This is a genomic window from Cupriavidus sp. MPR-AND1C, assembly GCF_058809705.1.
The window spans coordinates 1-56,095 of sequence record NZ_JBXASU010000032.1 but is presented as its reverse complement, the minus strand read 5'-3'; the positions used below and the strand labels follow the sequence as shown (position 1 = coordinate 56,095).

Annotated in this window: 50 protein-coding genes and 3 tRNA genes (1 of these 53 cut by a window edge); 36 read left to right on the top strand and 17 right to left on the bottom strand. The window is 66.5% G+C overall.

Annotated features, from left to right (window positions below; translation table 11 throughout):
• A protein-coding gene (locus AC1RWI_RS18540) for a hypothetical protein (protein ID WP_043355621.1) crosses the window boundary here: on the top strand, positions 1-192 show its end. 678 nt of this gene lie to the left of the window's left edge; the window shows 192 of its 870 coding nt (coding positions 679-870); its start codon lies off the left edge, out of view; the stop codon is at positions 190-192.
• Positions 193-318: 126 nt separating this feature from the next.
• Here AC1RWI_RS18540 and AC1RWI_RS18535 read toward each other — a convergent pair whose 3' ends face one another.
• Both AC1RWI_RS18535 and AC1RWI_RS18530 read right to left on the bottom strand, forming a co-directional pair.
• A complete protein-coding gene (locus tag AC1RWI_RS18535; RefSeq protein ID WP_043355619.1) occupies positions 319-627 on the bottom strand; it encodes a hypothetical protein in 309 nt (102 codons plus the stop codon).
• A gap of 342 nt (positions 628-969) precedes the next feature.
• The gene (locus AC1RWI_RS18530; protein WP_043355618.1) at positions 970-1,908 is read right to left on the bottom strand and encodes an amino acid ABC transporter substrate-binding protein; all 939 of its coding nucleotides are present in this window, start codon (positions 1,906-1,908) and stop codon (positions 970-972) included.
• A gap of 272 nt (positions 1,909-2,180) precedes the next feature.
• On the opposite strand from AC1RWI_RS18530, the gene AC1RWI_RS18525 reads away from it, so the two are divergent.
• From AC1RWI_RS18525 to AC1RWI_RS18435, 19 genes are all read left to right on the top strand, one after another.
• Entirely contained in the window at positions 2,181-4,007 is a 1,827-nt protein-coding gene (locus tag AC1RWI_RS18525; protein ID WP_492867936.1) for a DUF2138 domain-containing protein, read from the top strand.
• A 26-nt stretch (positions 4,008-4,033) separates the two neighbouring features.
• Positions 4,034-4,702: a DUF1175 domain-containing protein gene (locus AC1RWI_RS18520; protein ID WP_492867962.1), complete on the top strand. Its 669-nt coding sequence runs from the start codon at positions 4,034-4,036 to the stop codon at positions 4,700-4,702.
• Between the two features lie 5 nt (positions 4,703-4,707).
• Complete coding sequence (locus tag AC1RWI_RS18515; protein WP_492867934.1) at positions 4,708-9,459, top strand: alpha-2-macroglobulin family protein; 4,752 nt, start codon at positions 4,708-4,710, stop codon at positions 9,457-9,459.
• Between the two features lie 25 nt (positions 9,460-9,484).
• Positions 9,485-11,218, top strand: a complete 1,734-nt coding sequence (locus tag AC1RWI_RS18510; protein ID WP_492867960.1) for a DUF2300 domain-containing protein — start codon at positions 9,485-9,487, stop codon at positions 11,216-11,218.
• Positions 11,215-12,039 carry a YfaP family protein gene (locus AC1RWI_RS18505; RefSeq protein ID WP_236702081.1) on the top strand — a complete coding sequence of 275 codons (825 nt, stop codon included), beginning with the start codon at positions 11,215-11,217 and terminating at the stop codon, positions 12,037-12,039. The genes AC1RWI_RS18510 and AC1RWI_RS18505 overlap by 4 nt, the downstream gene beginning before the upstream one ends.
• 86 nt (positions 12,040-12,125) lie before the next feature.
• Positions 12,126-12,971 carry a YfaP family protein gene (locus AC1RWI_RS18500; protein WP_043355611.1) on the top strand — a complete coding sequence of 282 codons (846 nt, stop codon included), beginning with the start codon at positions 12,126-12,128 and terminating at the stop codon, positions 12,969-12,971.
• A gap of 91 nt (positions 12,972-13,062) precedes the next feature.
• A complete protein-coding gene (locus AC1RWI_RS18495; RefSeq protein WP_492867932.1) occupies positions 13,063-14,244 on the top strand; it encodes an MGDG synthase family glycosyltransferase in 1,182 nt (393 codons plus the stop codon).
• A gap of 67 nt (positions 14,245-14,311) precedes the next feature.
• Positions 14,312-14,788 (top strand): hypothetical protein, encoded by a 477-nt coding sequence (locus AC1RWI_RS18490; protein ID WP_183037099.1) that lies wholly within the window; start codon positions 14,312-14,314, stop codon positions 14,786-14,788.
• A gap of 167 nt (positions 14,789-14,955) precedes the next feature.
• Positions 14,956-16,074, top strand: coding sequence for an acyltransferase family protein (locus AC1RWI_RS18485; protein WP_052495090.1), 1,119 nt, complete (start codon positions 14,956-14,958; stop codon positions 16,072-16,074).
• Between the two features lie 278 nt (positions 16,075-16,352).
• Positions 16,353-17,591, top strand: a complete 1,239-nt coding sequence (locus AC1RWI_RS18480) for a GTP cyclohydrolase II (protein WP_043355607.1) — start codon at positions 16,353-16,355, stop codon at positions 17,589-17,591.
• Entirely contained in the window at positions 17,588-18,910 is a 1,323-nt protein-coding gene (locus AC1RWI_RS18475; RefSeq protein WP_043355605.1) for a URC4/urg3 family protein, read from the top strand. The genes AC1RWI_RS18480 and AC1RWI_RS18475 overlap by 4 nt, the downstream gene beginning before the upstream one ends.
• Positions 18,911-18,998: 88 nt before the next feature.
• Positions 18,999-19,658: a uracil phosphoribosyltransferase gene (gene upp, locus AC1RWI_RS18470; protein ID WP_043358238.1), complete on the top strand. Its 660-nt coding sequence runs from the start codon at positions 18,999-19,001 to the stop codon at positions 19,656-19,658.
• Complete coding sequence (locus AC1RWI_RS18465) at positions 19,658-20,374, top strand: TetR/AcrR family transcriptional regulator (RefSeq protein WP_043355603.1); 717 nt, start codon at positions 19,658-19,660, stop codon at positions 20,372-20,374. The genes upp and AC1RWI_RS18465 overlap by 1 nt, the downstream gene beginning before the upstream one ends.
• A complete protein-coding gene (locus AC1RWI_RS18460; RefSeq protein ID WP_043355602.1) occupies positions 20,364-21,371 on the top strand; it encodes a BMP family protein in 1,008 nt (335 codons plus the stop codon). Before AC1RWI_RS18465 ends, AC1RWI_RS18460 begins: the two co-directional genes overlap by 11 nt.
• A gap of 106 nt (positions 21,372-21,477) precedes the next feature.
• Entirely contained in the window at positions 21,478-23,070 is a 1,593-nt protein-coding gene (locus tag AC1RWI_RS18455) for an ABC transporter ATP-binding protein (protein WP_492867929.1), read from the top strand.
• Positions 23,060-24,151 (top strand): ABC transporter permease, encoded by a 1,092-nt coding sequence (locus AC1RWI_RS18450; protein ID WP_492867927.1) that lies wholly within the window; start codon positions 23,060-23,062, stop codon positions 24,149-24,151. Before AC1RWI_RS18455 ends, AC1RWI_RS18450 begins: the two co-directional genes overlap by 11 nt.
• The gene (locus AC1RWI_RS18445) at positions 24,148-25,113 is read left to right on the top strand and encodes an ABC transporter permease (RefSeq protein WP_043355597.1); all 966 of its coding nucleotides are present in this window, start codon (positions 24,148-24,150) and stop codon (positions 25,111-25,113) included. The genes AC1RWI_RS18450 and AC1RWI_RS18445 overlap by 4 nt, the downstream gene beginning before the upstream one ends.
• 35 nt (positions 25,114-25,148) lie before the next feature.
• A complete protein-coding gene (locus AC1RWI_RS18440) occupies positions 25,149-26,420 on the top strand; it encodes an amidohydrolase family protein (RefSeq protein ID WP_492867925.1) in 1,272 nt (423 codons plus the stop codon).
• A gap of 100 nt (positions 26,421-26,520) precedes the next feature.
• Positions 26,521-26,607: transfer RNA gene (locus AC1RWI_RS18435), tRNA-Leu, on the top strand.
• A 250-nt stretch (positions 26,608-26,857) separates the two neighbouring features.
• Here the strand turns inward: AC1RWI_RS18435 and AC1RWI_RS18430 are convergent.
• Positions 26,858-28,057, bottom strand: a complete 1,200-nt coding sequence (locus tag AC1RWI_RS18430; protein WP_052495288.1) for a sterol desaturase family protein — start codon at positions 28,055-28,057, stop codon at positions 26,858-26,860.
• 461 nt (positions 28,058-28,518) lie between these two features.
• Here AC1RWI_RS18430 and AC1RWI_RS18425 point away from each other — a divergent pair, with 461 nt between their 5' ends.
• The 5 genes from AC1RWI_RS18425 to AC1RWI_RS18405 all read left to right on the top strand — a co-directional run bounded on the left by AC1RWI_RS18425 (position 28,519) and on the right by AC1RWI_RS18405 (position 31,134).
• Positions 28,519-29,298: a hypothetical protein gene (locus tag AC1RWI_RS18425; protein WP_043355595.1), complete on the top strand. Its 780-nt coding sequence runs from the start codon at positions 28,519-28,521 to the stop codon at positions 29,296-29,298.
• 69 nt (positions 29,299-29,367) lie between these two features.
• A tRNA-Arg gene (locus AC1RWI_RS18420) sits at positions 29,368-29,444 on the top strand.
• A gap of 355 nt (positions 29,445-29,799) precedes the next feature.
• Entirely contained in the window at positions 29,800-30,564 is a 765-nt protein-coding gene (locus AC1RWI_RS18415; RefSeq protein WP_492867922.1) for a DUF1266 domain-containing protein, read from the top strand.
• A gap of 108 nt (positions 30,565-30,672) precedes the next feature.
• On the top strand, positions 30,673-30,954 hold the full coding sequence (locus AC1RWI_RS18410; RefSeq protein ID WP_043351390.1) for a hypothetical protein: 282 nt from the start codon (positions 30,673-30,675) through the stop codon (positions 30,952-30,954).
• A 104-nt stretch (positions 30,955-31,058) separates the two neighbouring features.
• Positions 31,059-31,134, top strand: a tRNA-Met gene (locus tag AC1RWI_RS18405).
• A 129-nt stretch (positions 31,135-31,263) separates the two neighbouring features.
• On the opposite strand, the gene AC1RWI_RS18400 is transcribed toward AC1RWI_RS18405, so the two are convergent.
• The gene (locus AC1RWI_RS18400) at positions 31,264-31,692 is read right to left on the bottom strand and encodes a hypothetical protein (protein ID WP_492867920.1); all 429 of its coding nucleotides are present in this window, start codon (positions 31,690-31,692) and stop codon (positions 31,264-31,266) included.
• A gap of 123 nt (positions 31,693-31,815) precedes the next feature.
• A complete protein-coding gene (locus AC1RWI_RS18395) occupies positions 31,816-32,103 on the bottom strand; it encodes a hypothetical protein (RefSeq protein ID WP_043344609.1) in 288 nt (95 codons plus the stop codon).
• Positions 32,104-32,342: 239 nt separating this feature from the next.
• On the opposite strand from AC1RWI_RS18395, the gene AC1RWI_RS18390 reads away from it, so the two are divergent.
• The gene (locus AC1RWI_RS18390; protein ID WP_492867918.1) at positions 32,343-33,026 is read left to right on the top strand and encodes a Fe2+-dependent dioxygenase; all 684 of its coding nucleotides are present in this window, start codon (positions 32,343-32,345) and stop codon (positions 33,024-33,026) included.
• 143 nt (positions 33,027-33,169) lie between these two features.
• Here the strand turns inward: AC1RWI_RS18390 and AC1RWI_RS18385 are convergent, their stop codons facing one another.
• The gene (locus AC1RWI_RS18385; RefSeq protein WP_082054800.1) at positions 33,170-33,472 is read right to left on the bottom strand and encodes a hypothetical protein; all 303 of its coding nucleotides are present in this window, start codon (positions 33,470-33,472) and stop codon (positions 33,170-33,172) included.
• A gap of 259 nt (positions 33,473-33,731) precedes the next feature.
• Between AC1RWI_RS18385 and AC1RWI_RS18380 the strand changes: the two genes are divergently transcribed.
• Both AC1RWI_RS18380 and lpxO read left to right on the top strand, forming a co-directional pair.
• Positions 33,732-34,043 carry a hypothetical protein gene (locus AC1RWI_RS18380; RefSeq protein WP_043344611.1) on the top strand — a complete coding sequence of 104 codons (312 nt, stop codon included), beginning with the start codon at positions 33,732-33,734 and terminating at the stop codon, positions 34,041-34,043.
• A gap of 209 nt (positions 34,044-34,252) precedes the next feature.
• A complete protein-coding gene (lpxO, locus tag AC1RWI_RS18375) occupies positions 34,253-35,155 on the top strand; it encodes a lipid A hydroxylase LpxO (protein ID WP_043344612.1) in 903 nt (300 codons plus the stop codon).
• Positions 35,156-35,243: 88 nt separating this feature from the next.
• On the opposite strand, the gene AC1RWI_RS18370 is transcribed toward lpxO, so the two are convergent.
• The 3 genes from AC1RWI_RS18370 to AC1RWI_RS18360 form a co-directional block, all read right to left on the bottom strand.
• A complete protein-coding gene (locus AC1RWI_RS18370; RefSeq protein WP_492867915.1) occupies positions 35,244-36,719 on the bottom strand; it encodes a sensor domain-containing diguanylate cyclase in 1,476 nt (491 codons plus the stop codon).
• Between the two features lie 206 nt (positions 36,720-36,925).
• The gene (locus AC1RWI_RS18365) at positions 36,926-37,327 is read right to left on the bottom strand and encodes a hypothetical protein (protein ID WP_492867913.1); all 402 of its coding nucleotides are present in this window, start codon (positions 37,325-37,327) and stop codon (positions 36,926-36,928) included.
• Positions 37,328-37,513: 186 nt separating this feature from the next.
• Complete coding sequence (locus tag AC1RWI_RS18360; protein WP_492867911.1) at positions 37,514-38,956, bottom strand: aminotransferase-like domain-containing protein; 1,443 nt, start codon at positions 38,954-38,956, stop codon at positions 37,514-37,516.
• Between the two features lie 174 nt (positions 38,957-39,130).
• Here AC1RWI_RS18360 and AC1RWI_RS18355 point away from each other — a divergent pair, with 174 nt between their 5' ends.
• Positions 39,131-39,496, top strand: a complete 366-nt coding sequence (locus AC1RWI_RS18355) for a hypothetical protein (protein WP_492867909.1) — start codon at positions 39,131-39,133, stop codon at positions 39,494-39,496.
• Between the two features lie 31 nt (positions 39,497-39,527).
• Here AC1RWI_RS18355 and AC1RWI_RS18350 read toward each other — a convergent pair whose 3' ends face one another.
• On the bottom strand, positions 39,528-39,833 hold the full coding sequence (locus AC1RWI_RS18350) for a single-stranded DNA-binding protein (protein WP_043344617.1): 306 nt from the start codon (positions 39,831-39,833) through the stop codon (positions 39,528-39,530).
• Between the two features lie 187 nt (positions 39,834-40,020).
• Between AC1RWI_RS18350 and AC1RWI_RS18345 the strand changes: the two genes are divergently transcribed.
• Positions 40,021-41,643 (top strand): NAD(P)/FAD-dependent oxidoreductase, encoded by a 1,623-nt coding sequence (locus AC1RWI_RS18345; RefSeq protein ID WP_043344618.1) that lies wholly within the window; start codon positions 40,021-40,023, stop codon positions 41,641-41,643.
• A gap of 16 nt (positions 41,644-41,659) precedes the next feature.
• Here AC1RWI_RS18345 and AC1RWI_RS18340 read toward each other — a convergent pair whose 3' ends face one another.
• On the bottom strand, positions 41,660-42,928 hold the full coding sequence (locus tag AC1RWI_RS18340; RefSeq protein WP_492867906.1) for a TIGR03862 family flavoprotein: 1,269 nt from the start codon (positions 42,926-42,928) through the stop codon (positions 41,660-41,662).
• Between the two features lie 133 nt (positions 42,929-43,061).
• Between AC1RWI_RS18340 and AC1RWI_RS18335 the strand changes: the two genes are divergently transcribed.
• Both AC1RWI_RS18335 and AC1RWI_RS18330 read left to right on the top strand, forming a co-directional pair.
• On the top strand, positions 43,062-43,466 hold the full coding sequence (locus tag AC1RWI_RS18335; protein ID WP_492867904.1) for a hypothetical protein: 405 nt from the start codon (positions 43,062-43,064) through the stop codon (positions 43,464-43,466).
• Positions 43,467-43,536: 70 nt separating this feature from the next.
• Positions 43,537-44,103 carry a DUF1415 domain-containing protein gene (locus AC1RWI_RS18330; protein ID WP_492867902.1) on the top strand — a complete coding sequence of 189 codons (567 nt, stop codon included), beginning with the start codon at positions 43,537-43,539 and terminating at the stop codon, positions 44,101-44,103.
• Positions 44,104-44,175: 72 nt separating this feature from the next.
• Here the strand turns inward: AC1RWI_RS18330 and AC1RWI_RS18325 are convergent, their stop codons facing one another.
• Both AC1RWI_RS18325 and AC1RWI_RS18320 read right to left on the bottom strand, forming a co-directional pair.
• Complete coding sequence (locus AC1RWI_RS18325; RefSeq protein ID WP_052494454.1) at positions 44,176-45,063, bottom strand: class I SAM-dependent methyltransferase; 888 nt, start codon at positions 45,061-45,063, stop codon at positions 44,176-44,178.
• Between the two features lie 171 nt (positions 45,064-45,234).
• A complete protein-coding gene (locus AC1RWI_RS18320) occupies positions 45,235-46,188 on the bottom strand; it encodes a bestrophin family protein (RefSeq protein ID WP_043344621.1) in 954 nt (317 codons plus the stop codon).
• 298 nt (positions 46,189-46,486) lie between these two features.
• Here AC1RWI_RS18320 and AC1RWI_RS18315 point away from each other — a divergent pair, with 298 nt between their 5' ends.
• From AC1RWI_RS18315 to AC1RWI_RS18305, 3 genes are all read left to right on the top strand, one after another.
• Positions 46,487-48,178: a flagellar assembly protein A gene (locus AC1RWI_RS18315; protein WP_492867899.1), complete on the top strand. Its 1,692-nt coding sequence runs from the start codon at positions 46,487-46,489 to the stop codon at positions 48,176-48,178.
• A 289-nt stretch (positions 48,179-48,467) separates the two neighbouring features.
• Complete coding sequence (locus AC1RWI_RS18310; protein WP_236701981.1) at positions 48,468-48,977, top strand: response regulator; 510 nt, start codon at positions 48,468-48,470, stop codon at positions 48,975-48,977.
• A gap of 402 nt (positions 48,978-49,379) precedes the next feature.
• Complete coding sequence (locus tag AC1RWI_RS18305) at positions 49,380-51,404, top strand: gamma-glutamyltransferase family protein (protein WP_052494455.1); 2,025 nt, start codon at positions 49,380-49,382, stop codon at positions 51,402-51,404.
• Between the two features lie 248 nt (positions 51,405-51,652).
• Here AC1RWI_RS18305 and AC1RWI_RS18300 read toward each other — a convergent pair whose 3' ends face one another.
• Positions 51,653-52,216: a hypothetical protein gene (locus AC1RWI_RS18300; protein ID WP_043344623.1), complete on the bottom strand. Its 564-nt coding sequence runs from the start codon at positions 52,214-52,216 to the stop codon at positions 51,653-51,655.
• A gap of 124 nt (positions 52,217-52,340) precedes the next feature.
• Here AC1RWI_RS18300 and AC1RWI_RS18295 point away from each other — a divergent pair, with 124 nt between their 5' ends.
• Complete coding sequence (locus AC1RWI_RS18295) at positions 52,341-52,505, top strand: hypothetical protein (protein ID WP_492368633.1); 165 nt, start codon at positions 52,341-52,343, stop codon at positions 52,503-52,505.
• Between the two features lie 206 nt (positions 52,506-52,711).
• Here AC1RWI_RS18295 and AC1RWI_RS18290 read toward each other — a convergent pair whose 3' ends face one another.
• The 3 genes from AC1RWI_RS18290 to AC1RWI_RS18280 all read right to left on the bottom strand — a co-directional run bounded on the left by AC1RWI_RS18290 (position 52,712) and on the right by AC1RWI_RS18280 (position 56,079).
• On the bottom strand, positions 52,712-53,581 hold the full coding sequence (locus tag AC1RWI_RS18290; protein WP_492867897.1) for a transcriptional regulator: 870 nt from the start codon (positions 53,579-53,581) through the stop codon (positions 52,712-52,714).
• Positions 53,582-53,898: 317 nt separating this feature from the next.
• Positions 53,899-55,578 (bottom strand): ABC-F family ATP-binding cassette domain-containing protein, encoded by a 1,680-nt coding sequence (locus AC1RWI_RS18285; protein WP_492867896.1) that lies wholly within the window; start codon positions 55,576-55,578, stop codon positions 53,899-53,901.
• Between the two features lie 255 nt (positions 55,579-55,833).
• A complete protein-coding gene (locus AC1RWI_RS18280; protein WP_043344625.1) occupies positions 55,834-56,079 on the bottom strand; it encodes a hypothetical protein in 246 nt (81 codons plus the stop codon).
• Positions 56,080-56,095 lie beyond the last annotated feature (16 nt).

The window sequence follows — 56,095 nt, the reverse complement described above, 5'->3', positions numbered from 1 at the left end:
TACGAGAAGCGGACTTCGCTGGGGCCGCTGATGGTGGGAGAGGAGGTGGTGCAGGTGGAGCCCACGCTGATGCATGTTACCGACTGGTATTGCCCCGCCGAGGCATTCGTGCTGCGCACCGAGATTCGCCAGCAGGACAAGGTGCAACGGATCGACGTCACGGGGATGGATCTGGATACGACATCGCCCTGACGCTTTCCCCGCCTGCCAAAGCGGATTCTCCGGCAGCACACAGCACAAAGCACAAAGCCCGCCAGTTTGAATTGGCGGGCTTTGTGCTGTCAGGGCGCCGGATACCAGCGCGGCGCCCCTTGCCGATCAGTTCGCGGCTGCGGCCGATGCGGCGGGCTTCTTGCTCTTGCTCTTCTTGCTCTTCTTGGTCGACTTCTTGGCCGGCGGCGCGGAGGCGTCGGTCAGGTCCGTGCGGGTGCTCTTGTTCGCACCCTGGGAATACGGGTCGAACTTGTCACCGGACTTGGCGCCCTGGCTATACGGGTCGAACTTATCGCCCGACTTGGCGCCCTGGCTATACGGGTCGAATTGCTTCTTCCCGGTCGATTGCGCCTGGGCAGCCACGGAGACGGCGCCAATGCACAGCGCGATGGCTGTCGCGACGAACTTGTTCATGTTTTCTCCTGGTAAATGCCGCCTTCCGGCGGTTCGAATACACGGAAACTGACGGCTAAGGCCGCCACGCCGGTTGCGTGGGATACCGTTGCCGCGTTGTCCGCTGGTCCTCAGTGTCGCCAACATTTCGCCTGGCTGTCAACATGCGCTGTATTGTGAAATGCACGCTTTGTATCGTCCTATGGAAAGCCGCTATTGCCTTTATCGCCAAGACTTGCTCGACGCCTGATGTTTTGTGTGAATAATTGCGCACTTTTTGTTGGCGTCATGTGCAAAAAAAAGCCCCCGCAGGCCTGATGGCGTGCGGGGGCTTTGATTTTGGTCGCCGGGCTTCGAAGGTCGTTATTCGGTCGCGACATCCGAAGGATGCTTCCACGCATCCCGGACTTCCGCGCTCGGTGCCAGTGCAAGGTTGATGTTGCGGGCGCCGATGGGCTGCTGGAACCATTGTTTTTGCAGGGCGATCACCTGCGGGCCGGCGAATACCGATGCCAGCGTCTGGTCCACCAGTTGCTTCCACTCCGGATCGGCCTTGGACATCATCAGCGCATTCTGCTCGATCGACAGAGCGGGACCCACGATCACGAACTGCGAAGGGTCCTTGGCGCGTGCGCGCAGTCCCGACAGCAGTACATCGTCCATCACGAATGCCTGTGCACGGCCCGATTCGAGCAGCAGGAAGGATTCACCATGGTCCTTCGCGTAGATGTCATGGAAACCATACTGGCCCTTCAGGCGGCGCACATGGCGATCGCCCGTGGAGCCGGCGCTGGTCACCACGTTCTTGCCGCGCAGGTCTTCGAAGGACTTGATGCCCGAATCCGCGCGCACCAGCATGCGGACCGTGGAAATGTAATGCGAGACGCTGAAGGCGACCTGCTTCTGGCGTTCCAGCGAGTTCGTGTTGGGCGCGCAGTCGAGATCGACCAGGCCATTGACCACGGCGGGGATCCGGTTCTGCGGGGTGAGCGGCATCCAGCGCACCTTGATCGTCTTCAGTCCGAGCTTCACGCGCGCGGCCTCCGCGGCGCGCAGGCACAGGTCCACCGCGTAGCCTGCGGGCTCGCCCTTGTCGTTGGCGAAGGAAAAGGGCAGCGCCGATTCACGGTAGCCCAGCACGATGGTGCCGGTGCTGCGGATCTTGTCCAGCACCGGGCTTTGGGCCTGGGCGGCGTGTGGGGCGGAAATCGAGAGGGCAGCGGCAGCGACGAACGCTAGCTTTGCCAGCAGGCGGGAGGCACGGAACGTGCCGGCACTGGCGAATGTGGCAAACGAGAACATATGTCGAATATTTCAAAAGTGGCGAGGCTACGCCTGTGGCCCGCTTCGGCAAAGTACATCTTTGTCATAAGCAAATATCAACCCGGAGAGCCGCCTGGGCAAAGGCACCAGCTCGGAAAGCGCGCTACGCCCGCGGGTGGCGCCGAGCGCGCGGCTGCGCAGGCAGTCACAAAAATTCACGGTGGCTGGGTTGCGGTTTGATTGATGTGCGCGGTACGCTACCGGGTTCGCTGCATCTGTGACGTGCAGTGATCACGATCGTGAAGGGAATCATGAAGATTTCGCGCAAGAGAATCGCGCTTGGCACCGCTGCGCTGGCGATTGCCGCTGGTGTGGCCGTGCAAATGGTCTGGCACCCGTTCGGACGCGCCTGGAAGGGGCAGCCCCGCCAGCTTGAGCTCGATTTCAGCCGCCCCGATGCGCTGGTCGACAGCGAAAGCCTGTCCAGCCTGCCGCGCGATATGCTCCGCGTGCCGCTGTTGCGCGACGTGCTCACCGAAGATTTCGTCAATTATTACGAAGACAACGAAGGCCGCCTGTCTGCCTCGGGCGCATTGCGTCGTATCGCCTTCGAGCACGACCTGGACTGGGGCGATACGTTGCTCAAGCGCGTGTTCGACGAACCGGGCAGGCTCATGGCCTGGCGCGGCGCCGATGGCACCTTGCGCTACTGGGCGCTGTCGATGGAGCGCAACGGGCTGGCCAAGGTGCTGCAGACACTTGGCACGATCGCCCCGGCTGACACGCAGCTGAGCCGCGCTGGTGAAGTCGGCGGCACGCCGCTGTATGCGTTGCGGATCGGCCCGGCGCGCAGCCTGCTGCTGGCGGGCAAGGGCGATCGCCTGGTAGTCCTGTCGGAAGCCGGCATGCTGCTGGACGCCGAAGGCAAGCCCATCGGCGCCCGCGCCAAGGCGGTGGCCGCCTGGCTGTCAGACGATGCCGGCGCGCGCGAGACCCCGCTGCAATCGTTCGCGCTCGACGCCGCCAAGGGCCCGCCCAAGGGCCATCGCGTGCTGGTGGGCGCGAATTACCTATCGTTTGGCTACCAGGCATTCTTCCCGGGCATCGAAGCGCTGCGTTTCGATTTTGCCGGCGCCGATTCGAAGTCGGACACTAAGTCGGACTCTAAGTCCGATTCCAGGGCCGGCGCCGATGATGCCGCCTGGCACAGCGCTGTGCTGGTCGATGGCGCGCGCCTGCCGGGGGCGTGGAACACGGCCGAACTCTGGAAAGCCTTGCCGGCCGACCCCGCGGCCTGCGCCACGCTGCCGGTGGACTGGCAGGCCGCAGGCAAGATGCTGCAGAAGGTCAGCGGCGGCAAGGACGAACTGGCTACGCAGGTGGCCCAGGCCTTCGAAGGGCCGGCTGCCGTGTGCTGGTACAGCAAGTCGGCGCTGGTGGCGCCGTTGTTCATGGCCCGGGTCAAGTCGGCAGATGCCGCTACCGCGTTGCGTCCGGTGCTGGCGAGCCTGTTCGAGCAAGTGATTGGCGCCTATGAACCCAATGCCGGCACGGAAAAGGGCGCCTATGCACGCCTGCCGGTGCAGAACCGCCAGGGCGCGGGCGGCGCGGTGTTGTGGTCGCGCCCGGTCAGCTCGCCCTACGGCACGCGTGAGGGCAAGGGGGCGCCGTTCGCCGCCCAGCTTTCGGCGGGTGCTTATTTCCCCGTGACGCTGGCACTGGCTGGCAACACTGTGCTGTTCTCGCCTGACGGCGCGTTGGTGGACGACGCGCTGGCGGTGCAGGGCAAGCGTTTCCCCTCGGTGGCCGACACCATGCAGCGCGGCCAGCAGGCCCGTACCGTGCTCAGCTTCACCCCGTCGACGCTGGCGCCGCTGGTGCGCCGCGAAGCCACCAAGGCGTTGCCCGCAGACCAGGAAGCCCTGTTCCTGAATGCGGCGCGCGCCCACCTGTTCCCTAAGCTGAAGACCCTTGCGGCCTACCCGGCGGTCTCGCTGGTGCTGCCTGATAGCTTGCCTTCGGGGCGTGCATGGGTGCCGGTGACCTGGCAGCAGGCAGGCACGCCGCCGCGCGGCGTGCTGGCCGCGGCCCCGTCGGTGGCGCCGCTAGCACCGGTACCGCAAGAGGCCACGCAGTGATAGCTGTGAACCGAGGCCGCCGCTCGATGCTGGCGGCGCTGGCGCTTGCCTTGCCCCTGGCCGGCAGCGGTCGGGCCTGGGCATTATCCGGCCTGGCGTCGGACACGCCAGACGCGGATGCGCTCGATGCCTTGCAATCGGCGGCGTTTCGTGCCTGGTTCGTGCGCATCGTCGGCGAGCAGCTGCGCCAGGGCCCGACCCCACGCTGGTACCAGCGCGATTGTGCGGGCCTGGTGCGCTTTGCCGTGGGCGAGGCGCTCAAGGTGCATGACGCGCGCTGGCTGCGCGCCAACGGCATGCAAGGCGGCACCTCGGCCCGCCAGTTGCCGCCGGAGCTTAGCCTGAGCCCGACCCAGCGCACGCTTGGCCAGCGCTGGACCCGCGCCGACGGCAGCACCGGGGCCTATGCCTCCGCCCTGGCCCTGGTGCAGGGCAATAGCCGCTTTGTCGCAAGGAACGTCAACCTGGCGCAGCCCGGTGACCTGCTTTTCTACGACCAGGGCGATGAACAGCACCTGATGATCTGGATGGGCCAGTACCTGGCCTATCACACCGGCACCGTGACCCGTGCCGATAACGGCCTGCGTGCCGTCACCCTTTCCCGCTTGATGCAATGGAACGACTCGCGCTGGCAGCCGCAGGACGGCAATCCCAATTTCATCGGCGTATTCCGTTTCGCCTTTTTGTCGAGGTAAAGACGATGCTTGTCGTCATGACGCGCGCAAGCGCGCTTCTGCGTTCCTCCATCCCCCGCATGCTGCTGGCGCTTGCCTTGCTGGCAGGCACCCAGGCGGCAGGCGCCGCCGAGCGGCCGAGTGTCACGCTCGACACGGTGCCGTCAAGCGGCTATAGCGCCTTTCAAGGGCAGCCGTTCTTCCTGCTGTCGGACGCCAGCTACGGTAGCGACCAGACGGCGCAGGTGCGCCTGGAAGCCCCGGGCCGCGAGTACAAGAGCGAGCTGCAGCGCTACGGCGGCGCCGACATCCTCGTGTACCGGGTTGCCGATCCGATCGCCTTCCTGAAGGCACAAAAAAACCTGCACCGGATCGACGTCAAGGCGAACCACCGCGGCGAAGGGTTGGCCAATACCTTGTCCTACCTGTGGGATAGCTGGTACAAGCAGGCGCGCCGCGCATGGCAGCGCGTGCTGTCGTTCGCGACCCGCAGCAAGGCGGTGGAGGACGCGCCGCAGTTCAGCATGGGCGACCAGATTGCCCAGCCGACCCGCTTCGAGAACAACCCGCAGTACGAGCCGCTCAAGGGCTATGACGTGGTCGAGCGCTTCCGCTACCCGATCTGGGACGCAAAGGAAATCGCGCCGCCCAAGGACGTCAAGCTGGAAGGCAGCAGCAGTGAATTCCTGCCGCGAGATGCGGGCAACGTGATGGTGCCGCTGGGCAAGCTGAAGCCGGGCCTGTACATCGTCGAAGGCATCATTGGCACCTACCGTGCCCATACCTTGCTGTTTGTGTCCGATACCGTGGCCATTACCAAGAGCACCGGCAACGGCATGCTGGTCTGGGCCGCGCAGCGCAAGAGCGGCCGCCCGGTTGCCGGCGCCAGCCTTGCCTGGACCGACGGCCTCGGCGTGCTCCAAAGCGCCACTACGGGCACTGACGGTGCGGCAGATCTGGCCCACACCAGCCCGGAGCGCAGCTACCTGCTGGGCGTGGACCCGGCCGGCGGCGCGTTTATCTCGGAGAACTTCTACTACGACAGCGAGATCTACAACACCAAGCTGTACGCCTTCACCGACCGGCCGCTGTACCGCCCCGGCGATGAAGTCCGGGTCAAGTTCATCGGCCGTAGTTTCCGCAATGCCACCGAATCCGGCCCGGCGGCGCCCGGTGATATCAAGCTGGAGGTGCTGGACCCCAACGGTGCGCCGCTGGCCTCGGTCGCCGCCGCGCTGGCCGCGGACAACGGCGCCGACGCGCGCTTCACGCTGCCCGCCAATGCCCTGGCCGGCGGCTATACGCTGCGCTTCGACTACGGCGGCAACACCTACGGCGGTGCCTTCCGCGTGGCCGAGTACATCAAGCCGCATTTCGACGTGAATCTTGCGTTGGACAAGGCCGACTACGCCACCGGCGAGGCGGTCAAGGGCAAGATCCAGCTGCGCTATCCCGACGGCAAGCCGGTCAAGGACGCCAGGCTGTCCGTCAGCCTGCGGGCGCAGCAGGTGACGATGGTGGAGGGCGAACTGCAGTATGCCGGCCTGTTCCCGGTCAAGCTGGAGCAGCAGGAACTGACCACCGACGGTAGCGGCAATGCCGCGCTGGTGCTGCCTGCCGCCAAGGACCCGAGCCGCTATGTGGTGACGGTGTTCGCCAACGATGGCGCGGCCTATCGGGTCAAGATCACGCGGGAACTGCTGATCGCGCGTGGCGCCACGCCATACAAGCTGACGGCGCCGGCCAACTTCACTAACCCGGGCCAGGGCGTGACCTTCCAGTTGCAGGCCCTGGCCGCAGCCGGGCAGGCATCGGCGCAGGCGCCGGCGAAGTGGGAACTGGTGCGGCTGGAGTCGCGCACCCGCAGCGAAGGCACGCTGAGCCCCGCCGCCAATGGCACCGTGTCGTTCCCGGTCAGGTTCGACCAGCCGGGCTCGTACACGCTCTCCGTCAAGGACGGCGCGGGCAACCTGCTGGCCGCGGCCAGCCACTGGGTGGCGGGCGAGGGCCTGCAGACGGTGCCGGGCAATATCGAGATCGTGTTCGACCGGGACCGCTACCGCATCGGCGACACGGCCGAAGCGCTGGTGACGTTCCCACTCGCCGTCGAGGATGCCTTGCTGACGCTGGAGCGCGACCGGGTGGAGCGGCGCGGCCTGCTGTCCAAGGGCGGCGACTGGCTGTCGCTGGAGAAGGTCACCGACAAGCAATGGCGGGCGCGGATCAAGGTGGGCAACGATTTCAGTCCCAATATGACGTTCTCCGTGCTGTATGTTAAGGACGGCGACTACGTGTTCCAGAACGCCGGCATTGCCGTGGTGCAGCCCACGATCGAGCTGGCGGTCAAGAGCGACAAGCCTGTTTATGCCCCCGGCGAGACCGTCACGCTGGACCTCACCAGCGCCTTCAATGGCAAGCCCGTGCCCGCGAATCTCACCGTCAGCGTGGTGGATGAGATGGTCTACGTGCTGCAGCCTGAAATCGCCCCGAGCATCGTTGATTTCTTCTACCATCCGCGCCGCAACAGCGTGCGCACCACTTCCAGCCTGAATTTCATCGGCTACGACCTCGCAGTGTCGGGCCAGCCCGGCGCCGGTGGCCCTGAGCGCGGCCGCTATAACGAGCGTGGCGTGAAGGTGCTGGAGCGCCCACGCCGGGACGAGAAAGACACTGCCGCGTGGGAGGCCAACCTGCGTACCAGCGCAGACGGCCGCGCGCGCATGAGCTTCACCATGCCCGACTCCCTGACTCGCTGGCGCATCACGGTGCGAGCGATGTCAGGCGACGGCATGGTCGGGCAGCGCACCGCCAGCATCCGGTCCGACAAGGGTCTGTATCTCAAATGGATCGGGCCGCAACGCTATCGCGCCGAGGATGCGCCGCGCATCGACATGGTGGCCTTCAACCAGGGTGAGCAGGAGGTGGCCGCGGACCTCGTGGTGATCGGCGCCGGCCTGAACGTCAACCAGAGCGTGACGCTCAAGCGTGGCGCGAACTACGTGCGCCTGCCGGTTGCGCAGGGCGCTCTGCAGGGTGGCGTGGTCAATGCCGAGATCAAGCTGCAGGGCAAGGTGCTGGACCGCCTGCAGACCACGCTCACGGTCGAGCCCACCGGCTGGCTCTCGCAGCGCGAGCTGACGCTGCCGCTGGCAGGCGCCAATGCCGCGTTCAAGCTGCCCGCGGACGCACAGGACGTGCGCCTGCGCTTCGTCGACGGCGCCGCCAGCCAGTTCGCGCGCGTGGCGGACGACTTGCTGGCTTATCCCTACGGCTGCACCGAGCAGACCGCCAGCCGGCTGATTCCGCTGGCATTGGCCCAGCGCAGCCTGGCCGCCACCGGCGCGGACACGGGCGGTGGCACCCAGGGCATCGACGCGCTGCTGCGCACCCAGCGCCAGCGCCTGGCGCTGCTGGCTGGGGTCAATGGCCAGTTTGGATGGTGGGGCGATACGGTGGGCAATAGCGCGCTGCTGACGGCGTATGCCTATTACGCCGACTGGCTGGCAACGCGCGCCGTCGGCATCAGCCTGCCGCCCGATCACTGGAAGCGCACGCTGGAAGCTTACAAGCAGGCCATGAAGGAGCCGCTGCTGCACCGTGCGCTCGCGCTGTGGTTCATCAACGAGATGGGCCTGCCGGTGGCCACGCAGCTCGGTGGTGTGGCCGGTGAGCTCACTCGCCCCGGCGCCGAGGCGCCTGGCGCGGCCGTGGGAGAAAGCCTGGTATTTGCCGCGCCGGATTCGGCGCAAGGCCGCCGCGTGGCGACGGTGCTGGCCGCGCAGCTCTACAAGCAGATCGGCCAGCCGATGCCGGAAGACCTGGCCAGCGCCGCCGGGGCCGCGCGCCAGACGCTGGCGAGCGATCCTTCGCCGCTGGTGCAGAGCCTGCTGCTGATGGCGGGCAAGGGCGCGGCCGCCTCCGACGTGCAGGCGCTGCTGGCCCGCGCCGGCGCTGCCTCACCGACCATTGACCGGGCCGTGACGCTGGTGTGGCTCAACAAGTCCCTTGGCGGCGGGCTGGGCCGCGGGTTGGCCGGCGAGGGCGATCCCGCGCTGCGCGTGCCGCTGGGCAACTGGAAGGCTGCGCGCAGCCCGCTCGGCCTGCCGGAATGGCGCTGGAGCGGGGCGCAACTGCCCGAGACGCTCGCACTTACCGTGCCGCAGAACATGGATGCGGCCTCGCAGTCGTTCAACACCAATGCCGTGGTGTCCTACCGCAGCCGTGCCCAGGAAGCCTCGCGCCTGCCGATCGGCATCGAGCGCAAGCTCTATCGCCTGGTGCCCATGAGCGATGGCGCAGCGAAGGACGCTAAGCCGGCCGAAGCCGCCGCCGCGGGTACGGCCGGCCTGACCTTCTCGGCCAAGCCGGTCAAGCCAGGCGACAAGCTCGACAGCAACACGCTCTACGTCGATGAGATCGTGCTGAGCCCGCGCCAGGGCACGTACCGCTACGGGCTGGTCGAAGCACCGCTGCCGCCCGGCGGCGAGGTCGAGGGCACGACGTGGGGCCTGCGGATCGACGGTTTGCCCGATCCGGACAACAAGGTCACCGGCCTGCAGCCGTTCCAGCGCGCCGTGACGTACGAGATGGGCATGCTGTCGTATCACCAGCCGGTGGTATCGCTGGAGCGCCCGGTGGTGCTGCGCCAGCTGGTGCGCTTCTCGTTGCCAGGTAAGTTCAACCTGCCCCCGGTGCGCTACTTCCGCATGTACCAGCCGGATGCCAAGGCCCTGCAAGGCGACGGCAAGACGGCGGGTTTCCCCTTGACGGTGGAGTGAGGCGGGCATGAGCAGGGCAGCGTGCATGGCGGCCGGCCGTGCCTGGTGGCGACGGCTTGCGGTGGTGGCCGCCTTGGGCGCGGCGTGCGCCGGGTCCGTGCCGGCTGCCACGCTCGCCCCCGCCGAGCCCCTGCGCTTCGCGCGGCTCGCGGGAGCGGACGCGCAATTGTTTGGCCTCGATGGCAACGCCGCCGCGCCCGCTGCGGCGCCGTTGCCTGCCAGCTTGCAAACGCCGTTGGGCAGCGTGTGGAAGTTGTTCGTCTACAGCTACCTGGTCGGCCGCGACAAGCCATCCAATGACTACACCTGCCGTGGTGGCGACCCGGAGGAGGTTTACTGCTGCACGGCCGGCCAGAGCATCGACCGCGAGCGTGCGCTGATTCAATCCTGCGGACGCTATTTCGAGCCGCGGCGGCTGGGTTTGTCCGCTGCCGACTGGCGCCGTTTCTGGAAGGAGGCAGGCGCGCCCGCGTGGCTGCAGGACATGCAGGCGATGCAGCCGGCTCGCAACGTGGCCGTTGCCGATCTGCTTGCCGGGTTGCATGCCGTGCCCCCCGCCGCGCAACAGGCAGCCGCCGCGACACTGGTCTCGGTACTGACGGTGGGGCGCGGGGAAGGCACGCTGGCCAACTATGGCAGCCTGCTGCGCGCCAAGACATGGACCATGCCGGACCCGGCGCGGCCTGGCGCATCCATCGGCGGCGCGGCCGGCTGGCTTGCCGATGGCAGTCCGGTCTGGCTGGGCGGCCCCGGCGCCAGCGCCAATGTGCTGCGCCGTGCGGCGCCCCGCCTGCAGCCGTTGCTGGCCACCGTGCCGGTGCCCGATGATGGCGCCTGCGTGCTGGTCGACATGTTCGAGCGCTATCCGCTGCGCGATCTGCAAGCCGCCGGTACCGGCAATGGCACCGGCGCAAGTCGCCAGGCCGTGCCGGATGGCCCGCTCAACGGCACCTACCGCGCTGAGTTTGCCAATGGCAACACCCTGCGCGTGGAAAGCCGTGGCGAACTGACGCTGCTGCGCAAGCCCGGCGCCGCGCCGCGCGTGCTGGGCCGTTTGGGCCTCAATGACTACGTGGCGCGGGTTGTCGAGCGCGAGGGCGACACCACCGAGCCCGAGGCCGCCCGCGCCCTGGCGGTGGCTGCGCGCAGCTACCTGATCCAGCAAGCCACGCGCGAGCAAGGCTGTTTTCGTATTGCCGATAGCAGCCGCACCCAGCGTGTGCTGCCGCGTGCACCCACCGCCGCGGCGCGGCGCGCCGCCGATGTGACCGATGCGCTGGTGCTGTCCGGCGTGGCTGTGCGTTATCACCACGACGTGAGCGGCCAGGGGCGCATGGCCTGGCTGGAGGCCCGGCGCGCGGCCGGGCAGGGGCAGGCGTTCGATGCCATCCTGGCGCGCTGGTGGCCTCAGGCCACGCTCACCTCGTTCCAGAGCCCCGTGGCCGGCGATTGCCTGGCGGTGGCCAATGCGCGGCAGTGGCTGGCGCTGCGCGCGCCGCAATGGGAGCGCCGGCTGGCGGCGGAGCCGGGCTATGAAACGCCGCCGCTGCCGGCCGTGTGCGAAGTGCGCGAAGGCCGCCCTTATGCCGACGCGCGCCGCAACCGGCTCTATATCCACCGGCTGGCCAGCGAGGACGACCGCATTGCGCTGGCCCACGAATATCTCCATCTTGCATTTGCCCGCCACCCGCGCGGGCAGGACGAAGGCTTTGTCGAAGCCATGGCGCGCAAGCTGGTACGTACGCAAAACCCATCATGAATCTCACCCGCAATTTGTCCCGCAACTGGCGCCAAGGCGTGCTGGCCCTGGCCTGCGCCGCGGCGCCGCTGGTGACCACCGCCGAGCCGGTTGCCGATCTGGACGGCCCGGTGGGCGGCTGGCGTCACGGCGGCTTGTCCAACGAGCTCGAGCGCTATACCGCCGCTTATCCAAAGCCGCCGGTGGACCGGGGCACGCAGAAGTACCGCACGCTGATCGAGGGGCGCCTGCGCAAGGTCGGCAAGGAGGGCCGCAAGCCGCCGACGCTGGTGGTCAACGGCACGGCCATGCCGCTGTATGCCGACGAGCAGGGGCGCTTCGCGCGGCCGTGGGCGTTTGGCCGTGGCTCCAACAGTGTGGAGATCGTGTCCGCGGATGGCGCGTCGCGCCAGCGCTTGCAGTTCTACGAGGCCGACGGGGCCAAGATCCAGGCCAAGCTGCGCGCGGTGTTGACCTGGGACGATCCCAAGGCCGAGGTCGACCTGCATGTGATTTCACCTGACGGTGGCCATGCCTTCTTTGCCAGCCCCTTGCTGCCGGAAGGGGGCGGTCTGGACGTGGATAGCGTGGATGGTGCGGGGCCGGAGATTTTCTCGAGCGCGGCGCCGCGTCCCGGGGTGTGGTTGTTCTATGTGAACTACTGGGGCAATTTCAACGCCGACGGCTACAACTTCGAGAAAGGCAAGAACGATCGCGACCTGATTACCGCCAAGCTCACGCTGATCTACAACGAGAACACGCTCAATGAAAAGCGTGAGACGCTCGTGGTGCCGCTGCGCAAGCTGGGCGAACTGGCGCTCATGAAGTCGGTGCGTTTCTGATCCGACACGTCGATCAGTCACACTCATAGCCACACTGACGCCTGGCCAGAAAACAGTCGCAAAGAACGCAGGAAGGAACCGTGGATATGCAGCACTCGCCGAAACTAGCATTGATCAGCCTGACCCTGCCGGCACTGTTGCTGGCCGGCGCCGCGCGAGCCGACGATGCCATCGAGTTCACCACGCCGCGCAACGGCTGGCGCAACTCGGCCGGTGACGCTTCGGCCTATACGCAGGAAGTGCATTACCCGGCGGTGTCGGTCTCCACGCGAGCCGGGCAAGCCGCCAGCGCCATGATTGCCGGGCGCATCCGCGCGGCGCCCAAGTCCGAGGCGGATGCCGCGAGCGCCGTGTCGAGCCCCGCACCCGGCGGGCTCGGGCGGCGCGGTGGCGGCTCGGTTGCCACCCTGGTGGTCAATGGCGTGGCGCTGCCGCAGCGGGTCGAGGAGGATGGCCGCTTCTCGCGGCCCTACGCTTTCTCGGGCGGCAGCAACAGCGTGGAGATCCGCAGCGCGCAGGGCGCCAGCAAGCGCGTGCAGTTCTACGACGGCTACCAGGGCAAGACCCGCCCGCGTCTGCGCGTGGTGCTGTCCTGGGACAGCGATCAGACCGACCTGGACCTGCATGTGGTGGCGCCCGACGGCCAGCACACCTTCTATGCGAATCGCGTGGCCAGCAACGGCGGCGCGCTCGATGTCGACGTCACCACCGGCTATGGCCCGGAGATCTATTCGATTGCCGCGCCGCCACCCGGTACCTACCTGGTCTATGTGAACTACTACGGCAGCGGCGCCGGCCCCGAAGCCATTACCGTGGCGCAAGTGGCGCTGATCACCGATGAAAACACGCCCAACGAAAAGCAGCAGGTGTTCCGCGTGCCGATGCGCAAGCCCGGCGAACTGACGCTGATCAAGTCCTTCGTCATGAAGTGAGCACCGCCCCGAAACTCTCCAACGCCCCAGCACCCCAGCGTTCCGGAACCTCCGGGCTTCACCCCGGAAGCCCAATCTCCCCCGAATCCCCATGCAGCAGCAGAAGATCCTGTTCCTCAGTGTTTCCGCCGGCGCCGGCCACATGCGCGCCGCTGAAGCACTGCGCCTGACCGCCGAAGCCGAGTTCCCCGGCGTGCAGACGCTTCACCTGGACGTGATGGAATACGTCCCGGCCACGTTTCGCAAGCTCTACACCGACTTCTACATCAAGCTGGTGAACAGCTATCCGGCCCTCTGGGGCATGCTGTACCAGCACACTTCCGAGGCCGATCCGGCCGCACCGATGCAAAAGCTGCGGCGCGCCGCCGAGCGCCTGAGCACGCGCGCGCTGCGCCGGGCGATCGACGAGTTCGCCCCGGATGCCATCGTCTGCACGCACTTCCTGCCCGCCGAGATCCTGATGCATGAGGTGCGCCGGCAGCGGCTGGCGGTGCCCGTGTGGGTGCAGGTGACGGACTTTGATCTGCACGGCATGTGGGTGATTCCCCATATGACGGGTTACTTTGCCGCCAGCGAGGAAATCGCGTTTCGCATGCGGGCCAGCCGGATCGAGGCTGGCCGCATCCACACCACAGGGATTCCGGTGGTGCCTGCGTTTTCCCACCCGCAGGATCGCCAGGCCTGCGCACAGCATTTCGGGCTCGATCCGGCACGGCGCACCATCATGCTGATGGGCGGCGGGGCAGGGCTCGGCGGCCTTGACGAGGTGGCAGGCGCGCTGATGCGGCTGGACCACGATTTCCAGTTGGTCGTGCTTGCCGGGCGCAACGAGACTGCCCTGGTGCGGCTCAAGACGCTAGCCGCCGCACATCCCGGCCGCCTCTTTCCCTTCGGCTTTACCAACGAGGTGGAACGCTTGATGGCGTGCTCCGATCTTGTCATTACCAAGCCGGGGGGACTGACCACGTCCGAATGCCTGGCGATGGGCGTGCCGATGGTGGTCAATGCGCCGATTCCCGGGCAGGAAGAGCGCAATGCCGATTACCTGCTGGAGCAAGGCGCTGCGCTCAAGGCGGTCGACCTGGTATCGCTCGAATACCGGGTGCGCCTCTTGCTGGCGGAGCCGGCACGGCTCGACCAGATGCGTGCGCGGGCTAGCGCGCTGGGGCAACCGGCGGCGGCGCGCCGCGTGCTGGAAACCGTAATCGGGCAACTGGCGCGGTGCGGCCAGCTAGCCGGCCACGGCGGCACTGCTGCGACGGTGGCGCGTTGAGATGCGCGCGCTGAACCTGTCTTCTTCAACCCGGCGCGCGGGCCAGTCCTATCCGTCGCGCCATCCCATGGTGCTGGTGCTTACCGTGGCTTGGACCCTGCTGCTGGCCTATTTCTTCGCTAACGTGGAGATCCAGATCGAGGGCGCCGCCGGCTGGGCGGCCAACCTGCCCACTTGGCGCATCGAGCATCACTGGCTGCTGGATATTTTCTGGGGCGGACGCCCGATGACGGGGTATCACGCGTGGGTATTCCCCTGCGTGGCGCTGTTCTTCCATTTTTCGCTGGTGTTCGGCGGGCGCTGGAACTGGCGCGCCGAGGCGCGCGTGATCGCTTGCATCATGGTGTTCTGGATCAGCGAGGATTTTCTCTGGTTCGTGCTGAACCCGGCATTCGGGCTAGCGCGCTTTGCGCCGAGTTTCGTGCCCTGGCACATCCACTGGTGGGCCGGCGCGCCTACCGATTATTGGGTTTCGCTGGGCGTGGCGGCGGCGTTGCTCTGGCTGTCATGCAGGGGGCCGGTGGGAAATCGTTACAGTTTTTAGGTAGATGCCGTCAATATGCTGTTTGGTACATATATCGCGGTGCAATGTGTGACCAATACAACGCTTATCGCCATTTTGCGGCGGTGCATCGTGGCCGGTCTTGGCGCCATCCTGTCTCCTGGGAGTAGAATCCGGCCCTTGTGTACTTTGTAGCATTCTTATAACAAATGAGCCCCCGTCCTTCGCGCATGGCGTGCATTGACGCTCTCAAGGCGATCAGTTCACAACTGATCGTGCTGCACCATCTTGCCTTCTATGGCCCCATGTCCGATGCGGCCCATGTGCTGGCGCCCGGCCTGCTCGACTGGTTCTCACAGTACGCGCGCATCGCCGTGCAGGTGTTCCTCGTCATCAGCGGCTTCCTGGCGGCGCGCAGCCTGGCGCCCGGCGGGCATTTGATGGTGCCACGCCCCTTGCAGGCAATCTGGCACCGCTACCAGAAGCTGGTGGTGCCCTATACCGCGGCTATCTTGATTGCCATTGCCGGTGCCGCCATTGCGCGCACCTGGATGCACCACGACTCCATTCCCGGTGCCCCCGGCTTGCACCAGTTCCTGGCGCATGTGCTGCTGCTGCACAACGTGCTGGATTTCGATGCCTTGTCTGCAGGGGTCTGGTATGTGGCCATCGACCTGCAGTTGTTCGCCTTGCTGATGGTGGCGTTGTGGGCGGCCCGCCGCTGCGAGCAATGGTTCGACGTGGGCGGCAGCCCGATGGGCCCACTGGTGGTGGCCGGACTGGCGCTGGCTTCGCTGTTCTGGTTCAACCGCGATGCCACGTGGGATATCTGGGCGATTTACTTCTTCGGCGCTTACGGCTTGGGCACGCTGGCTTTCTGGGCATCCGAGCCTGAGCGTTCACCGGTGGCACTGCTGCTGTTGTGCGCCGTGGTGCTGGCGGCGCTGGCCGTGGATTTCCGGCTGCGCATCGCGGTGGCGCTGGCGATCGCGCTGCTGCTCGGCACGGCGCGCCGTGGCGGTTGGCTTGAGCACTGGCCGCAGGCCCAGTTCCTGGCATTTTTCGGGCGTATTTCCTACTCGGTGTTCCTGGTGCATTTCCCGATTTGCCTGGTGGTGAATGCCCTGGTCTTCCATCTGGCTCCGCAACGGCCCGTCCTCAATGCCCTCGGCATGGTGCTGGCCTGGCTGCTGAGCAACGCTGCGGGGGCCTTGTTCCATCGCTACGTGGAGAGCGGTGCGCCGTTGCGCGCATTGCGCCTGGCGCTGTGGCCTGCTGCCCACGAGCCGGTCCAGCGGCAGCAGGCGGGGCAGCAACGGTCAACCTGACCGACCGATAGCCCCGATAGCCCGATCGCGCTTCCGGTTTATCCGAAGGTACATCCAGCGGCACCCGGCCCTGCTAGTGGCCCGGTGCCGCTTTTACGTGGTGCCTATGCACCAGGACCAGCGCTGGCCACGGCGCTTGCGCACAGGCACGGTGCGCAAGTGGCATCGTGCGGCGTGCAACACAAGGTAGAAACGAGCATTGGGATATGGCACGAAGGTTGCCTACTATGGAATCGTAAACCTGACCGTTTGGTCAGGATTCTCGTCCCGAGGCTGCCATGTCCGATCATATTGTCCTGACCTCGCACGCGCGCCGCGACAAGCCGGCCGAGCCAATCCACTGGGGGGCCGCCACGGCAGCGGAGCGCGGCCCCGTGATCGCAAGCCTGACCAATCCGGCTCAGCGCAATGTGATCGGCACCCATTCCGGCGCATACGCGGTCTACCGCGCGCTGGCGGTGGCCTCCGGCAAGCTGCAGCGAGACCACCGCGCTGATCTCACCGATACCTCGCCGGCTGAGGTCATCGGGCCTCACCCGCAGTGGAGCGACCCGGACAAGATCGTCTCGATGGATCCCTGGGGCCACCTGGTGTCCAGCGCCTTCGGCGACCGGATCGCTGCAGGCATCGACATCCGTCCCTCGATCGCCATAACGCGCGCCCACATCAATATGCCGGAACTGATGGGCGCCATTGCGGCCGGCCGGCTCACACCCGACGGGCAGATCCTCCATGCCAATGGCGACGTGCGGGTCACCAAAGCCGCGATCGATCCGGTCTGGTACCTGCCGGGGCTGGCGCGCCGCTTCGAGATCAAGGAGAGCATGCTGCGCCGCAGCCTGTTCGAGCAGACCAGCGGCATGTTCCCGGAACTGGTCACGCGCCCCGACCTGAAAGTGTTCCTGCCGCCGATCGGTGGCATGACCCTGTACTTCTTCGGCGATGTCAGCCAGCTTGGCAAGCCCGAGACCAAGGTGGCCTGCCGCGTGCACGACGAGTGCAACGGCTCGGACGTGTTCGGCTCCGACATATGTACCTGCCGGCCGTACCTGGCCCACGGCATCGAGGTGTGCATCGAGATGGCGCAGCAGGGCGGCGTGGGGCTGGTGGTCTATAACCGGAAGGAAGGCCGGGCGCTGGGCGAGGTGACCAAGTTCCTGGTCTACAACGCCCGCAAGCGCCAGGTTGGCGGCGACCGGGCCGAGACTTACTTCGCACGCACGGAATGTATCGCCGGCGTGCAGGACATGCGCTTCCAGGAGCTCATGCCCGATGTGTTCCACTGGCTCGGCATCAAGCGTATCGACCGCTGGGCTTCGATGAGCAATATGAAGCACGGGGCGCTGACCGCTCAGGGTATCGAGGTGGTCGAGCAGGTCGCGATTCCCGACGCATTGATCCCGGCCGATGCCCGCGTGGAAATCGACGCCAAGGTGGCGGCTGGCTACTTCACGAGCTATACCCCGCCCGACGCGGAAGAACTCGCGCTGGCCAAGGGTAGAGGACTGCACGAATGAACGAGATACCCGAAGCGGGCGGCGTGCGCGGCGCCGCGAATCCTTTCATCAACGGCGAGGATGATGCCGGTGGCTGGGCCAGTCCCGTGCCGCCTGGCCATCCGGCCGCCGCGTTGCTCACCGGGCACGCGGTACGCACCCGCTGCGCTGCCGTGACGGATCATGTGGCAGCCGGCGCGTCCGAGCTGTTTACCTGGCATCCCGAGCGGATCCCGGCAGTGGCCGATTATGTGGCGGCCACCATCCGCCAGCGCTATCCCGACCTCAACGTGCCATACCACAGCCGCTGGCGTCATTTCGAGAGCGGCGGCCCTGGCGAGAAGCTGGACCGCTGGCAGATCCTGTGCGAACGCGGCGGGCTCTCCGGCGAGGCCGACCGCGAGGAACGCGCCCGCATCGGCATCGACCTGGTAATTCCCAGCGTCTTGCTGGATGCCGGCGCGGGCCCGGACTGGCGCTATCGCGATCCCGCCAGCGACCTGTCGCTGACGCGCTCCGAAGGGCTCGGCGTGGCCAGCTTCGACCTGTTCGCGCGCGGCGGCTTTTCCGCCCAGCCGGGCCAGCCGCTGCGCTCCGACGCCGAGCGCCTGATGCGTATCGATGCGTCTTCCATCGCAACCGCATTCCAGGTGGCCCAGCACAACCCGCTGGTGGGCCTGGATGGACGCGCCCGGCTGTTGCGCCGTCTTGGCGAGGTGGCGCAAGCCACGCCAGCGGTCTTTGGTTCGCCGGCGCGGCTGGGTAACCTGTTCGACTACCTCAAGGCGCATGCCAGCTCTGGGCAGATCGAGGCCGGCTTCGTGCTTACCACGCTGCTGGTGGCGCTGGGGCCGGTATGGCCCGGGCGCGTGAGCCTGGACGGCGTGTCGCTGGGCGACTGCTGGCACCACCCGGCCTGTACGGATGGCCTGGTGCCTTTTCACAAGCTGACCCAGTGGCTCACCTACTCGCTGCTGGAACCGCTGGAAGATGCCGGCCTGACCGTGACCGGGCTGGAGGTCCTGACGGGCTTGCCCGAATACCGCAACGGCGGGCTGCTGTTCGATTTCGAGCTGATGGTGCCGCGCGACCCTGGCTTTACTGCCGTGGCGCACACGGTGGATGAGCCGGTTATCGTGGAATGGCGCGCGCTCACGGTGACGGGACTCGACCTCGTGGCCGCGTCGGTGCGCGAGGCGCTCGGGTTGTCGGCCGAGTCGTTCCCGCTGGCCCGCGTGCTGGAGGGCGGCACCTGGGCCGCGGGGCGGCGCATTGCCGCCAAGCGCAGGCCAGGTGGCCCGCCGCCTTTCGCCATCAACAGCGACGGCACGGTGTTCTAGCGGATTTTCCAGACCCGCGCCGCAGCAAACAGCAATCAGCATGAGCAACCAGCAAGTGCTATCCGCTACCGCCCTCCAGGAGCGCATCATGACCGACCTCTCCGCCGTACCGCCCGCCACTGCGTCCGTGATGGTAGTGGATCACCCGCTCGTGCAGCACAAGGTCACGCTGGTCCGCAGCGAAGACACCACCACCGACAATTTCCGCCGGCTGGTGCGCGAGATCAGCCAGTTGCTGACCTACGAGGCAACCCGCGACCTGGCGATGGAGACCATCGCCATCAAGACGCCGATCGCGCCCATGCAGTCGCCGGTGCTCTCTGGCAAGAAGCTGTGCCTGGTGTCGATCCTGCGGGCCGGCAATGGTTTCCTGGATGGCATGCTGGACTTGCTGCCGGCCGCGCGGGTCGGGCATATCGGCCTGTACCGCGACCCGGAAACGCTGGAGCCGATCGAGTACTACTTCAAGATGCCGGAAGACATCCATGAGCGGCTGGTGATCGTGGTCGACCCGATGCTGGCTACCGGCAACTCCGCCATCGCCGCGCTCAACCGCTTGAAGGAGGCCGGCGTGAGCACGCTCAAGTACGTGTGCCTGATCGCTTCGCGGCAGGGTTTGATGGCCTTGCGAGCGGCGCACCCCGACGTAGCCATCGTCACCGCGGCCATTGACGAGGAACTCAACGAGCACGGCTACATCGTGCCTGGCCTGGGCGACGCCGGCGACCGCCTCTACGGCACCAAGTGATGGGAGCGCCGGCTACGGCGCCGCCGCCATGCTTTCCGCCGCCGCGGGAGGTGGCGGGGGGACGCATCCGCCAGGAGAACGAGGCGCTGATCCTGCGCGCGGCCGAGTACGTGTTCGCCCGGGCCGGGTTTGCCGGCGCGACCATGAACGAGATCGCCACGCGCGCCGGCGTGCCGAAGTCCAACCTGCACTATTACTTCCGCACCAAGCAGGCGCTATATCGGGCCGTGCTGGCGCATACGCTCGCGCTGTGGCTGTCCGAGACCGACATCATCGGCGCGGAGCAGCGGCCCCAGGTGGCACTGGAGCAGTACATCCGCGCCAAGATGCGGCTGTCTGCCAGCCATCCGGATGCCTCGCGCGTGTTTGCCAACGAGTTGCTGCATGGTGCGCCGGAGATCCGCGACGTGCTCAGCGGCGCGCTACGCGCGCTGGTGGCGCGCAAGGCCGGCGTGATCCGGGAATGGATCGCGCGCGGCGAGATGGCCAGCGTCGATCCGCAGCACCTGTTTTTCACGATCTGGGCGGCCACCCAGACCTATGCCGATTTTGAATCGCAAGTTTGCGCCGTGCTTGGGGTGAGCCACCTGGGCCAGCGCGATTATGAACAGGCCACCGACCACCTGGTGCGGCTTTTGCTGCGAGGTTGCGGGCTGGAACCGGCTGGCCTGGCCGTGGAGTTATCGTCAACAAGGGGAGAGAGCCATGAGTTTTGAGGGTAAGCGCAGGTCTTGGTTGAAATTCGCGGCGGCTGCCGCCAGCGTGGCCGCACTTGGTGGCATCGTGCCGGCGCAGGCGCAGGCCAAGCTGAAGGTGGCGGCGGTATACACCGTGCCCGTCGAGCAGCAATGGGTGTCGCGCATTCACAAGGCGCTCAATGAGGCCAAGGCGCGCGGCGAGATCGATTATGTGTTCTCGGAAAGCGTGTCCAATGCCGACTATGAGCGCGTGCTGCGCCAGTACGCGGAGCAGGGCTCGTCGCTGATCCTGGGCGAATCGTTCGCCGTCGAGGCGGCCGCGCGCAAGGTGGCCAAGGACTATCCCAAGACCGCGTTCCTGATGGGCTCTTCCGGCAAGCCGCAGGCGCCTAACTTCTCTGTGTTCGACAACTACATCCAGGAGCCGTCCTACCTCACTGGCATGATCGCCGGCGGCATGACCAAGACCAACCATATCGGCATGGTCGGTGGCTACGCCATCCCCGAGGTCAACCGGCTGATGCACGCCTTCATGGAAGGCGCGCGCGAGGTCAATCCCAAAGTGAAGTTCACGGTCAGCTTCATCGGCTCGTGGTTCGATCCGCCCAAGGCCAAGGAAGCGGCCTTCGCCATGATCGACAAGGGCGCCGACGTGCTCTACGCCGAACGCTTTGGCGTATCCGACGCCGCGAAGGAAAAGGGCAAGCTGGCGATCGGCAATGTCATCAACACGCAGCCGCAGTATCCCGCTACCGTGGTGACCTCGGCGCTGTGGAACATGGAGCCCACCGTGGGCGCCGCGCTCGGCAAGGTCAAGGCCGGCCAGTTCAAGAGCGAGGACTATGGCCCTTATTCGCTGATGAAGTTCAAAGGCGCGGAGCTCGCGCCGCTGGGCACGTTCGACGGTAAGGTGCCAGCCGACGTGATGACCAAGGTCAAGGCGAAAGAGAGGGCGATCCTCGATGGCAAGTTTGCGGTCAAGGTGGTGGAAACGGAGCCGAAGTCGTCGCAGTGAGGTGGCCAGAGCCACTTGAAGTGCCCGGCTGCGTTTGCTCCCCTCGCCCGCGTTCGGGCTGGGGGAGCAAGCCGTCGACGCCTTTAAACGCCATCATCAGCCATCCATGCCTACCCCTATCCTGCGCCTTGCCGGTATTACCAAGCGATTCGGCCCGCTTGTGGCCAACGACGATATCTCGCTGGAGTTGCAGCGCGGGGAGGTGCTGGCCTTGCTGGGCGAGAACGGCGCCGGCAAGAGCACGCTGGTCAGCATCCTGTTCGGACACTACGTGGCCGACGCTGGCACGGTGGAGGTGGACGGCCAGCCGTTGCCGCCCGGCCAGCCGCGCGCGGCGCTGACGGCCGGCATCGGCATGGTGCACCAGCATTTCACGCTAGCCGACAATCTTTCAGTGCTGGACAACATCATGCTCGGCACCCAGCCGCTGTGGCAATGGCGCCTGGACGGGCACGCCGCGCGCGGCAAGGTGCTGGCCCTGGCTGAGCGCTTCGGCCTGGCGGTGCGCCCACAGGCAAGGGTCGGCGAACTGTCGGTGGGAGAGCGCCAGCGCGTGGAGATCGTGAAGGCGTTGTATCGCGGCGCCCGCGTGCTGATTCTCGATGAGCCGACTGCCGTCCTGACGCCGCACGAGGCCGAGACGCTGTTCTCCACGCTGGCGCAACTGATCGCCGAAGGATTGTCAGTGATTTTTATCAGCCACAAGCTTGATGAGGTGCTGCGTGTGTCCGACCGCATCGCGGTACTGCGGGGCGGCAAGCTGGTGGCGCTGTGTGCCGCGGCGCAGATCACCAAGGCCGAACTGGCAGAGTTGATGGTCGGCCGCGTGGTCGCGATGCCGGAACGCGTGGCGCGGCCGAGTGCCGAGGATGGCGCAAATGGCAACGCGGCGCCACCCGTGCTTGCGCTGGAGCACGTAGGCGCGCGCGCCGCCAACGGGCGCGCGCTGCTGCGCGAGGTCAGCCTGCAGGTGCGTGCCGGCGAGATCGTCGGCATTGCCGGTGTCTCCGGCAACGGACAGTCCGCGTTGGCGGAGCTGGCCAGCGGCATGCTGGAGGCTAGTGAGGGGCGTGTCACCTTGGCAGGCAAGCCGATGTCCGCAAAGCCCCGCGCATGGATTGGGGCGGGCGTGGCACGCGTGCCGGAGGATCGCCATGCGATCGGCGTTGTGGGCGATCTTGCCGTGTGGGAGAACGCCGTTAGTGAACAACTCAGCGAACCGCGCTTTTCGCGCTGGGGTGTCATCCGGCGAGCCGCCGCGCAGCGGTTCGCGCGGGACCTGGTCGCGCGTTTCGATGTGCGCACCGCCGGCATCGATGTGCCGGCGCGAACCATGTCGGGCGGCAATATGCAAAAGCTGATCCTGGGCCGGGCGCTCTCGGTGCGCGGCGAAGGCAGCGCGCCAAGGCTGGTGGTGGCCAGCCAGCCAACCTGGGGACTCGATATCGGGGCGGTGGCTTATGTGCGCGCCCGCCTGCTCGACGCTGCGCGCGAAGGCGCTGCCGTACTGCTGATCTCCGAGGACCTGGATGAGCTGCACGCGCTGGCCGACCGCATCGCCGTGATGCATGCCGGACATCTGACCGAAGCCCGGCCTACGGCGGCGTGGACGCTGGGTGAACTCGGCCTGGCCATGGCCGGCTCGGGCGGTGGCCAGCACGCGCAAGCGGGCAAGGGGGAGGTGCTCCATGCGGCTTGAGGCCCGAACCAGCGTTTCGCGCATGGCCATGCTGGCCGCGCCCATCGTCGCCATCCTTGCCACGCTGCTGATCTGCGCCTTGCTGGTGCGCTGGGCCGGCGCACCGGTTGGACGTGCCTATGCGCTGCTGCTGGAAGGCGGCTTCGGCTCGCGCTTTGCGTGGTCGGAAACGCTCACGCGCGCCACGCCGCTGATCCTGACCGGTCTGTCGGTGGCGGTGGCCTTTCGCGCGCGGCTGTTCAATATCGGCGCGGAAGGGCAACTCTATCTCGGTGCGCTGGCCGCCGTGGCGGTTGGCGGTCAGGTCGATGGCGCGGTTGCGCCCTGGGCGCAGCAACTGCCCATGGGCTTGCTCTTTGTCCTGATGGTGGTGGCAGGCATGCTGGCCGGCGCCATGTTGCTGCTTGGGGCCGCGTGGCTCAAGAGCCGGCTCGGCGTGGATGAGGTAGTCACGACCCTGCTGGCCAATTTCATCGTGTTGCTGTTCGTCTCGATGATGCTCGATGGCCCGATGAAAGACGCCACCGCGATGGGCTGGCCGCAATCAGTGGCGCTAGTGCCGGAGCTGGAGCTGGCCAGGCTGGTGGAACGCTCGCGCGTGCACAGCGGCTTGTTGCTGGCTTGCGCGCTGGCCGTGATGCTGTGGGCGGTCAACCGCTTCACGGTGTTTGGCCTGCAGATGCGCGCGGTAGGCGCCAATGCACGGGCCGCGGCCTTCGCGGGCATGCCGGTGCGCAGTGTGACGATGTGGGCCGCGTTGTTGTCCGGCGGCCTTGCGGGGCTGGCGGGTGTGGTGGAGGTGGCGGGGCGCACCAGCTACCTCACGCTCGATATATCTCCCGGCTATGGCTATGCGGGCGTGGTCATCGCCATGCTGGCCGGGCTGCATCCGCTTGCCGTGGTGGCGGCGTCGGTGTTCGTGGCCGGGGTGTTGGTGGGGGCGGATGGCATGAGCCGCGCGGCGGGCGTGCCCAACAGCATCGCCGACGTGATCGTGGCGGTGGCGCTGCTTGCCATGCTGGTGGCGACCATGCTGACACGCTACCGCATCCGCCTCGATGCCCCGGGTAAGGTGGCCTGATGGAACTGCTCGATATCGTGGCCTCGGCGCCCTTCTGGATCGCCGTACTGCGCGTGGCTACGCCGCTGATCTTCGGCACGCTGGGCGTGCTGCTGTGCGAGCGTGCCGGCGTACTCAACCTTGGCATCGAGGGCATCATGGTGGCTGGCGCTTTCAGTGGCTGGCTGGCGGTCTATCACGGTGCGCCGCTATGGGGTGGGGTGGCGGTGGCAGCCGGTGTCGGGCTGGCCTTCGGGCTACTGCATGGCTGGCTGACCGTGAGCCTGGCGCTGTCCCAGCATGTGGCTGGGCTGGGCGTGACCATGCTAGCCACCAGCCTTTCCTACTATGCCTACCGGCTCGGCTTTGCCTCGGTGTCCACGCCGCCGACCATCACGCCCTTTGCCCCGATGCACTGGATCGGCGGCGTTCCGCTGATAGGCGGTATGTTCAGCCCGGTGTTCGGTGAGGAGACCGCATTGACGCTGCTGGCGCTGGGGCTGGTGCCCGTGGTGGCCTGGCTGCTCTACCGGACTCCGCTCGGCCTGGCCGTGCGCATGGTCGGCGAGAATCCCGCCGCAGCCGAGGGGCAGGGGATTCGCGTAGGCGCGACGCGTATCGGTGCCATCATGGCGGGGTCCGCCCTGATGGCGGTGGGCGGCGCGTTCCTCACGCTATCCGCGTTCAACGCATTTTTCTTTAATATGATCAACGGCCGCGGCTGGATCTGCGTGGCGCTGGTGGTGTTTGCTTCGTGGCGGCCGGGCCGCGCGCTGGCCGGCGCGTTGCTGTTCGCCGCCTTCGACGCGCTGCAGTTGCGCTTGCAGCAAAGCGGCGCGAGCCTTCCCGGCTTGCCGCCGCTGCCTTACCAGCTCTACCTGATGTTGCCGTATGTGCTGTCGATCCTCGCGCTGGTGCTGGTGGCGCGCCGCGCCGCCTACCCGCAAGCGCTGATGAAGCCCTATCGCAGGGGTGAGCGCTGATTCCAGGCAAGCAATCATAACGAAAAGGCCGCAACATGCTCGACCTGATCCTACGCAACTGCACGCTCCCCGATGGCCGCACCGGCATCGACATCGGCATCCTGGGCGATCGCATCAAGGCGGTGGAACCGGCGCTCAAGGCGCCTGCCGCTGCCGAGGTCGATGCCGCGGGACAACTGGTGACGCCGCCATTTGTCGATGCGCATTTCCACATGGACTCGACGCTGTCCTACGGCCTGCCGCGCATCAACCAGTCCGGCACCTTGCTCGAAGGCATCGCGCTATGGGGTGAACTCAAGCCGCTGCTGACGCAGGACACCATTGTCGAGCGCGCGCTGGCCTATTGCGACTGGGCGGTGGCCAAAGGCCTGCTGGCGATCCGTTCACACGTGGATGTGTGCGACCCGCGCCTGCTTGCCACCGAGGCGCTGCTGCACGTGCGCGAGAAGGTCCGGCCTTACCTCGACCTGCAACTGGTGGCCTTTCCACAGGATGGCGCGCTGCGCGCGCCGGGCGCGCTCGACAATCTCAAGCGGGCGCTCGGCATGGGCGTGGACGTGGTGGGCGGCATCCCGCATTTCGAGCGGACCATGGCCGATGGCGCGGAGTCCGTGCGTATCCTGTGCGAACTGGCCTGTGAGCGAGGCTTGCGGGTCGACATGCATTGCGACGAAAGCGACGACCCGATGTCGCGCCATATCGAGACGCTGGCCAGCCAGACCGTGCGCCTTGGCATGCAGGGCAGGGTGACGGGCTCGCACCTGACCTCGATGCATTCGATGGACAACTACTACGTCTCCAAGCTGATCCCGCTGATTCGGGAGTCTGGTGTGGCGGCCATCGCCAATCCGCTGATCAACATTACGCTGCAGGGCCGGCACGATAGCTACCCGAAACGGCGCGGCATGACCCGCGTGCCGGAGTTGCTGGCCGCGGGCGTGCCGGTGGCGTTCGGCCACGATTGCGTGATGGACCCGTGGTACAGCCTGGGCTCCGGCGACATGCTGGAGGTGGCGCATATGGGGCTGCACGTGGCGCAGATGACCGGGCAGGCCGCCATGCGCGCGTGCTTTGCTGCCGTCACCGAAACGCCGGCGCGCATTCTTGGGCTGGAAGGCTATGGCATTGCACCGGGCTGTCGGGCCGACCTGGTGCTGCTGCAGGCACGCGACGCGGTCGAGGCAATCCGGCTGCGCGCCACCCGTCTGCTGGTGTTGCGCGCGGGCAAGGTGGTGGCGAGCACGCGTCCCGCCACAGCCACCTTGCACCTGGACGACAGGCCTGGGCATGTCTGTTTTCAGCCTTGATCGCGGCCGCGAAAGAAATTTCAGGGCAGGAGTTGACAGCGAATTCCGTGTTCTGCATAATGTCGTTCTTCGCAGCGCTGCAACAAGGCAGCAAAACGAAGCCCAGATGGCGAAATTGGTAGACGCACTAGGTTCAGGTCCTAGCGGTGGCAACACTGTGGAGGTTCGAGTCCTCTTCTGGGCACCAAGACTCGATGAAAAAGGCCACTGCTTATGCAGTGGCCTTTTTTTTGCCGCGCTTTCGTGCGGTTGCTACCCGCGCGGCATCCGGCGCATTTCAGGGCGCCGCCGCCCAAGGCGGCCTATTTCTCGCGCTCCACGCATTCCATCTGGTTTCGCCCCGATCCGCGATGGGACGGCGGCCGGCATAAAATATCGCCGACCTGCAGGGCTTCGATCCCGGGCTGGCGCACGTCATGCCAGTATGCCGGGCCGTCTTATGCCTCGTCGTCCTTGCGCGCCGGCGGCATCGGCCGGAAGGGGAATAGCTGCTGGCGCACGAAGCCGTCCGGCATGTAGTCGCCGACCACGCCGTATTTTTCGGGGAAACGCTTGCCGGATTTCACCGCGGTGCCAAACAGGTAGTCGAGAAAGGCATAGTGCGCCGCGTAGTTCTTGTCGATCGCCTCGTCATCCGACGCATGGTGCCAGTGATGGAAATCCGGCGTGACCACCAGGTAGCGCAGCGGGCCCCACGGCAGGTGGACATTGGCGTGGTTGAACACCGCCTGGAAGCCGACGATGATGATGTACGCGTCGATGACGCTCTTGTTAAAGCCCAGCACGTAGAGCGGCGCCAACACCAGCACGCGCGTGAACACCAGTTCCAGCATGTGCTGGCGCGAGCCAGCGAGCCAGTCCATGGTCTTGGTGCTGTGGTGCACGGCGTGGAATTTCCACAGGAAGGGTACCTCGTGATACGCGCGGTGGGTCCAGTACTGCGCCAGGTCGGCCGCGAGAATGCACAGCAGCAGTTGCAGCACGAAGGGAATGCCCCCCACGAACGCGTGCACGCTGTCGCGCACCAGCCAGCCGAACAAGCGGAAAATGAGGAAGTTAACCGTCAGCAGGATCAGGCCAACGATGAAGTGGTTGACCGCAAAGTGCACCAGGTCGGTCTGCCATTCGCGCCGGAATACGGCCTGCCCGCGATAGAGCGGGAACATCTTTTCGATCACGACGAAGATCAGCGTTGAGCCGAGCAGGTCGAGGATGAACCAGTCCAGGCCGATGTACGGCGTGTGGTCCGGGAAGTCGCCCACGGCTACGCGTGAGCCGCCCAGCGCCACCGCCAGCGCTACCAGTGCGAATGCCGCGGCGTTCAGGCTGCGCTTGCGGCCCAGCACCAGGTTGCTCAGCGACATGCCGCCGGACACCAGCAGCGCGGCAAACAGCACGTGACGCAACACGTCGACCGAATACTTGTGGCGTAGCTCGGGCGTGGTCAGGTATTGCGGGAAATGGAAGGCAATCACGCCCAGCAGGCTCAGCCCGCCCAGGGCCAGCGCAAGGATGGCGGTAATCATGCCGCGCCCGGCTTCGAGCTCGCCGCTGCTGCCCAGCAGTTCGCGGGTGTCACGCAGGACGTTGTGTACCGGAGCGATCGGCAACTTGCCGACGGCGCCATTCTGTTTCATCTTTGAAGCATCGCGCTCGCCAGGATTGTCAGGCCTGTCAATGGGGTCGTTGGTCATCAGGATCTTCCGCTTTTCCGTTGATTCGCTTCTTCTTGCACCGCTAAGGCTGGCTCGCCGAGCTTTCGTCCTGCGTCCCGGCGGGCAGCCGCGATCCTAGCGGAGCGCCTCTGGTTTGCATAGCAATGTGGCAGCGGCCGGCACGATCCGGCCGCTCGCCAGGCGGCCCTGTGCGGCGCCCCACGCAAGGCGCGCCCGACCCCTAACGCTTGCGCTTTGTTTGACCTATGCTCAAACAGAGTCGACATGGTTCATTTCAGCCAGGGGTTGCAGTCATGGCCAGGGGTGTGTCATCTGCGAGCGTGACGCAGGGCGGTGCAGGCACGGCAGGGACCGGGTTTTGCGCATACGGCGCCCATCCCCACCCCCATCCTTACCGGCTTTGTTGCTGCTCGATCCTTGCGATGCTGGTGGCCTCCCTGGCGCAGGCCGAAGAGCGTCCCTCCGGCAGCAAGGCTGGTCTCGGCTGGGACCAGCTCGAACCCGATTCCTTTGCGCAGCTTGCGGGTGAATCCCCGTCGCCGGCGGCGCCAGCCAGTGGTGGCGATGTGCAGGCACCGCTGGTCGCGTCGATTGGCAAGTGGTCCTCCTGGGCCGGCAGTACTTCCGCTGCATCGGCTCTGCCCAGCGCGGATAATGATGCCCCCGGGCTCTCGGCGGCCTTGCGCGATCCGGGTTATGCCGAACCCGCCAGCCGGCCGCGACACGCCGAGTTCTTCCTGCGGCTGGACGATGCCACTTCGGCCACCGGCGTCGTTGGCGGCCGGATACAAAGCATGGCACTCGCGCTGGATACCGTATTGCCGCGCAGCGGAGGCCTGACGATACAGTCGCGCTTGCAACTCGCCTATCAGCCCGGCCTCGATAAGAATGCAACCGGTTTTCTCTCCGGGCAGCCTGCGGACGCAAGCGCCGCGGAGGTGGTGGTGCGAGTCTACCGGACGCAGCCGACCCGGCTAACCGGCGTCGGCGGGGTGTACCCCTTTGTCGAGGCGGATCTTTGGCAGGACCACAAGCAGGTGATCAACATCAATGGCACCCGCATCGATCCCGACATGCTGCGCGGGCTACTCTCCGTCAACCTTGGCGCGCACGGCAGCACGAACGGGGGCGTCAAGCTCTGGGTCAAGCTGAAAGCCGGGCGCAATCCTGGGGGCACGCTGGGCGCGCGCTATCGCTGGTAGCCATGACCGGCAGGCAAAAAAGGGGGGCTTGCATTTTTTTCTCACTGCGCTAGAATGCCGTCTTCGCGTGCGGCTGTAGCTCAGTTGGATAGAGTACTTGGCTACGAACCAAGGGGTCGTGGGTTCGAATCCTGCCAGCCGCACCACTCATTGCAAAAAGAGCTTCCAGAAATGGAAGCTCTTTTTTCATTTTGGCTTCTGCCGTCGCTCTCGGTCCCTGGTGTGGCCATTCTACGGCGTTCTGCCGTGCGTCGACGGTAATCGCCGCGATTGAGACTTGTCTCATCGTGCGCCGAGCTTCCTCTCGCTAATCTCTATTCCGGTGCGCATCCTCGCGCGTTCATAACCGGATCGCTCTCTTGCTGCTGCTTCCCGCTCTGCCGGGCCGAGCGATCACGCTTTCCTTTGGGGCGTCTTGTGATGCGATCGTTGCCGTGGTTTGTCTGTGCCGCCATACTCGCCGCTGTGGCCAGTGCCGCATGCCGCTGGCGCAAGCCGGGCATGTCGCCATCCGCGTTGTCATCAGCGGCGGAGCGCGGGCCGGGCCCGCAAGGCTGCGTTGCCAGCCAGGCGCCGGAGGACAAGGCTGCACCGGCTATCGGCGAGTACACGCGCAGTTTGCTGGTGGGCTTTTTGCACGATGCGCGGTCGACCCTTAACGTCAGCACCCTTGCCACCGGTGTGGATTCACGCACGCAGGCGGCCGTGCTGGCTACCGACTGGCATATCCATACGGCTGGCGAGGCACGCGGCACGCTGGCATGGCTGCTGGAGGAGGGGCATCGCGCGCTGTATCCGCAGGTCTGCCGGATCTTGTTCTCGGTGCCGCGCGCGGCACGCGAGCGTGAGATCGTGCTGCTCGATGATCGCTTCGATCCGGTGCGTCTTGCCCGCTGCATCGACAATCTCGAGCGCGCCATGCCGGACCTGCGGGCGAGCCGCCTGCTTGGCTCCCGGGTCGATCTTGCGCGTGGCGTCCTGGCCTGGGACATGAGCCGGGCGATTCATGTCGCGCGGGCCGCTTACGACTGTGGCATGCAAACCGAAGCGCAGGCATGGGCCGTGATCGAGCAGGCGGCGTCGCAGGTCTTCGCGCAGATGGCGTCCTGGCAGGAGGTTGCGGTGAGTCACCTGCTGGGCCGGGCAATGTGGGCCGGGCCTGGCGCCGGTCTGCAGCGGCAACTGGCGTTTGTCCGGCACTGCCTCGACGATTCGGATAGTCCCATGCGCGGGGTACGCTATCACGCCGCGCGCCGTGGTGTATAGGCGCACGCCGTCTTGCGGGGGCGCTGCTGGCGGCATAGGCTGGTTCAGGAGCGCGTTGGGGGCGAGCGGCTATGCTTCATGCTTGCGGCAAGAACCATGGAGGATCCAATGAGCAATGCGGACTGGCGGGTGGAGGCATATCGGGGCATGGACGTCTATGTCCTCGTATCGAAGCCGGATGACGGCGGTGTCCCGGCTTTGGGCAAGGTTGCCCAGTGGGGGTACGAGGTGCGTGTCTGCCAGGAGGGTGCGGATCCCTCCGATGCCGGCGACATCGAGCGCATGTCGGGCGACGGTGCGCAGTTTGCTACCCGGCACGCGGCCGAAGTCGCTGCGTTCGCTGCGGCCTACCAGCTTGTGGATAAGCTCGTGGGCCCGGTGACGGACTAGCGGATGCGCACACGGGATGGCGCGCCGGATGGCGGGATTTTCACGATGACGTCACAAAGCGATTGCAATGCGCGGTGGGATCCACCATAATCCGGCCTCTCGGACGCGGGGTGGAGCAGTTGGCAGCTCGTCGGGCTCATAACCCGAAGGTCGCAGGTTCAAGTCCTGCCCCCGCAACCAAAGACCTTTCCTGGTCTCCGAGGCTGATCCCCGGGCCGTCCTGGCCATGTTCTGCAAATTCCCGAAGATACGAAACCCAAGCGTTGCACGCGACCGGTTTGCATTGCGTGCACCATGGATTCGCACCGATCAGTGCCGCCCGCGGCCGCCTCCGCCGTGGCTGCCTCGCGTGCCTCCCGTACCTCCCGTACCTCCCCAGCCGCGGCCACGGTAGTAGCCGTGCGCCATGCCGGAGTGATAGCCGCCGTAGTATCGCGGCCCGCCCGCGTGGTAGCCGGGGCCGCGATAGTAGCCGTAGCCGCGATAGCCGCGATAGCCACCGTAACCGTAGTAGAAGGCCGGGCCGTAGAACCCGCCATAGTAGGGCGCACGGTCGTATCCATACGCGAACCCGTAAGTGCCAGGGGGATAGGCTACGCCGCCCTCGTCGAACCCGTAGGGATCATAGGGGTTGTAGGGGTTGTAGCTGTCGTAAGGGTCGTAGTAAGGGTAGCCGGCGCATGCGCCCACGCACAGCACTGTCACTGCTAACAACAAGCGGAGCAAGGCGCTGTGCATGGGGCTTCTGGTTCGCCAGTGGATCGCGCCCGGCGGGCGCCGGGCGATAACAATTAGAGACTGTGATCCGCTGAGAGGTTCAGTGTCGCGCTGGCTTGCGCCCGCACAGCGCCAGTCAGGGATTCAGGCGGGCGCCCGGGCCAGCTCGGCCGCGCGCGAAAACGTGTCTCGCACTTGCGGCTGGCCTTCGCGCGCCGCTGCTTCGGACCGGGCGGTCAAGCGCTCGATCAGCACGCTCAGGTTATTCCCCTGCGGCGCGGTCTTGCTTGCGCCGCACCGATCGACGGCCTCGCGCACCACCTGTCCGAGTTCCTCGTTCACATCCGCGCCATCGAAGGCACTGATCGACAGGGCGGAAATCTGCTCGAGGTAGAGGTTGACCAACGCTTCGTCGTGTACCGGTTCGGGCATTTCCGTCTCCTTGGCAATATGGACTGGGTGCAATCCATTGTAGTAGGCCGCATGCCCGACGCATGTCGGCACAAGGCCTACAGGGCAGCGCCTCTGCGCAGGACTTGCGTCAGGTCAAGGCTGGCAGATACTGATAATGATTCCCATTTGTATGATGGACGGCTTTCTCTTACAATCGGCGCTCGTCCCGGGTACGGCAAGGTGCCCGGGCCAACCGTCTTGCCGAGGTAATTGAAATCATGATGCTGCAGATCCCGGATGTGCTGACAAAGGCGCAGGTTGCCCAATGCCGCGCCTGGATGGATGCAGCCGAGTGGACCGACGGCAACGCCACTTCCGGGCATCAGTCGGCATTGGCCAAGCGCAACCTCCAACTGCCCGAAGGCTCGCCGGTAGCGCGCCAGGTGGGCGACCTGATCCAGGATGCGCTGGGCGCCAATCCGCTCTTCATCTCGGCCGCGCTGCCGCTCAAGGTCTATCCGCCCTTGTTCAACCGCTACGAGGGCGGGCACGCGTTCGACAACCATATCGACAACGCGATCCGCCACCTGCGCGGTACCAACTTCCGCGTGCGCAGCGACCTCTCGGCAACGCTGTTCCTGACGGAGCCGGAAGACTACGACGGTGGCGAACTGGTGGTGGAGGATACCTACGGGCAGCAACGCGTGAAGCTGCCAGCAGGGCATATGGTGCTGTACCCGGCCACCAGCCTGCACCACGTCAGCCCGATTACGCGCGGCGCGCGCGTGTCGTCATTTTTCTGGATTCAAAGCATGGTGCGCGACGAGGGCCAGCGCTCGGTACTGTTTGAGCTCGATACGCAGATCCAGCGGGTCGGCCAGGCTCTGGGGCACAAGGACGCGGCCGTGGTGGGACTTACCGGCGTGTATCACAACCTGCTGCGGCGCTGGGCCGACGCCTGAGCGGCGGCATGGGAAATGAGGGGAGCGGGGGAGGGGATGTCGAGGCAGGATGCTTTGGCTTGATGCTTTGGCTTGATGCATCGGTTTGATGCTCGCGAATCGCCGGCATCAGCCAGCCATTCGCGATGCATGGTGCAACGAGGCTAACGGCGATCCCGGTGCTGCGGCGGTAACGGGACCATGGCTACGCGTCGTCGCGCGGGCTTGAGCGCGCGCTGCATTGGCCAGAAAACGTATTGGGTATGCGGATCCATCGGCTTGCCGAAGTAGGACACCCACACCTGCACGCCCTGTTCGGTTTCTGCAACGATGGCAGCCACTGCGCGGGCTGCGACTGCGGGAGATTTGAGCAAGGTGGCCAGCGCTTCGACACCTTGGACTACGTGGTGCTTGACACCACTGAACCATGCGTATTGACGCATGGCTGACAACAAACGCTCGGTCATGAACTCTGGTGCTTGGTTGGTAGTAAAGATCAGACCGGAGCTTACACGCTTTGTTCAGTGCCGACTGATGGGACCTGTCTATCGCTTACCCTGAGTCATCGGATGTCCCTGTTACTGCCGCGGGTGCCGGACCCGGTGCCTGTTGCCATTGCGTCAATGCGCTAGCGCCGATCGGCCACCACATTGACAACGCAAGGGCCGAGGATTAGCGTCATCAACAGGACCATCCGACCCTTGAAGCCTTCCTGGGAGCTTGCCGATGACCGAAGACATGCTGCTGCAACTGATGGTGGAAGTCGAGAAGGAAGACCCCATCGACTATGCCGACCTGCCCTTCGACGACGCCACGCTGCGCGCGTTGGTGTGCCGTCTGGTGGCGCAGCGCTCCAGCGCCATGGAGACGGCCGGCATGCCGGTGGACGCGTTACTGGCGACCATGTGGGCTTCCACCGCCAAGCTGGTGCTGGAGAATATGGTGCTCAACGCGCGCTTGCTGACGCTGCGGGGGTTGCCCGACGACGCCAACGCGCTGATCGAGCGCATCGCCCGGCAATCCCGCGGCGCGCCCTGAGGCGAGGCTGCCCTCCGGCGGCTTAGGCCGCTTACGCCGCTTAGGCCGCTTACGCCGCCGATCCTGTGTGATGGATCGGCGTGTGGCGTATCGATATCATCCAGCAGGGCGCGTCCCATTTCGATACACTACGGGTTTTCGCCCCCGACACCGTCGCGTTGCTACGCGTATGCAACTGCGCGCGGTACTGCTGATATGGAGGATTTCGGGTGATCAAGTGGATAATCGTCGCGGCGTACCTGGGAGCGATCCTGTACGTGCATTTTCGCGGCAAGGTGAGGCTGCGCATCTGGCGCCAGTTGCTCGACCATTCGGCCCTGGTGGCCCCGGTCAACTGCTTCATGTACATATTTTCCGGCGTGCCGCGCACGCCCTACATCCCCGTCGAGCGTTTTCCCGAGCTGGAGAAGATCCGCGCTGCGTGGCCGGAGATTCGCGACGAAGGCCTTGCCCTGGCTGCCATGCGCAAGATCAAGGCCGCCGACAAGAACAACGATGCCGGTTTCAACTCGTTCTTCAAGTACGGCTGGAAGCGTTTCTACCTGAAATGGTACGAAGCCCGCCATCCGTCGGCCGAGGTCCTGTGCCCGCGCACGGTGGAACTGCTGCGCGGCCTGCCGAGCGTGAAGGCGGCGATGTTCGCCGAGCTGCCGCCCGGCGGCAAGCTGAACCCGCACCGCGATCCGTTCGCGGGTTCGCTGCGTTATCACCTGGGCCTGGCCACGCCCAACGACGACCGCTGCTTTATCGAGGTCGACGGCGAGCGCCATAGCTGGCGTGATGGCGAGGGCGTGGTATTCGACGAGACCTACCTGCACTGGGCCGAGAACAAGAGCGACAGCAACCGGCTGATCCTGTTTTGCGACATCGAGCGTCCGATGCGCTTCGGCTGGGCCGGCAAGATCAACCGCTGGCTGGGCCGCAAGGTCATGACCGCGGCGAGTTCGCCCAACGAAGAGTCCGACCAGACCGGCATGATCAACCGCCTGTTCCGTATTGTCTGGGTTTGCGGCCAGTATCGCCGGCGTTTCAAGGCGTGGAGCCGGCCGGCTTACTACGTGGTCAAGTTCGGCCTGATCGCCGCCGGCGTGGCGCTGATCGTGTACCTGTAACGCTGACAGGCTTTAGTACGCAAGAAGAAGGGGCCGGCTGATGCCGGCCCTTTCTTTTGCACATCGGCGATTGCACATCGGCGATTGCCTATCGGCGCCGCCGCTCGCGCTCGTCGTCGAGCGCCTCGTAGTGGGCGCGCTTGGCCTGGTACATGCGGGCGTCGGCCAGCTTGACGGCGTCGCTCAGGCGGTCCGTTGCGCCGCAGCTTGCGGTGCCGATCGACAGGCTGAGCGCGGTGCCCGGATAGAACTGGTTGTTGAGTTCCACCACCTGGTGGATCTGGTCGACCACTGTAGCCGCACCGCGCTCGTCGCGTGCCGGCAGCAGCACCATGAACTCGTCGCCCCCGACCCGCGCCACGCAGGCCTGGTCGCCCACGGCCTTTTTCAGCGCCTCGCCGGTGCGGCGCAGGAGCGCATCGCCGTCGCCGTGGCCGAGCTGGTCGTTGACCTGCTTCAGGCCGTTCAGGTCGACCGCGATCACGCTGACCGGCCACGGGCCCTTGCGGCCCAGCCGCGCGAGCTCGTCTTCGTAGTAGGCGCGGTTGTAGAGCTTGGTCAGCACGTCGTGCTTGCCGAGGAATTCGACATAGGCTTCGGCCTTCTTGCGCGCGGTGATGTCGGTCAGCGACACCAGCACCTGGTCCCACTCCGCCTCGCGGCCGGGAAACACCGACCACTGCATGAATACGTCCACGGCCCGGCCATCCAGCGCGTAGTTGATGACTTCGCGCTGCTGCCAGAGTTTCTCGTTCCAGAGGTCGATCAATTGCTCGGCGAACTGGATGCGCATATTGTCGCGGAACACGTCGCCCAGGCGCGAGAGCAGCTCCTCCTTGGTCGACGCGCTGAACATCAGCAGGGTTTGCTGGTTGACGTCGAGCACACGGATTTCCTGCATGCAGCGGGAAATGAAATCCGGATGCACGTTGAGGAAGGTGCGGAAGTCCGAGATGCCCGCGCCGCGGACTTCATCGAGCAGCACCTTGACCGCGCTGAAATCCTCGACCCACAGCGAGACCGGCGAATGCTCGAACAGGCCCAGCGCGTATTGCTCGCTGCGGCGCAGCTCGCGTTCGGTGGCCACGCGCGCGGTGATGTCCTCGATCGACAGCAGCACGCGTTCCCAGGTGGCCTCATGGCCGGGCATGACGGTGGCATCCAGGCGGATGTCCAGCCGCTTGCCTTCCAGCGTGTAGTTGACGGTCTGGCTTGAAAAGCGCAACCCGCCGTCCCACAGCTGGCCGAGTTCCTCGACATGCTGGTCGAACATATCGTCGCGAAAGACGGTGTCGAGGTTATTGACGAGGTCGGTGAGGTCGGCGGCGCGGAAGAGGTCCAGCGTGCGCTGGTTCACGTCCAGCACGCGGATCCGTGCCGAGCAGTGCGCGACTTCCTCCGGATTGGCGCGCAGGTGGCCGCGCAGGTCGGTCACGCCCTGCGCACGCAGGGCCTGGAAGTGCTCGCGCACGGCGCTGAAGTCTTCCAGCCACAGCGAGACCGGCGCCAACTGGAACAAGGCCTTGTACTCGTTGTCGATCCGCGACGTTTCGGTCGTTGCCATCAATGCGTCTTTTCCCAATCCCTATCCCCATCCCAATCCCGTTTGGCGCGGGCCAGAGCTGGCACGCGTGTGGCACGGCTGGCTTTGCGCCGCCTCGGATTTGCCGTGGCTGCCGCCATGCTCGCTACGAGCGATAGCATAGGGCAGCAGGTGAGGATATGGGTAGTGTGTGGCGTAAAAACCCACACATGGCGCACGCCGGCGCGTCAGGCCTGGCGGGACAGCTCGGCGATGCGCGCGGGGGCGTACCGGTGCTTCGCGTTCTCTTGCTCGGCGATCAATTGCAGCGTGGCCGCCTGCAGCAGCGAGCCGGTGGTCAGGTGCGAGGCCAGGGTGCGCAGTTCATCGAGCTTGCCGCTGGCCGCGGAGTTGGCATGAGTCATCTCGGTCAAGGTCTGGACAGGAACCCGGTCGATGGTAGCGGCAAGCCAGGGGTCGCTGCTTTGTCCCTGGTCATGCTCCGTGCGCGCGGCGTTGTCTTTTGTGTCCTGGCTGGCCCTGGCATCGGCGCGCGCAAGGCGATGCGCCGGGTCGGCGCGGCGGGCGGTGCAAAGGCGGGGGACGGAGCCCACGGTCCCGATGGCTAGCGCAAGGCGGGGGTGTGGCATCTGGTTCTCCTTGGTCGCGGTCTGCCGGTTTCGGCAATGTTCGCAAGGATGCCGGGCCGGTCCGCCGCCGCCTAGCGCGCTGCGATGAACGGCACGATGCCAGGAGCGAATGGTGGCGCGAGCTGACGGATGCGGCGCGCCATGCCCATCGCCTGCCATCCGCCATCCGCCATCCGTCATCGGCCGCTACGGCTTGTGCGCCAGGCGCGCCACCACCGCGGCGAGCGTGCGCAACGCGCGCTCGATCTCCAGCGTGAACGGCGTGCCGCAATTGAGCCGCAGGAAATGGTCGAAGCGGTTGGAGTTGGAGAACATCACCCCGGGCACGACCCGGATGCCGGCCGCCATGGCCTGGTCGAACACGGCCTCGGACGGGACCGAACCCGGCAGCTCGACCCACAGGTGCAGGCCGCCGTTCGGGTTGGAGGCACGCGTGCCGGCGGGAAACTCGGCGGCAATCGCCTGGGCCACCTGCGCGCGCTGGCTGCGCAATTGCTCGCGCAGGCGCCGCAGGTGCCGCTCGAACGCGCCGGAACCCATGAACTCGGCCGCCGCCATCTGCGCCAGCAACTCGTTGGGCCGCGACTGGCTGTACTTGAGCATTTCCACGCGCGCCTGCCACTTGCCCGCGGCGATCCATCCCAGCCGCATGCCGGGCGCCAGGATCTTGTGCAGTGAGGCGCAATGGATCACGCCGCCGCTGCGGTCCCAGGCCTTGAGGGCGGCCAGTGGCGCGTCCCCCTCCGCCAGGGCGGAGAAGCAGTCGTCCTCGATCAGCGCGATGGCGCGCGCATCGCACCAGGCCACCAGCTGCGCCTTGTTGGCGTCCGGCATGATGCTGCCCAGCGGATTCTGCAGGTTCGGCACCACCACCACGGCGCGGATGTTGTCGTAGGTCTGCGCTGCCAGTTCCAGCGCTTCGAGCGAGATGCCGGTCTGCGGGCTGCTGGGAATCTCCAGCGCGCGCATGCCCAGGCTCTCCAGGATCTGCAGCAGGCCGTAGTAGGTGGGCGACTCCACGGCAATCACGTCGCCGGGCTGTGCCACCGCGCGCAGGGCGAGGTTGAGCGCCTCGGTGCAGCCGTGGGTCACCAGGATATCTTCCGGCGCGACCGTGATGCGCGAGAGCAGCGCGTTGCGCGCCAGCACGGCGCGAAAGGCTGGATGGCCGCCGGAATCGGCCGCGCTGCCGAACAGCTGCGGGTGCAGGCGCAGCGCGCGCGCCGCCGCATTGCGCAGGCCTTGCGCGGGGTACAGCGCGGGCGCGCCGCAGGCGCCGGCAAAGTTCACCGCGACCGGTTGCTGGTGCCCGCGCGCGGTGATGGCGGAGATGCGCTCATGGATGCCCACATATTGCGCGGGGTCCGGCAGCGTGGCGATTGGCTCTTCGATTGGCGCCAGCGGCTTGTGCCGGCGGTGCCGCACGAAGTAGCCCGAGCGCGGCCTGGCTTCGAGCAGGCCATCGCTTTCCATCTGCCGGCAGGCCTGCAGCGCAGTCGACAGGCTCACGCCGTGCAGCTCCATCAGCGTGCGCACGGAGGGCACGCGGTCCCCCGGCTTCAAAACGCCCGTTTCAATGGCGTGCAGGTAGTGCTGGGCAAGCTGGCGGTAGAGGGGGGCGGATTCCATGCGGCATGTTGGCGCGGCGGCGGCCGGCGCAACAGATACAGATCGGGGTCTTCTGTATCGTAACAGACGGTCTGCTACGCTTCTGTTACGGTGCACAAGCCTTGCGCGTGTGCCTGTTCTGGTCCGGCCCGCGTCGGTAGTCTGGAACCCTGTCAAAGCCAGGGAGCCGGCATCATGCAAAGCTATCGTTCAGACCCGATCATCCCCACTGTGCAGCCCGTGCAGCCCACGCCCGCCATGCTGGCTGGCGCCGAGCCGCAAGCACAGGCAATCGACCTGGAAAGCAGCCGCGTGCTGCGCTTCCATGCCAAGGCCGGCACTACCCTGTGCGTGCTGGAGGGCGAAATCGAACTCACCGAGGCGCCGCGCTGGCTGGCCGGCACCGTGTGGCGGCAGCCGCGCCGCCTGCCCGCCGGCAGCGTGGCGGCGCTGTCGGCTGGCTGGGTGGAAGTGCTGGCCCGGCATGCGTCCACGCTGCGGCTGCAGGCACCCGCGGCCGGGCCGTGGTGGACCCGCTGGCTGCGGCCGGCGCAGGCCTGACGCGCAACTGGCCGCGGCTGCCCCGGGGCGGTCAGTCCTGCTGGCCGTGCGCGCTCAGCATGGCATGGGCCACCAGGTCCAGGGCGGGCCGCGTGTCGCCGTTCTTGTCGGTCCAGACCTTGGGCGTGAGGCTGCCTGACAGCGCGACCGATTCGCCGTCCTCCAGCGCCAGCAGCCCTGCGCGCACCTTGTCGGCAAACGCGATCACATTGACGATGACGGTGTCGCCATCGTTGACGGCAGCCTTGAGCTTGGCGGTCACGTACTGGCTGCCGCCCTGGCCGGAACGTTCGCTGGCGTGGCCGTGGAGCCGGCCGCTGACTAGTGCGTCGATCATCTTTCTTCCTTGCTGGTTATCTTGCCGGGGTGCGGAAGATCTCACAATTTCGCACGCTCGTGGCAGAGAATGCGGACCCTGGCCCTAAAAACGATAAAATTGCGGTCCGGCCAGCCCGACGCTCAACCAGAGTGCAGTCAGCGCCCCTTCCAGGGCCGACCCACCGGCCGCAGAATTCCAGGTTCCCATGCTACGTCTAAGTGAAGTCAAACTCCCGCTCGACCACGCCGAGAGCGATCTCAAGGCCGTGGTCCTCGCCCGCCTCGCCGAGCTCGGCGTCAAGGCCGATGGCCTGGCCGGGTTCACCGTGTACCGCCGCGCGCACGATGCCCGCAAGCGCTCCGATATCAAGCTCACCTACATCCTCGATATCGCGGTGAAGGACGAAGCCGCGGCGATCCAGCGCATGGCCGGCAAGCCGAACTGGAGCGTGACGCCGGACATGGCCTACCGTTTCGTCGCCCAGGCCCCCGCAGCGGGCACCACGCTGCGCCCGGTGGTGATCGGCATGGGCCCGTGCGGTTTGCTCGCCGGCCTGATCCTGGCGCAGATGGGCTTCAAGCCCATCATCCTGGAGCGCGGCAAGGAAGTGCGCGAGCGCACCAAGGACACCTTCGGCCTGTGGCGCAAGAGCGTGCTGAACCCCGAGTCGAACGTGCAGTTCGGCGAGGGCGGGGCGGGCACGTTCTCCGACGGCAAGCTCTACAGCCAGATCAAGGACCCGAAGCACTACGGCCGCAAGGTGCTCGACGAGTTCGTCAAGGCCGGGGCGCCGGAGGACATCCTCTACCTCGCGCGCCCGCACATCGGCACCTTCCGCCTGGTCAGCATGGTGGAGAAGATGCGCGCCGAGATTTTCGCGCTGGGCGGCGAGGTCCGCTTCGAGACCCGCGTCGAGGACTTGGACATCGAGGGCGGCAAGATGCGCGGCCTCAAGCTGTCCAACGGCGAGTACCTGCAGGCCGACCACGTTGTGCTGGCGGTGGGCCACAGCGCGCGCGATACCTTCGAGATGCTGCATGAGCGCGGCGTGTTCATGGAGGCCAAGCCGTTCTCGCTGGGTTTTCGCATCGAGCATCCGCAGGGCATGATCAACAGCAGCCGCTTTGGCAAGTTCGCCGGCAACAAGCTGCTGGGCGCCGCGGACTACAAGGTGGTGCACCACGCCAGCAACGGCCGCGCGGTCTACAGTTTCTGCATGTGCCCGGGCGGCACGGTGGTGGCCGCGGCCTCGGAGCCGGGCCGCGTGGTGACCAACGGCATGAGCCAGTACGTCCGCGCCGAGCGCAATGCCAATGCCGGCATCGTGGTGGGCATCACGCCGGAGGACTTCCCCGGCGGCCCGCTGGCCGGCATCGCCTTCCAGCGCCACTGGGAAGAGCGCGCCTTCGAACTTGGCGGGCGCAACTACAATGCGCCGGCGCAGTTGGTGGGCGACTTCATCGCGCGCCGGCCGTCCACGGCGATGGGCGCGGTCGAGCCCTCCTACAAGCCGGGTGTCACGCCGACGGACCTGTCCACCGCGCTGCCCGACTACATCATCGAAGCCATCCGCGAAGCGCTGCCGGAACTGGACAAGAAGATCGCCGGCTTTGCCATGCATGACGCGGTGCTGACCGGCGTGGAAACGCGCACGTCGTCGCCGCTGCGCATCCGCCGCAAGGACAACTACCAGAGCATGAACGTGGAAGGGCTGTACCCGGCTGGCGAAGGCGCCGGCTATGCGGGCGGCATTTACTCCGCGGCCATCGATGGCATCGAAGTGGCCGAGGCCGTGGCCTTGAGCATCGTCAACGGCAAGGCGGCCTGAGCAAGCCCAGGCTGGCTTAGCGCCCGGCAGCCCGGGGCGCTTCCAGCCAGGCCGAGGCGCCCAGCCCGGCCGCGCGCCCGCTGGCAAAGCAGGCGGTCAGCAGGTAGCCGCCGGTGGGCGCTTCCCAGTCCAGCATCTCGCCGGCGCAGAACACGCCCGGCACGGCGCGCAGCATCAATTGCGCGTCCATCGCCTCGAACGCGACGCCGCCCGCGCTGCTGATCACTTCATCGATCGGGCGCGCGCGCAGCAGGCGCACGGGCAGCGCCTTGAGCGCCGCCGCCAGCCGCGCGGGGTCGGCAAATTCTTCCTTCGACAAGCATTCGCGCAGCAAGCCGGCCTTGACGCCGGTGATGCCCAGCTTGCTCTGCAGGTGGCTCGATAGCGAGCGCGCGCCGCGCGGGCGCTGCACCGCTTCGGCCACGCGTTCGGCCGGCAGGCCTGGCGCAAGGTCGAGATGGATCGTGGCCTCGCCCGTGGCCTCGAGCAGGTCGCGCATTGGCGCGCTCAGCGCATAGACCAGGCTCCCCTCGATGCCGCCGGCCGTGATGACGAACTCGCCCTGGCGATAGTGCTCCACGCCATCGCGGTCGCGCAGCCCGATGGCCACGGCCTTCAGCGGGTGGCCGGCAAAACGCGTGCGGAAGTGTTCGCTCCAGGCTACGTCGAAGCCGCAGTTGGCGGGGCGCAAAGGGGCGATGTCCACGCCGCGCGCGGCCAGCAGCGGTACCCATGCGCCGTCGGAACCCAGGCGTGCCCAGCTGCCGCCGCCAAGCGCCAGCACCGTGGCATCGGGCCGGACCAGCCGCTCGCCATCCGGCGTGGCAAAGCGCAGCTGGCCCGATGCATCGTCCCAGCCCAGCCAGCGATGGCGCATATGGAACTGCACGCCGGCCTCGCGCAGGCGGTGCAGCCACGCGCGCAGCATCGGCGCGGCTTTCATGTCGGTGGGGAAGACGCGGCCCGAGCTGCCGACGAAGGTCTCGATGCCGAGGCTGTGCACCCAGCCGCGCAGCGCTTGCGGATCGAAGCCGGCCAGCAGCGGCGCGATTTGCGCGCTGCGCTTGCCATAGCGCCCGAGGAAGGGCTGCGCCGCTTCGGAATGCGTGAGGTTCATGCCGCCGCGCCCGGCCATCAGGAACTTCCGGCCGACCGAGGGCATGGCGTCATACACCTCCACGCGAAGTCCGCGCGCGGCCAGCACCTGCGCCGCCATCAGGCCTGCGGGGCCGCCGCCGATCACGGCGACGCTGGCAGCGGGGAGGGAGGCGGTGGGTGCAGACATGGGTTGGATCCGGGGCAAGGCGGTCGATCGCGCAATGGGGCGCAAGGCAGGGTGCGGCGGATCGGATTATATAGGCCAGGGGCAACTGCTAATATCGCCCCTTCCCTTGTGCCACGGGTCTCCCGCGCCTCCCATGTCCATGACCATGCCCATGCGGTCCCGCTTGTCGTTGCCTCTTCCCGCCGCGCGGGCCTTCGTGCTGGTCTTGCTGGGCTTGCCAGGTCTTGTCGCCGGCGTGCACCCGGCGCTCGCGCAGGAAACCGCGCAGGGATTGCAGGAAAAGGCAATGAAAGGCGATTTCCTGTCCCAGCGCAACCTCTCGTATTGCCTGCAGTCCGGGTGCCTCGGGCTGGAGCGTGACCGCGTCAAGGCCTGCATGTGGCGCAAGGTGATCGTGCTGTCCGGCGAGCGCCATGTCACTGACCTGGACACCGCCAACCTGGAGTACGTCTGCGCAAAGCTGAGCACGACCGAGCGCGATGCGGCCATGCGCCAGGCGGACGCGCTGGCCAGGCAGATCTACGGGCCGCGGCGCTGAGCGCCTTTGGCCTGCCTGGGCGGGAGGCTAAAATAGCGGTTTAGCGCCGTTCCCTGCGTCACTCATTGCCATGCCCATCGCTTCGCCATCCAGCCAATTCATCGTAGACGCCACCCAGCAATGGCTGGAACGCGCGGTGATCGGCCTTAACCTGTGCCCCTTCGCCAAGGCCGTGCACGTGAAGCGGCAGATCCGCTACACGGTGAGCGATGCCACCGATACCGAGGGCGTGCTCGCCGATCTCGAAACCGAGTTGCGCACGCTCGCCGATGCCGACCCTGCCGAGATCGACACGACCCTGCTGATCGTGCCACAGGCGCTGGCCGAGTTTCTCGACTACAACGATCTCCTCTATTTCGCCGAGCGCTTGCTCAAGAGCCTGCGCCTGGCGGGCATCCTGCAGATCGCCAGCTTCCATCCGCACTACGCGTTCGGCGGCAGCGAGCCGGACGACATCGAGAATTACACCAACCGCGCGCCTTACCCCATCCTGCACCTGCTGCGCGAGGACAGCATCGCGCGAGCCGTGGCGGCGTTTCCCGATGCGTCGGATATCTACGAGCGCAACCAGGAAACCATGCGCCGGCTCGGCCACGACGGCTGGCGCAAGCTGATGACCGAGGCCGGCGGGACATAAAAAACGCGCCGTCGAAGCGGCGCGTTTCAGCTTGCGGACAGCAGCGCGCCATTGGCCTGGCGCGAGTCAGCCTCAGCCGGCAGCAGCCGGCTCCTGCGTATAGAAGCGCGCTTCCATCTCTTCCAGTCCCAGCGTGCGCAGCACTTCGTTCAGCCGCTCGGCCGGGCGGCGGCGCGGCAGGTCCTTGTACTGCGCGATGATGAGCTCGTTCTTCATCGAGTGCTCCCAGCCCACCAGCTCGGTCACGCTGACCTGGTAGCCATGCGCCTCCAGTTGCAGGCAACGCAGCACGTTGGTCACCTGGCTGCCGAACTCGCGCGTATGCAGCGGGTGGCGCCAGATTTCGGTCAGCGGATTGCCGGCCAGCAGCTTGCCCTTGTTCTTGCGCAGCACGCCGGCCACCTCGGCCTGGCAGCACGGCACTACCACGATGTATTTGGCGTGCTTTTCCAGCGCGAAACGGATCGCATCGTCCGTGGCTGTGTTGCAGGCGTGCAGCGCGGTGACGATGTCGATGGTGGGCGGAAGCTGGTCGGACGTGATCGAATCGGCTACCGACAGGTTCAGGAACGACATGCCCTTGAAGCCCAGCCGGCTGGCGAGCTCCTGCGAGCTGCGCACCAGCTCTTCGCGCGTCTCGATGCCGTAGATGTGCGACTGGTCAAGCTGCGCCTTGAAGAACAGGTCATACAGGATGAAGCCGAGGTAGGACTTGCCGGCGCCGTGGTCGACCAGCGTCACGTCCGGGTGATCCTGCTTGAGGTCCTGCAGCAGCGGCTCGATGAACTGGAACAGGTGGTAGACCTGCTTGAGCTTGCGGCGGCTGTCCTGGTTCATCTTGCCGTCGCGCGTGAGGATATGCAGCGCCTTGAGCAGCTCGATGGACTGGCCGGGACGGATTTCGTGGGGGCTGGGCGCCGGTGCGGCGGGCGTCTTGGACGCCGGGGACTTCTGGGCCATCTGGGATGTCTGGAACCTGGGGAAAAGCGGTGAGGCGTGCGCCAAAGCCGGACGACGCTGCGCCGGTACAGCGGCAGTTTACCGAAAGTCGCGCTTGCCCGGGGCGAGTGGCGCAACCGGCGCATGCCGGCGCCGCCTTGCCGGGCCCCCTGAACAGGTCTCTAAAGGTCTCTAAAGCAGGCAGTAATCCACGGGTACGAGCGGCGGCGGCAGCGCGGTCTCGCCTAGCGCTTCCTTCATGCCGATCTCGATGGTGCGGCAGAGCGCATCGAGCGGCAGGTCGTTGGCGCTGGTGCCGAACGGTTCTTCCAGCTCATCGCCCAGCGCATCCAGGCCGAAGAAGGTGTAGGCCACGATGGCCACCACCACGGGCGTGACGAAGCCGATGGTATCCACCAGCCCGAACGGCAGCAGGAAACAGTACAGGTAGGCGGTACGGTGCAGCAGCAGCGTGTACGAGAACGGGATGGGCGTGTTGTGGATGCGGTCGCACGCCACCGCCGTGGCCATCATGGCCGACAAGGTGTCGTCGATGCCGGCGGCGAGGCAGGGCTCGACGCGGTGCTGCCGCACGCACTGGCCCAGGTCTTGGCCCATGCGCATCATCAGCAAGGCGGGCGCATTGGTGCAGCGCTGCAGGTCGGCTAGCTCCGCCGGGCGCAGCCAGCCCGGGTCCACGTCGGTGGCGGCACTGGCGCCGCGCAAACGGTTGCGCAGCGCATAAGCGTAGGCAATGGTGCGGGAGATCATGCGCACGCGCGCGTCGCTCAGGCCCGCTGGCTTATGGCCGGCGCTGTCCGGCACGTTGTCCGCGATCAGGCTGAGGCATTGCCGTGCCAGGTTCTGGCTGCGCACCACCAGCTCTCCCCACAGCTTGCGCCCTTCCCAGAAGCGATCGTAGGCGGCGGTATTGCGAAAGCCCAGGAAGATGGCCAGCGGCAGGCCGATCAGCGTGAAGGGGATGGCCGTGAGCGTGACCTTGTGCTGGAAGAACGCGCCGTGGCTGATCGTGACGGCAACCGCTACCAGCAAGTTCACCAGCAGCACGCGCCAGATGCGCGACAGGATCGAGCCTCGCAGGACCAGGAACAACCTCAGTCCCGATGGGCGGTCTCGCACAATCATCTGTGATCCCCTGGCATTGCGGCACGGCGTTCCGTCGATGCGCAGAAGTGTACATTTTTCGCCTCGGGCGGTGGGGTGCGGGCTGCGCCGCGGCTCAAGTTTTCGGCGAAACGGCCGATGGTGTTGTGTGCGTCGGAAGGGACCAAGATCCCGCGGCGCATCAATGACATCCCCGGCTTCAAAGGCCTGCCTGGCAGGCCACGGGCACCGGGCGGCCGCGCCATGGCGCAGCGGCGGCACGGCACTGCCGAGGCCGGGATTGCGGACGACCCCGAGGACGGGGCGGAGCCGTCCGGACATGATCCATCAATGGAACTACCGAATGGAAAACCGGGGACAAGACACAGAGGCCGGCGGCTTACGGGTTAGCCTGGACGACGGCGCGCGGCAGCTGCGCGCGGCGTATGCCGCCATGCCGGGCCGCATGGCGCCGGACCGCGCCGCGCTGCAAGAGGCGCTGGCCAGGGGCGGCTGGGCGCAGGCGAAACTGGACACCGCCGCAATCGGCACCTTTCTCGCGCAATGCCAGCGCGCCACCGAGGGGACGCCCGTGGAGGCGCTGATCGGCGAGCTGACCGACGGCTACTTCGATCTCAGCGTCAGCAGCGATAACCTGAGCGTGCGGCTCAACCTGCTGCCGCCGCAAGGCGGGCGCGAGGTGTCACGCGACGAGATCCGTGCCGCGCTGGCCGAGCGCGGCATCAAAGCCGAGCCGGACAGCGCGGCCCTGCGTGGCGCGGTCGAGGCGGGCCATTGCGACGGGCTCGAGATTGCCACGGGAAGTGCACCGCTGCCTGGCACGCCGGCGTGCTTCGAGAGCCTGCTGGCCGCCCCAAAGCCGCTGGTGGCCGAGGACGAAAGCGGCCGCATCGACCTGCGCGACCTGGGCACGCTGTTGCTGGTGAATCCCGGCGCGCCGCTGATGCGTCGCATCCCGGCCCGCCAGGGCAGCGATGGCATCGATGTCTTCGGCAAGGTCGTGCCCGCCGTGCCGGCTGCCGATCCGCCATTCGCGGACGGCCTGACCGGCGTGGCGCAGGATCCCGCTGATCCGGAGGTACTGGTGGCGGCGATCTCCGGCTCTCCGTCCTTGTCGGCACAGGGCGCATCGGTGAGCCCGGTGGTCGATGTGGAGGCGGTAGACATGCATTCAGGCAACGTCACCTTCGACGGCACGCTGCGCGTCAACGGGGATATCAGGACCGGCATGACCGTGCGCGTGACTGGCGACGTGATCGTCACCGGTACCATCGAGGCTGCCCATGTGGAGGCGGGCGGCAATGTGGTGGTGAAGGGCGGCATCATCGGCAAGGCCGAGGGCACGCATCAAGGCGCGCATCAAGGCACACCACAGGGCGCCGAGGGCGTCGCGCTGGCGCGGGTGACCTGCAAGGGTTCGCTGCATGCGCGCTTCATCGAAAGCGCGGTGGTCGAGGCCGGCACCGAGGTCAAGGTGGAAAGCGGCATCCGCCAGAGCGACGTCTGCGCCGGGCGCAGCATCATTGCGGGCAGTCCCAAGGGTGGCCAAGGCAACATCACCGGCGGGCGCTGCCGTGCGCAACTGGCGGTGCGCACCGCCACCCTTGGCGCCTCCGCGGGCACCGCCACCATCGTGCAGGTAGGTACCAATCCCTACGCCGAAGCCGAGAAGGCCGAGCTCGAGGCCCAGCGCCGCCAGCTGGAGGCGGAGCAGGCCAAGGTGCAGCAACTGGTCAGCTTCTTCGCCAAGCATCCCGAGAAAGCGGTGGGCGACATGCGCGAGAAGGCGCGCGCCACGCTGCTCAAGCTCACCCGCGACTCGATTGCGCTCGACGCCAGGCTGGCCAAGCTTGCCGAGCAGCTGCGGCCGTCTCCCGAGGCGGTGATCGAGGTGAGCCGGCGCATCCACGGGGGGTGCAGCCTGCACATCGGGCAGAAGTCGATGAAGATTATGGAGGACAAGCCGGGCGGCCACGTCCGGCTGGTGGAGGACCGCATCGCGCTGGTCTGAGTCCCCACGCTTGCCGTCGCATGCCGGCCGCCGCGCTTCTGCGCGGCGGTTTTGCTTGTGCTGCGCGGAACAACATGCGGAACACGTTACGTGACGCGTAACACGCCCCGGCCCCGCCCGGGCCGCGCCGCCCGCGTCCCGCGCAGGCGGCAATCCCTTGCGCCGTAAGGCCGAGCGGCCTGCCCCGCTGTGCGCGCGAGCCCGCGTTGGCGGCTGGCACGTGCCTTGCACCGTACCCTGTCAGGCGTCCCCGCTGGCGCCGTTCCAGAAAAAGGCAAAAGGAGGAATCATGGACATGGCACTCACCAGCCGGGCAGGCGTAGACAGCATCACCTCGCGAGGCGTCGCGCCGGGCGTGTCATCGGCCATGTCGGCGCGGCAGATTGCCAGGCTGCCGCTGGCGTCGCACGGCGCGGCGCCGCTCAGGGCAGTGGTGATCGACGAATGCGCGCTGCTGCGCCTCGGCCTGGCCCGCATGCTGGAGAGCATGCCCGGCGTGGAGCAGGTGGATGGCGTGGATCCCGATGATCTCTCGATGCACGGGACGACGATTCGCGAGGCCGGCTTGCTGGTGTTTGGCATGCCGCAGGACGTGACCAGCGGCTGGCGCCTGCTGCGCAAGCTGCGGAGCATGCTGCCCGCCCAGCGGGTGCTGCTGCTGTCGGACAATATGTGGCTGCACATGCCGCCGCCGGAGATGGGCTACGGCATCTGCTGTTGCCTGCCCAAGACAGCAGCCCTTGTTACCCTGGAAGCCGCCATCAGCAGCATGCTTGAGGCCGAAGTGCTGGCCGCCTGAGCCGCGCTTCAATCCGTAACGGCCGCATCGGCCACGGCGGCTATTTTCTCCCGGGCCAGGGGAGCCAGGGGATTGCCGGATCGGCATGGTTGCGCGCACGCCAGGCCGCGAACAAGGAAATCCCGTTCGCCTCGACGGGCAGCGCAAAGGCGTCCATGCCGTCGATAGCATGGTGGGCATCTTGCAGCACTCTCAAGTATGAACCGCGTTCACATGTCTGTAAATACAGACATGTAGCTATTCAGAATCGCAAATGGCAGGTCTATGTTGATCCTTCGTCACAACCGCTCCCCCATCAGCAGCGGTTGCGGCGATCGACGAGGGAAGCGTCGATTTTCTGAAACCTCAACATAAGACAGGAAGAACATGCCACAAACTGCTCACGAAGCGGTAACTCCGCCTATGGATCCGGCCGGCACCCGCTTCACGCCGACCCGGCTCAGCGCTATCGCGCTCGCCTCCCTGGCGCTGACCCTGGGTGCCTGCGGCGGCGACGATCCCGTTGCCACCACCCCGGCTTCGACTACCCCGACGGTGGTTGCGGGCTGCGAACTGAACGGCACCACCGGTGGCGAAGCCGTGGTGCTGCCGGGCGACCCTAATGCGCCGGAGATCGCCACCGGCTATGCGCCCAAGAGTACGGTCTACGCCAAGACCTATATGGCGGTGACCAACAACCCGGTCTCGACCAAGGCCGCCTGCGACGTGCTGAAGAACGGCGGCACGGCGGTGGACGCCGCGGTAGCGGCGCAGATGGTGCTGAACCTGGTCGAGCCGCAATCCTCCGGCATCGGCGGTGGCTCCTTCATCATGTACTACGACGCGGCCACCAGGCAGGTCACCGCCTACGACGGGCGCGAGATGGCGCCGGCCGCCGCCGACGGCAACTATATCCAATGGAAGTCCGCCGCCGACCAGACTACGCCGGCACCTAACGCGACGCACAGCGGGCGCTCCATCGGCACGCCCGGCACGTTGCGCGTGCTGGAGCTGGCGCACGGCGAGCACGGCAAGCTGGCCTGGAAGGACTTGTTCTCTCCCGCCATCAAGCTGGCGACCGATGGTTTCGCGATTCCGCCCCGCATGGCTGCCGCGATCGCCTCGGCGCTCAGCAATCCGGTGACGGCCCCCAGCATCAAGCGCGACGCCGAGATGGCCGGATATTTCCTCAATGCCGACGGCACCCCGCGCGCGGTCAACACCATCATCAAGAACCCGGCGCTGGCCAATGTGTTCACCTCGGTCGCCAGCGGCGGCGCGGATGCGTTCTACAAGAACGGCCCGATTGCCCGGGCTATCGTCGCCAAGATCCAGAATACTTATGGCGGCACCGCCACGCCGGGACTGACCACGCTGGCCGACCTGGAGAGCTACGTCGCCAAGAAGCGCACGGCGGTTTGCACGACTTATCGCGAGTACGAGATCTGCGGCATGCCGCCGCCGTCCTCAGGCGGCATCGCGGTGGCGCAGATCATGGGTATCGTCGAGAACTACGAGATGTCGCGCTATGCGCCGTCGAACATGGACAAGAACGGCGGCCGCCCGAACGTGCTCGGCGTCCACCTGATGGCCGAGGCAGGCAACCTGGCGTATGCCGACCGCAACAAGTATGTGGCGGATACCGACTTCATCGGCCTGCCGGGCGGCAGCTGGGAAAGCATGCTGAACAAGCCTTACCTGCGCAAGCGGGCGGACCTGATCAGCACGGTGGGCTCCATGACGCTGCCGGTCGCCGCGGGCGACCTCGGCGCCGTGCCGCTGGCCCCGTCGGTCATCAACGAGCACGGCACCACGCACCTGTCGCTGACCGACAAGTATGGCAACGTCGTCTCGATGACCACCACCATCGAGGCGGGCCTCGGCTCGTATCACTTCACCAACGGCTTCCTGCTCAACAACCAGCTGACCGACTTCAATGCGGCACCCGCCGATGCCGGTGGCGTGCCGATCGCCAACCGCGTGCAGCCGGGCAAGCGCCCGCGCAGCTCGATGGCGCCCACGCTGGTGTTCAAGCGCAATGCCGACGGCTCGCGCGGCGACTTCTACATGACCACCGGTTCGCCGGGCGGCGCCAGCATCATCCAGTACGTAGCCAAGACCCTGGTGGGCGTGCTGGACTGGAAGATGGACGCGCAGCAGGCCGTGTCGATGATCGACTTCGGTGGCTCAAACAGCGCCACCAGCGGCATGATGGTCGGCGGCGAGCATCCCAACGTGGATGCCACCAAGCCGGCCGGCGGCCTGGCCGGCGACAACGATCCCCTGGTCAAGGGCCTGCGCGGGCTCGGTCACGTGGTCAACGTGACGGCCCAGTCGAGCGGCTTGAGCGCCATCATCCGTACCACTGTGGGCGGGTCGACGGCGCTGGTCGGCGGGGCCGATCCGCGTCGTGAAGGCGTGGTGCTGGGCGATACGTTCAAGCCATAAGCGGGAACGGAAGTGTTTGCGGAAATTTCTCCACATGCATTGGGAAGTGGCTGGTAGGTTGATGCGGCTGCGCTCGCTACAGTAGCCACTTACCGCTCTCTCCCCGGGAGTGGTTTTCCCGAGAGGGCCTAATCCCTTGGCCCTCCTTCCGTGGCGCTGCATGCTCTCGCATGCGGCGCCTTTTTTTCTCGCCTTCCCTCTTACCTTCCCCCGCACCTTCCCCTGCACCTTCCCACCACGGAATTCGCCTACCAGACCCGGATCTTGAGCTGCAGCGAGATGCAGCCATCCACCTTGCCCCGCATCGTCGGCACGTAGATCAGGTTCGCACCCACGCGCCCATACTCGATGCTGATGACGGGCGCCGCCATCGGCGACCAGCCGCCGTTATTGACATCCGGATACCCGCGCACCGCGCCCGCCGTGGCGCCGATCCGCACCGGGCCAAGATGCAGAGGCTGCCAGGTGACGCTCGCGTAGGTGGAGTGATGGCGCATGCTGTTGCGGTACTCGCCGGCCGACAAGGTGACATCCTCGGTGATGCGGACATCGGCGCCGATGCCCCAGTTGGCCGCGTTGTAGTGCGCCGTGTGATTGAAGTGGTAAGAAAAAAATCCGGCGTTCAGCCAGACCTGGGGGCTGAAGGCGGGCGCCGGCATAGCCTGCGCCGGATCTGCCGGGGTGTCGGGCGGCGTGCTGTCATCCGCGCGGGCGGTGACGGCCCACAAGGATGCGCCTAGCGCAAACACCATCAGGAGCTTGCGCGGAAAAAGGCGATACCTCGCCGCGCCAGGAACTGGATAAGCATCCATGGCCGCTTCCTTGTCGATTGTCTTGGCTGGGAGCTGGCTGGACGCGACGCGAATCGGCGTGCGGGCGCAGCCATCCTGCGCGAGTCCGGCGTGGCGCCGGCGGCCCTAGGTGGCGGCGATGTGCATGATGTTCCCCGGTTGCGTGGCAAGTGCGAACGCGTACCGCGTGCTGCGCGGCCGCTTCGTCATCGGTCCCGGCAGCCAATTGGAGCGGCGGGCCGGTCTTGTATTTGTCGTGTTACCAGTCTGGTGCTTCGGCGCGGCGGATTCAATCAATCGAATGCCGTAAGCCTATGGAGGGGATTGGAGGGCAAGCGGATGTCAACGTCCCGCTAAAACGGGACGTTCCGCGAGCTTGCGCCGGCAAGGCAGGAGGAGGGGTGATATGCCGCTGGCGGCTGCCAGGCGGCAGCGCCAGGGCATGGCGCAGTCAGTCAAACATGCGTTTGACGATGCGGGCAGGCGAGTGCCGCGGCAGTGGCCGCGGCGCTTGGGTCATACGGCAGACGCGCTGGCGGAACCAGCCTGGCTGTGCGTCATCGCGCGCCAGGCCAGGTGCGCGGTGCCGGCGGGCGGCTCCGCGCGCATGGCTTGCGCGCGCACGTCCGGAAAATCCGATGCGTCGAGCCAGACCGACAGGAAGGCGCCCATCGCATCGAGCAGCGTGTCCGAGTTGATGCCGGTCGGCCCGCCCACCTTCGGGCAGATGACCAGGTGGGTGCCCTCGTGCGAGTACACGCGCAGCGTCTTGACCAGGTCCGCCGGCTGCAGGTGATGCTCCGAGCAGGCCACGCCCTGGAAGCCGAACGCCAGCAGGAACTCCTCTTCTTCGGCCTGCCCTGTGCAGAGAATCACCTTGGGACGCATGCGCCGGCGCTGCTCCGCGATAAAGCGGAAGCGCCCACCCTGGCGGCAGAATTCCACATAGCGCCAGTTCGGGCTAAGGCACGGGTTGCGGCGAAAGGTCTCGATCTGCGACAGGTCCATCTGCTGCGGCTTGGGCAGAGGGTAGAGATTGATCTTGAACTCCCAGCCGAGCGGCGCGTAGAGGTACTGGTCGAAGTAGCCGCGCCAGTCCAGCCCCGGCATGGTTTCACGCAGCGTTGCCGTGCGCGTCGCGGCCATGATGCGGGCGAGGCGCTGGTGCGTTTGCCAGCGCGGCATGTCATGCCGGTGGCGCTCGCGAAATGCGCTGTCCCAGGCGGGCGGCTCATGCACGGGCGCCAGCGAGGCACCCGGCGAAGACGCAAGCAGGTGCGGCTCCTTATCGCATATCCAGACAGCCGCGCCGATGTTTCCCCCCTCCATGCCGGCGTACGAAGAGAAATACGCGTCCAACTCCTCGCTGCTGAAAACTGATGTCATTTGCTCTCTCATTCGTCGTGGCCCGTCGCGCGTGAATGACAAGGACTAGCGCAATCGCCGTGCCATCTGGCTGATGGCACTTGCCGACGCGGCGTGGCGGCGGCGCGAGGCCGATGCGATCAGGCTGGAAGCCGCGCCAGATAAGGGATTGCGGGCGACTTGCCTGGAGCTGGGAAGGGGGTGGGTACCGCGCGCCGCCGCGCAGGGGATGGCGCGGCGGTGTTACGCGTTACGTAACGTGGGCGGTGTGGGGGAACGCGGAGGGTATCTAGCCTGCTGCACGAACTGCGGGACGGGCGCCCGCGCCAGCAGGTATCTCAGGCGACGACCTTCTGCTCTGCGGCAGCCTGCTCGCGCATGCGACGGGCTTCGTCGATCAGGAACTGCTGGTAATCGTCCAGATCGCCGTCGAAGGGCTCGACGCCGCCCTTGGTGACCAGCCAGAACTCGTCGCATACGGCGCGCAGCAGGGCCCGGTCGTGACTGACCAGCATCACCGTGCCTTCGAATTCGTTGAGCGCCACAGCTAGCGCTTCGCGCGTGGCCAGGTCGAGGTGGTTGGTCGGCTCGTCGAGCAGCAGCAGGTTGGGGCGCTGCCACACGATCATGCACAACACGAGCCGTGCCTTTTCGCCGCCGCTCATCGTGCCAACCGCCTGATGGACCATGTCGCCGCTGAAGCTGAAGGTGCCGAGGAAGGTGCGAAGGGATTGTTCGGTGCCGCTCTGGCCGGGGGCGCGCATGTGCGCCGGCGTGTCCTTGGCCAGGCGGATCATGTGTTCCATCGGCGTGTCGAGCGGGCGCAGCACGTCGAGCTCCTGCTGTGCGAAGTAGCCGATGTTCAGGCCTTTGCCTTCGCTGATTTCGCCGGATATCGGCGCCAACGCGTGCGCCACCGTCTTCACCAGCGTCGACTTGCCTTGGCCGTTGGCACCGAGAATGCCGATGCGCTGCCCGGCCAGCACGGAGCGGTTGATGCCCCGCACGATGACCGTGGGCGGCGTGCCCGGCAGTGCGCCGGCCGGCGCCGGGTAGCCGAAGCTCGCGTCCAGCATCGACAAAAGCGGGTTCGGGACGTTGAGTGGCTCCTTGAACTCGAAGTTGAACTCTGCCTCGGCAAGCACCGGTGCGATCTTCTCCATGCGTTCGAGCGCCTTGACCCGGCTCTGCGCCTGCTTCGCCTTCGAGGCCTTGGCCTTGAAACGGTCGATGAAGCTCTGCAGGTGGGCGATCTTGTCCGCCTGCTTGGCCATCGCGGCCTGCTGCAACACGAGCTGCTCAGCGCGCATCTCTTCGAACTTGCTGTAGTTGCCGCCATAACGCACGAGCTTGGCGTTGTCGACGTGCACCGTCACCTGCGTCACCGCGTCGAGGAATTCGCGGTCGTGGCTGATCACTACCAGGGTTCCTGGATAGCGCTTGAGCCACGCTTCCAGCCAGACCAGCGCGTCGAGGTCCAGGTGATTGGTCGGCTCGTCGAGCAGCAGCAGGTCGGACGGGCACATGAGCGCGCGCGCCAGCTGCAGTCGCATGCGCCAGCCGCCGGAGAAACTGTTGACCGGCTGACCAAGCTGCGCAGCACTGAAGCCAAGGCCCAGGATCAGCGCTTGGGCACGTGCGGGGGCATCGTGTGCGCCGGCGTCGTGCAGGGCCATGTAGGCGTGCGCCATGCGCATGCCGTCGTCGCTGGCCTCGGCGGCGGCCACTTCGTCCTGCGCGGCCAGCAGCACGGTGTCACCCTCGACGACGAAGTCGGTCGCGCTCTGCTCGGTCTCCGGCATATCCTGCGCGACCTGGCCCATCTTCCATGCGGCGGGAATCGAGAACTCGCCGCTGTCTTCGTGCAGCGTGCCGTTGAGAAGGGCGAAAAATGACGACTTGCCGGCGCCATTGCGGCCGACAAGCCCGATCTTTTCGCCGGGGTTGAAAGTGACGGACGCGCGGTCGAGCACGACGTTGACGCCGCGACGCAGCGTGACATTACGGACGGAAATCATAAGGAGCCACTTCGGAGAGGATTGGCATGATAGCCGACCGGACGTGCGGGGCCGTGGCTTTTCTGTGCCGCGTGCGCCTTGCGGCGCCCACCGGCCGCAAGACAAGGCAGGCCCTGGCGGGGCGCACCGGGCGCACCGGGCGTACCGGCTGCGGGGCCAGCGAACGCGAAGGCATTGGCGAGGCTCATGGCGACAGAATGGAGGGGGTGCCAATGGTGCGCGCAGCCATTGCCGTCGCCCTGCGCGGCTCTCTGCTTAATCGCCGAGGGCAGGGATGCTCCCCTCCTTCACCAGAATGCGAGGAGAGCCCATCTCACCGGTCTCCTCGTCCACCAGTACCTCGTAGGCCGCGACGCCGGCGAAGCTCGAGGCCATGCCGTTCGCGATACGGATAGCGCCGACTTCGCTGGACGCCTGGCGGATCTCGCCGGGCAGGAGTGTGTCGCCCTTGCCTTTGCGGTAGGGTACGACGATGTACTTGATGGAGCGAGTATCGGGCATGGCGGCAATTCCGGGC

Coding starts and splice junctions, on each gene's coding strand:
- AC1RWI_RS18530 (WP_043355618.1), bottom strand. CDS start 1,908: ATGTTCTCGTTTGCCACATTCGCCAGTGCCGGCACGTTCCGTGCCTCC.
- AC1RWI_RS18320 (WP_043344621.1), bottom strand. CDS start 46,188: ATGATTGTGCGAGACCGCCCATCGGGACTGAGGTTGTTCCTGGTCCTG.
- AC1RWI_RS18415 (WP_492867922.1), top strand. CDS start 29,800: ATGTCGCCATCCGCGTTGTCATCAGCGGCGGAGCGCGGGCCGGGCCCG.
- AC1RWI_RS18450 (WP_492867927.1), top strand. CDS start 23,060: ATGCGGCTTGAGGCCCGAACCAGCGTTTCGCGCATGGCCATGCTGGCC.
- AC1RWI_RS18335 (WP_492867904.1), top strand. CDS start 43,062: ATGTCCATGACCATGCCCATGCGGTCCCGCTTGTCGTTGCCTCTTCCC.
- AC1RWI_RS18480 (WP_043355607.1), top strand. CDS start 16,353: ATGTCCGATCATATTGTCCTGACCTCGCACGCGCGCCGCGACAAGCCG.
- AC1RWI_RS18460 (WP_043355602.1), top strand. CDS start 20,364: ATGAGTTTTGAGGGTAAGCGCAGGTCTTGGTTGAAATTCGCGGCGGCT.
- AC1RWI_RS18465 (WP_043355603.1), top strand. CDS start 19,658: ATGGGAGCGCCGGCTACGGCGCCGCCGCCATGCTTTCCGCCGCCGCGG.
- AC1RWI_RS18315 (WP_492867899.1), top strand. CDS start 46,487: ATGATCCATCAATGGAACTACCGAATGGAAAACCGGGGACAAGACACA.
- AC1RWI_RS18510 (WP_492867960.1), top strand. CDS start 9,485: ATGGCGGCCGGCCGTGCCTGGTGGCGACGGCTTGCGGTGGTGGCCGCC.
- AC1RWI_RS18280 (WP_043344625.1), bottom strand. CDS start 56,079: ATGCCCGATACTCGCTCCATCAAGTACATCGTCGTACCCTACCGCAAA.
- AC1RWI_RS18505 (WP_236702081.1), top strand. CDS start 11,215: ATGAATCTCACCCGCAATTTGTCCCGCAACTGGCGCCAAGGCGTGCTG.
- AC1RWI_RS18430 (WP_052495288.1), bottom strand. CDS start 28,057: ATGAAACAGAATGGCGCCGTCGGCAAGTTGCCGATCGCTCCGGTACAC.
- AC1RWI_RS18455 (WP_492867929.1), top strand. CDS start 21,478: ATGCCTACCCCTATCCTGCGCCTTGCCGGTATTACCAAGCGATTCGGC.
- AC1RWI_RS18410 (WP_043351390.1), top strand. CDS start 30,673: ATGAGCAATGCGGACTGGCGGGTGGAGGCATATCGGGGCATGGACGTC.
- AC1RWI_RS18425 (WP_043355595.1), top strand. CDS start 28,519: ATGCTGGTGGCCTCCCTGGCGCAGGCCGAAGAGCGTCCCTCCGGCAGC.
- AC1RWI_RS18365 (WP_492867913.1), bottom strand. CDS start 37,327: ATGCCACACCCCCGCCTTGCGCTAGCCATCGGGACCGTGGGCTCCGTC.
- AC1RWI_RS18520 (WP_492867962.1), top strand. CDS start 4,034: ATGCTGGCGGCGCTGGCGCTTGCCTTGCCCCTGGCCGGCAGCGGTCGG.
- AC1RWI_RS18300 (WP_043344623.1), bottom strand. CDS start 52,216: ATGGATGCTTATCCAGTTCCTGGCGCGGCGAGGTATCGCCTTTTTCCG.
- AC1RWI_RS18285 (WP_492867896.1), bottom strand. CDS start 55,578: ATGATTTCCGTCCGTAATGTCACGCTGCGTCGCGGCGTCAACGTCGTG.
- AC1RWI_RS18330 (WP_492867902.1), top strand. CDS start 43,537: ATGCCCATCGCTTCGCCATCCAGCCAATTCATCGTAGACGCCACCCAG.
- AC1RWI_RS18395 (WP_043344609.1), bottom strand. CDS start 32,103: ATGCCCGAACCGGTACACGACGAAGCGTTGGTCAACCTCTACCTCGAG.
- AC1RWI_RS18305 (WP_052494455.1), top strand. CDS start 49,380: ATGGATCCGGCCGGCACCCGCTTCACGCCGACCCGGCTCAGCGCTATC.
- AC1RWI_RS18485 (WP_052495090.1), top strand. CDS start 14,956: ATGAGCCCCCGTCCTTCGCGCATGGCGTGCATTGACGCTCTCAAGGCG.
- AC1RWI_RS18355 (WP_492867909.1), top strand. CDS start 39,131: ATGCAAAGCTATCGTTCAGACCCGATCATCCCCACTGTGCAGCCCGTG.
- AC1RWI_RS18525 (WP_492867936.1), top strand. CDS start 2,181: ATGAAGATTTCGCGCAAGAGAATCGCGCTTGGCACCGCTGCGCTGGCG.
- AC1RWI_RS18295 (WP_492368633.1), top strand. CDS start 52,341: ATGATGTTCCCCGGTTGCGTGGCAAGTGCGAACGCGTACCGCGTGCTG.
- AC1RWI_RS18310 (WP_236701981.1), top strand. CDS start 48,468: ATGGACATGGCACTCACCAGCCGGGCAGGCGTAGACAGCATCACCTCG.
- AC1RWI_RS18325 (WP_052494454.1), bottom strand. CDS start 45,063: ATGGCCCAGAAGTCCCCGGCGTCCAAGACGCCCGCCGCACCGGCGCCC.
- AC1RWI_RS18340 (WP_492867906.1), bottom strand. CDS start 42,928: ATGTCTGCACCCACCGCCTCCCTCCCCGCTGCCAGCGTCGCCGTGATC.
- AC1RWI_RS18290 (WP_492867897.1), bottom strand. CDS start 53,581: ATGACATCAGTTTTCAGCAGCGAGGAGTTGGACGCGTATTTCTCTTCG.
- AC1RWI_RS18390 (WP_492867918.1), top strand. CDS start 32,343: ATGATGCTGCAGATCCCGGATGTGCTGACAAAGGCGCAGGTTGCCCAA.
- AC1RWI_RS18345 (WP_043344618.1), top strand. CDS start 40,021: ATGCTACGTCTAAGTGAAGTCAAACTCCCGCTCGACCACGCCGAGAGC.
- upp (WP_043358238.1), top strand. CDS start 18,999: ATGACCGACCTCTCCGCCGTACCGCCCGCCACTGCGTCCGTGATGGTA.
- AC1RWI_RS18360 (WP_492867911.1), bottom strand. CDS start 38,956: ATGGAATCCGCCCCCCTCTACCGCCAGCTTGCCCAGCACTACCTGCAC.
- AC1RWI_RS18350 (WP_043344617.1), bottom strand. CDS start 39,833: ATGATCGACGCACTAGTCAGCGGCCGGCTCCACGGCCACGCCAGCGAA.
- AC1RWI_RS18370 (WP_492867915.1), bottom strand. CDS start 36,719: ATGGCAACGACCGAAACGTCGCGGATCGACAACGAGTACAAGGCCTTG.
- AC1RWI_RS18495 (WP_492867932.1), top strand. CDS start 13,063: ATGCAGCAGCAGAAGATCCTGTTCCTCAGTGTTTCCGCCGGCGCCGGC.
- AC1RWI_RS18515 (WP_492867934.1), top strand. CDS start 4,708: ATGCTTGTCGTCATGACGCGCGCAAGCGCGCTTCTGCGTTCCTCCATC.
- AC1RWI_RS18500 (WP_043355611.1), top strand. CDS start 12,126: ATGCAGCACTCGCCGAAACTAGCATTGATCAGCCTGACCCTGCCGGCA.
- AC1RWI_RS18385 (WP_082054800.1), bottom strand. CDS start 33,472: ATGACCGAGCGTTTGTTGTCAGCCATGCGTCAATACGCATGGTTCAGT.
- AC1RWI_RS18440 (WP_492867925.1), top strand. CDS start 25,149: ATGCTCGACCTGATCCTACGCAACTGCACGCTCCCCGATGGCCGCACC.
- AC1RWI_RS18535 (WP_043355619.1), bottom strand. CDS start 627: ATGAACAAGTTCGTCGCGACAGCCATCGCGCTGTGCATTGGCGCCGTC.
- AC1RWI_RS18490 (WP_183037099.1), top strand. CDS start 14,312: ATGGTGCTGGTGCTTACCGTGGCTTGGACCCTGCTGCTGGCCTATTTC.
- AC1RWI_RS18475 (WP_043355605.1), top strand. CDS start 17,588: ATGAACGAGATACCCGAAGCGGGCGGCGTGCGCGGCGCCGCGAATCCT.
- AC1RWI_RS18400 (WP_492867920.1), bottom strand. CDS start 31,692: ATGCACAGCGCCTTGCTCCGCTTGTTGTTAGCAGTGACAGTGCTGTGC.
- AC1RWI_RS18380 (WP_043344611.1), top strand. CDS start 33,732: ATGACCGAAGACATGCTGCTGCAACTGATGGTGGAAGTCGAGAAGGAA.